Below are 57,671 nucleotides of genomic sequence, written 5' to 3' on the forward strand. Positions count from 1 at the left end.
TATCAAAATGATGAGGTTTTTAATGAGTTTTCACTACAGGAAAGAATTTTATATGCTATTGATGAACTTGGTAGTGGTGATATATTAGTTTTTTTACCAACAGAAAGAGATATTCATGAAACTTTAGCATATCTGAATAAGCAAGATCTTAAATTTACAGAAGTTTTACCTTTATTCTCTAGGCTATCAAATAAAGATCAAAACAAAATTTTTAATCCTGAGTGTTCTACACGCAGAATTATTTTAGCGACAAATGTAGCCGAGACTTCTTTGACAGTGCCACGCATAAAGTATGTTATAGATTCGGGTTTAGCTAGGATAAGTAGATATAGTTATCGCACAAAAGTACCACGCTTACCAATAGAAAAAATCTCGCAAGCAAGTGCTAATCAAAGGGCAGGACGTTGTGGTAGGTTATCTGCAGGGATTTGCGTAAGGCTATATAGCGAAGAAGACTTTAATAATCGTAAAGAATTCACAGATCCTGAAATTTTGCGTACTAACCTAGCATCAGTTATTTTGCAGATGTTATTTTTGAGATTAGGCAATATCCAAAATTTTCCTTTTATGGATCCTCCGGATTCGAGATTTATTAAAGATGGCTTTAAGCTTTTATTTGAGCTACAAGCAATTTCAGAACTTAATTATTCAAAGCCTAAAATTACTGATGATGGGATGAAAATGGCAACTATGCCATTAGACCCAAAATTAGCAAAAATAGTTATCGAAGGATATAGACAAAATACTCTTAAAGAGATAGTTTCAATCGTTAGTTTTTTGAGTATTCAAGACCCGCGTGAGCGACCTTTGAATTTTAAACGAAAGGCTGAAGAAATACATTCGCTTGATAAGGATAAGTCTTCAAATTTTATCACTATCCTTAATTTAGCAAATAGATTAAATTCTGATTTAAAAGAATTATCTAATAGAGAGAAAAAAGAATATTTTAAAAAGAATTTTATTTCACCAGTTAGATTTAATGAGTGGAATGATATTTATCGACAAATATTGAGGTTGTTCATCAGTTTAAGTGGAAGTTATCTTCAACCGAAGAATTAAATTACGAAAATCTCCATAAAACTATCGCAAGTGGTTTTTTAAGTAATATTGGCTATAACTATGAAAATGCAGAGTATTTAGGTACTAGGGGCCTTAAATTTTTTGTATTTCCTGGATCTTCACAATTTAAAAGTAAACCTAAATGGATAATGTCGTCTGAAATTATCGAGACAACCAAGATTTATGCTCGTAATGTTGCAAAAATTGAATCGTAGTGGCTAGAGAGCTTGGCAGGACACCTTGTTAAAAAACATTATGATCAACCTGTTTGGAGTAAAAAACGCAGAGCTGTAATAGTAAATGAAAGAGTAACATTGTATGGCTTAGAAATAGTTTCAAAAAGGCTAGTACAATACTCGAAGGTAAATCTTCAAGATGCACGCGAGATTTTTATTCGCGAAGATTTAGTTAATGGTAATTTTGATTCTAAGGCATATTTCTATCAACAAAATCTTAAGCTTATAAATCAAGTTGAAGATCTTGAAAACAAATCGCGTAGAAGAGATATCTTGGTTGGTGAAGAGGTATTATTTGAGCATTATGATGATCTTATTCCAGATGATGTCTATGATGGTGTGACTTTCGATAAATGGTCAAAGACTCTCTCTAAAGAGCAGCAGCAAAATTTTGTTTTTGATATAAAAACGCTGATGCAACATAATGCAGAAGACATTACACAGCAGAAATTTCCTGATGTTTTGAATATTGGTGATATGTATTTACCGTTAGAGTATTATTTTGATTCATTAGATGAGCGAGATGGTATAACTATTACCGTACCTATTGTTTTTCTTAATGATATTAACCTTACAGTAATAGAGTGGGGCGTGTATGGTTTTTTATATGATAGGATTGTCGCGCTACTAAAATCACTACCAAAAAATATCCGCAAAAGCTGTGTACCTGTGCTAACATATGCCCAAGCAATATTTGAATCAATAGACTTTGAAGCTGATAGATATAAACAGTTAAAATCTGTTATTGCAAAACATATTACTCGTATTGTTGGTTTTGTTGTTGATGAAACTATTTGGCACAATCAAGAGCTAGAAAAACACTTGGTACTAAATATAAAAGTTGTTGATGAACAGGGTAAAATTCTAGCTATAGATAAAGACATATATAAGCTAAAACAAAAACTTAAAGACTTAGTGCAGCATCCGCAGCGAATAGTTGAAGATAAAGTTTATAATGATTGGCAGTTTGGTACTATTGAGCATACTAGTCAAATAAGAGAACATGGTATAAATATCAAGGTTTATAATTGTCTTGAAGAGTATCAAGATGGTGTGCGACTAGGATATAAAGCAACAGCTGCAGAAGCTAAAGTTTGTATGCAAAATGCTGTGAAAAAGCTGGTTAAATTACGCTTACAAAGTTATTTATCAAAAAGTATTAAAAACAATGATTTAATAAGCTTATCGATGTCATTGAAATTTATGATTCAAAAGATAGTATTATTAATAAAGCTATTGATTTGAGTTTCTTTACTGAGAATGAATTACCATATTGCCAAAAAAGCTTTGAAGCGCTTTATAATAGAGGCTTAGAGAGTTTTGTAGCTAATAAAACTAAGGTTGAACTACTATTTGCAGAGATAGCTAAAGCAAAAGAGCAACTTGATAGAAAACTTAATGTGAAGAAAATAGCAGTTAATTTTATCGAACTTTTTACAGCTGTCAGAAATGAGCTAAATGAGCTTTTTAGTGACAATTATCTAACACAACCTATGCCTTATTTGCAGAGGTATAAGTATTATATTCAAGCTTTAGAAAACAGATTAGATAAGACTAAACTAAACCTACAAAGAGATAGAGTTTACCAATTAGAAGTTGATGAGCTTAAGGCTAAGCTAGCGAAAAAGATTAACACTAAACACTTTGCTAGTAATAGTGTAGATGTAATCAAGATTAGCTTTCTGATAAAAGAGTTATGGATATCTTGGTATTTGCAAAATGTAAAAACTGTTGAATCAGTTTCATATAAGAAAAATTTAGTTTACATAAACGAGATATAGTTAAGATACTTTGGTATAATCAAACCAGTAATGTCTATTATTTTTTATTGAATGAAATCTTTATATGATAAAAGAGTACTTAATTTTTTGGTAATAATATTCCTCACTATTATTACAGTAAACTGGACTTCTTATATTTTCAAGCAAGTTGTTAATTCATATTTTTTAGCTTTTCTTATTTTTTTAAGGTGTTTGTCATCTTTTCTACTTCTTAGAGACTATATGGCAAGCTGGAGAAAATCTACACAAAAGACTTTCTTGCGTAAAGTATTTATTAACCTTCCAGTATTTTTTATAGTTGCATTTATTTTTTATGGTAAAGTTCGATTTGCACTAATATTCTCAGAATTTTTATTCTATGTATTTTTAATAAATTTAGGAGTATATTTTTATTGGCATTTGACTAATAGAAGATTGACTAATAAATCAAAAACAGCTGTAATTTATGGTGCTGGTGCTGCTGGTACAAAAATAGCTCAAGAGCTTGCTTCGGTTGGTTATCGCATAAAGTGTTTTGTTGATGATGATAAAACTTTGCAAAAAAGAAGTATAGATGGTAAAAGAATTCTATCTAGTGCACAGCTAAAAAAAATGTTACTTTCTTCAAGGTTTGATTTATTAGTTATTGCTCTACCCAAAAGTGCTAATCAAATTATTAAAAAAATTTATAAAGAATTAGAAAAAGATTTTAGTCAAATTAAAATTATGCCGCCTCTTGAAGATGTGCTCCAAGATGAGAGTTTTATGTCACAGTTAAAGCCTGTTTCAGTCTATGATCTTTTATCTAGAGATTCTAAGAGTTTAGATAAACAATCTATTTCAAATTTTATCAAGGAAAAAATTATACTTGTCACCGGTGCTGGTGGAAGCATAGGTTCTGAAATAGTTAGACAATGTATTAAATATGAAGCCAAGCAGATAGTTTTATTAGATCATAGTGAATTTAATTTATATAAAATCACGGAAGAGTGTAAAAAAATTAATATTAAGAGTATTTTATGCTCTGTTTGTGATAAAGATTCGTTTGCTAAAATTTTTGAAAAATATTCACCAAATATAGTCTTCCACACTGCTGCTTATAAGCATGTCCCTTTGGTTGAGGAAAATATTTCTAGAGCTATTAGAAATAATATACTAGGTACCCAGAATGCTATAGATCTAGCCATAAAAACAGGTGTTGAGTCATTTATTCTGATTTCTAGTGATAAAGCAGTGCGTCCAACCAATGTGATGGGAGCTACTAAAAGAGTTTGTGAGCTGTATTTACAAAATGTTGATCCAAAAAATACTAAGCTTGCTGCAGTGCGTTTCGGCAATGTGCTTGGTAGTAGTGGTAGTGTAATTCCAAAATTTGAAGAGCAAATTAGAAATGGTGGTCCTCTTACTGTTACTCATCCTGAGATTACGCGTTATTTTATGTTGATACCAGAGGCTTGTGAACTAGTACTACAAGCTGGAGCCATTGCAAAAAATTCTGAAATTTTTGTTTTAGATATGGGTCAACCTGTCAAGATACTTGATCTTGCTAAGCAGTTTATAAAATTATCAGGCAGAGATGATATTGATATTGAAATAATAGGCTTACGTCCTGGTGAGAAACTATACGAAGAGTTGCTTGTCGATGAAAATGATATTAGTACTGAGTATAAAGATATTTTCATTGGTAGAAAAATATTTTATGATATAAGGATATTAGAAAATAATTTAAAAGAGCTATTTGCAGAGAAGCCAGAAGCCCAGGTGGCGTTGCTGAAGAAGATAGTTCCAGAGTTTGATCATAAGTTAAATTAATTTCGCTGGATACGATATAATCCTGTAAGTTCTGATGTCATTGGGATTAGTTTTTTGTTAATGAGAAGATTATCAAGAAGTTTCTGGCTATTAAGTAATAGGTAGTTATCGTCTTTACAGTTCGATGACTTTACCTGCGCTATGATATTTGTTATATCGATTATGCTCCAGCCTCCTGTAAGAATTCTATCTTGGTATGCTGATAGGAAAAAGTTATATTTTACAGGTTGATCGTTTGTGTATAATACTGAGCACTCTGACTTGGATAGGATATTGCTTATAATAAGTCCTGTTTGCTTTCCTCCGCCTATATTAGCTTGAGCTTTTTTTGGAAGTTGTATAGCTTAGTGTTACAGGTTAATGATATAAATATAACTGTTAATGAAATAATAGTTGCTTTTATTATAGGGCTTGTCAAACTTAAGTTAGGTTTACTTTTGTTGGGTTGGTAAATTTTTGTATTGCGCTTATATGTCAATAATTTTGAAATATATATAACTTAAAGAAGTTATTCCAAACATTTAGATCCACACACTATTTCTATAATCATATGAGAAAGCTAAAAGCCAAACTATAGTACCAATTAGATATGCTAGAAGCGTTAAGCTTTCGAGTTTTACTATATTTTGGACTTTTATATATCGAGTAGATGAATAGCACAGGTGTTATAATAAGTATTAGAGTGTTTATAATCAAGTTTAATACCGAAGCCCCTTTAAAAAAATATAGATTTTATGAGAGAAGCTATTATTTTTTGTTAAGTTTATTAGATACTCTAAGTTACCAGCATAATTGTGTGCATGCTTGTAGAAAATAATTAAAAATGAGCTTATAAATATTAATGAGCCTAGCGTCGAAATAGAGATAGTTAATAAGCTTCTCTTTGAGAGGTGTTTTATATTTACTGCTATATACGAGATTATAAAAATAAAAAAGAATATACCAGATTGTTTGATAATTATTGAAATGCTGGCAATAATAATAGCCAAACATATGTATATTGTGAATGTGTATTCCTTTTTATTATTTTCAGCTAAATAAAGTAGTAATAGAGAGAAGCTGCCAACAAAAGCTATTAGGTAGTCCATGTAGCCACTTGTCGCAGCTGGAGTAATCATATGTGAATAAATCATTATTAGAAATAATACCGCAGATATTTTGCTTATTTTTCTGTATATTGACAGTATCATCAATAATACTATGAGAATTGGATACAGAAGAGAAAATTTTGCTATGATATTAACTTGAGTTGTACCTTGTAGCTTATATATAAGTGACCAAATAGAGGGCAGTAATATAGGATAGGCTGTATCCATTGGGGAGTATTTGTTTTGTGCTAGCTCTATTGCCCATCTATTCCATGAAACCAAAGCATCCCAATCGATAAAAACTTTAGTATTAAAGCAGTATATTGGTATGATTAATAGTAGTACAATAGTAACTATAGAAAACTGATATTTATTAAATCTCATTTTAAACATATATATTAAAGTTATATAAGCGAGTGTTAAAACTATAGCTCTTAGTATATTTGTTGATATTGGATTACTTTTATATTAAAAAAAATTATAAATAGTAACCATGATCAGCTAAAACTAACTATTGTATATAAAGCTATCTTCATAGCCGAATCGTATCGTTTAAAAAATATGTAACTACAAATTAAAGGAAGAGCAAACACCGCTAGATAAAAAGCAATGCCAAATAATAAAATCACTATTAACTAACATCTTTTTTGTTAAAAACTATAGTTCTAACAAAACTATAGCTGATTATAAAAAGTATACTTTCTACAAGTATTTTAACTAGCAAAACGTTTAGCCCTGTCGAAGAAGTTATTTTTTCTTGAATTATTACAGATACTACACCACTTAAATATACATATGCTACAAAAAGTATAAACTGTATTTTTTTGCTACATTTATTTTGAAAACATATTTTTTAGAAGCATTGTACTGAAAAACTATAGATGCTGTTCTAGCTAAGAGGTTTGACCATAAAACACTTGCACCTAGTCCAAATGATAGTGAAAATACTAAGAAGTCGATTAAGAAAGTTACAAAAGAAACAGATACATATCTTAACAAAATAAAGTAAATTCTTAATGAGTCAAACAGTGGATTGAAATGACTTCCTGAATTATTCTCTATATATATTGTTTGAATATCTGTTTCATAAATATTTATTTTGTCACGTACAGCAATTACAAACTGCTCTGTTTCAAATTCGAATCTATTTGATTTGATGCTAGACAATCTTTCATGAACTCTCTACTTAAGCCTCTCAAGCCTGTTTGAGTATCTTTGATTTTTCTACCAAGTATGAAAGCGTAGATTTTTTTAGAAATAGTATTTCCTAAGTAAGATTTAGAGGGATATCTTTGGTAAATGTTCTACAACCTAAGACAAAATCTTCACCTGTTGAGAGTATCTTTGCGATTTTTAAAGCATCTATAACATTGTGTTGGCCATCACTATCTAAAGTTATGCATCCTTTGATATTTAGGTGGTTAACGAGTATTTCATTAAAAGCTGTTTTAAGTGCTGCACCTTTACCCATATTTATAGCATGCTTGAGGAACTAGTACATTCTCAGTTTCCAAAACTTGATCAAAGAATTCTAGTCCATTTTCGCTACCATCGTTAATTATAATTATTTTATCACTAGATTTTTTTCTTATTTTTTTGACTAAGTTTACTAGTATATTAGTAAGATTTTTGGAGGGTATTACAAATGCAAACATATCATTGATTTTTTTTAAATATTTTTTTAATTATACTAAGTTTGATCAAAATATGAAAAAAACAAATCAAAAAGTATGGTTGAATTTAACTGAAGTAGAAATTTTATTTGCTATAATTATCTCAGTAATAATTAGATTTTATAAGGATTAGATGTTTTATAGGATAATAAAGAGATTACTGGATGTTTTTTTGTCTTTTATCGGATTGGTGCTGTTAAGTCCGGTTTTTTTAATTATTGTTTTGATGATAAAAAAAGACTCAAAGGGCCCTATACTTTTTAAACAAAAGCGTTATGGCAAAGATAAAAAGTTTTTTTATATATACAAGTTTAGAACAATGTATACATATACTCCAAAAGATATGCCGACACATTTGTTACAAGATCCATCAAAATGTATAACAAAAGTAGGAGTATTTTTGAGAAAAACTTCTTTGGATGAGTTGCCGCAAATTATAAATATTTTAAAAGGCGAAATGAGTATTGTTGGGCCAAGACCCGCTCTATGGAATCAGAGTGATTTAATAGCTGAACGAGATAAATATGGTGCTAATGATATTCCTGTAGGTTTAACGGGGTGGGCACAAATTAACGGACGCGATGAACTGCCAATTCCTGATAAGGCTAAGCTTGATGGTGATTATGCTAAATATAAAAGTACATGGTTTGATTTGAAGTGTATTTTCTTAACGGTCTTTTCTGTATTTGCAAAGAAGGGTGTTGTTGAAGGTGGAACAGGCTCTCTAGATAAGAAAGAAGATCAGAAGTAGTATGAAAAGAGTTTTAATCACTGGCTTAAATAGCTATATTGGTAATTCTTTTGAGATCAAATACAGCAATGAGTTTGCTATCGAAAAAATATCATTAAAAGATGAGTCATGGCAAACTTTAGATTTTTCTAAATATGATGCTATATTACACGTTGCAGGTATTGCTCATACATCAAAAGATCCTTCTATGAAAGATAGTTATTTTACTATAAATACAGACTTAACCTTTGAATTAGCAAAGAAAGCTAAAAGCTCTGGTGTGAGACAGTTTGTTTTTATGAGTAGTATAATTGTATATGGTGATAGTGCGCCAATAGGACAGCAAAAAATAATAACAAAAGATACAGAACCTCAACCTGATGATTTTTATGGTGGTAGTAAGCTTCAAGCAGAACTTAAATTAAAAACATTAGCATCGAATGGTTTTAAAATTGCTATAGTAAGACCACCAATGGTGTACGGAGAAGGTTCTAAAGGCAACTATCCTAAGCTTGTTAAACTTGCAAGGTATGCTTTTATATTTCCTCAAATAAATAACCAAAGAAGTGTTATACATATTGATAACCTTACTAGAGAGTTGAAAGATATTGTAAATAATAATCAAGATGGTATCTTTTTACCCCAAGATGCTAAATATTTTTGTACATCTGAGTTTATTAAAGAGTATAGGCAAAATTTATCAAAAAAAACCTATCTGACAAAATTATTTAACCCAATAATTAGGTTAATAACTACCAAGATAGGGTTTTTGAATAAAGTTTTTGGTAATATGGTATATAAGAAGTAGTAAGTTTGTAATTCTCTTGGTTTGTGGAAAATTACTTTTAAAAGTAATATAATTTTGAGGGTCAATAATTGTTCGCTTATTGCGATACATACTATAGGGGATGTTGTGATAAACTTAATACTTTGTGGTGGTAGTGGTACTAGGCTTTGGCCTATTAGCAGAAAGCTATTGCCAAAGCAGTTTGTGAAAATGTTTAGTGATAAGTCATTATTTCAGTTAACTGTAGAGAGAAATTCCGCTTTATGCGATTCAACGATGGTAATTTCTAATGAAGGACAGTTGTTTTTAGCAAAAGATCAGTTAGATGAGCTTGGTATTTTAGATAAAAGTATTTTTCTTGAAGAACCAGTTGGTAGAGATACTGCCCCTGCAATTGCTCTTGCATGTATGAAGTTAGATCTACAAGAAATTGTATTTGTTACACCATCTGATCATGTTATTAATGTTAATGACAAGTACAGAAGTATATTGGTTCAGGCTAAGAGATTAGCTAGTGAGGGGTTCCTTGTAACGTTTGGTATTACACCAACTTTTGCCAATACTGGTTTTGGTTATATTAAATCTTCAGGTGGCTTTGATGTTGGGAGCTTTCACGAGAAGCCTAATGCTGCTACAGCAGAGAAGTTTTTAGCAGATAGGTCTTATTATTGGAATTCTGGTATGTTTATGTTTAAGGCGGGAGTCTTCTTAGAAGAATTAAAAAAACACTCACTAGAAATATATACAGAGTGTGTTGAGGCTTATGATAAAAGTGACTTGAAAAATTCAGATGTTATAAAATATGATGAGATGATGAGTATTCCAGCTAAGTCTATAGACTATGCGGTAATGGAAAAATCTGATAGGATAAAAATGGTTATCGCTGACATTGTTTGGAACGATGTAGGTAGCTTTGACTCTCTTTTTGATCAACTTCCTAAAGATATCAATAATAATACAATAAATAGCAACCATATTAGTATTGATAGTAAAAATAACCTAATTTATAGTGAGAAGGGTTCTAAGAAAGTTGCTACTATTGGAGTAGAAGATTTAATAGTTGTTGATAGTGGAGATGCTCTTCTTATTGCTAAAAAAGGAAGTTCACAACGAGTAAAAGAAGTTGTGGAGCTTTTAAGTGATGAATTGAAAAATATTCACTTAACATCACATAGACCATGGGGTACATATACTGTTTTAGAAGATACTCCAGGTTACAAAATTAAAAAAATAGAAGTCAAACCAGGTAAAAGATTGTCTTTACAGAAGCACTATCACCGTAGCGAACATTGGATAGTAGTATCAGGTACTGCTACAGTTACTAAAGGGGATCAAGAATTTACCGTTAGGTCTAATGAATCTGTGTATATTCGTATGGGAGAGGTGTATAGACTAGCAAATAATGGCAAGATTCCAGTGGTCTTGATTGAGGCGCAAGTTGGTGAATATACTGGTGAAGATGATATTGTTAGACTTGAAGATGATTTTAATAGAATTTAATAAAGTAAATATAAGAATTACAAATGAAAAAAGTAGCATTAGTAACAGGTATTACTGGTCAAGATGGTTCCTATTTGGCAGAGTTTTTATTAAAGAAAGGCTATATAATTCATGGTATCAAAAGAAGAAGTTCGCTCTTTAATACAGATAGAATAGATCATCTTTATCAAGATCCTCATGTTGAAAATAGAAATCTAATTTTACACTATGGTGATATGACGGACTCTATGAATTTAACTAAAATTATAGCAGATACGCAACCAGATGAGATCTATAATCTAGCGGCTATGAGTCACGTACATGTTTCATTCGAGACTCCTGAATATGTTGCTAATGCTGATGGTACTGGTACGCTTAGAATTCTTGAGGCTGTTAGACTTCTTGGTTTAGAGAAAAAAACTAAGATTTATCAAGCAAGTACTTCTGAGCTTTATGGTAAGGTTCAAGCAATTCCACAAAGCGAAACTACTCCATTCTATCCAAGATCGCCTTACGCAGTTGCTAAGATGTATGCGTTTTGGATAACTGTAAACTATAGAGAAGCGTATGGTATGTATGCTTGTAACGGTATTTTATTTAACCATGAGTCTCCAGTTCGTGGCGAGACTTTCGTAACTAGAAAGATTACAAGAACAGCATCTAAGATAGCCCTAAATCTTCAAGATAAACTATATCTAGGTAATCTAGATGCGAAAAGAGATTGGGGTCATGCAAAAGATTCTGTAAGAATGATGTGGATGATCCTTCAGGCTGATGAGCCTGAAGATTGGGTTATTGCTACTGGTCAAACAACTACAGTTAGAGATTTTGTTAAGTTATCATTTGCTTATGCTGGTATTAACCTAAGATTTGAAAATGAAGGTGTTGATGAGATTGGTGTGGTTGATTCTGTAGACTTAGCTAGAGCTGAGGAACTGGGGGTTGATTTATTGCATTTGTCAGAAGGTCAAGTAGTAGTTTGTGTTGATCCTAGATACTTTAGACCAACTGAAGTGGACTTATTATTAGGAGATCCTACAAAGGCTGAGCAAAAATTAGGCTGGAATAGGGAGTATGACTTAAGAGATCTTGTTAATGATATGATGGAAAGTGATCTTAAGTTAATGACAAAAGATGTTTATTTAAAAGAAGGTGGCTATAAAATTATGAGCTATTTTGAGTAAGGAATTATTATAGATGCATAAAGATAGCAAAATATATGTAGCTGGTCACAGAGGCTTGGTTGGTTCTGCTATTGTTAAGAATCTTGAGTCTAAAGGCTACACTAATTTGGTACTAAGAACTCATGCTGAGCTTGATTTAACAAATCAAAAAGTTGTTGAAGATTTTTTTAGTGCTGAAAAACCTGAATATGTAATTATTGCTGCTGCTAAAGTTGGTGGGATTGTTGCAAATAATACTTATAGAGCAGAGTTTATTTACGATAATATTCAGATTCAAAACAATGTTATTCACCAAAGCTATGTAAATGGAGTTAAGAAGCTTCTATTTTTAGGTAGTACATGTATTTATCCTAAAGAAGCCCCTCAGCCAATGCAGGAAGATTGCTTACTCACTAGTCCATTAGAATATACCAATGAGCCGTATGCTATTGCTAAGATTACGGGTATAAAAATGTGTGAAAGCTATAATTTACAGTATGGTACAAACTTTATATCTGTGATGCCGACTAACTTATATGGACCAAATGATAACTTTGATCTTGAGAAATCGCATGTTTTACCAGCTTTGATTAGAAAAATACATCTTGCTAAACTTCTTAATGAAGGGAAAATAGAAGATGTGTTAAAAGATTTAGCTGTAGATTCTATTGAGCAGGCTAAACAATACCTGTTTAAATTTGGTATAAGCAAAAGTTCTGTGGAGATATGGGGTACAGGTAAGCCAAGAAGAGAATTTTTATATTCTGAAGATATGGCAGATGCTTGTGTGTTTTTACTTGAGAATAGAGATTTTAAAGATACTTACTCTAATGATTCAAAAGAAATAAGAAACACTCACATTAATATTGGTACTGGTATTGATATCTCTATTAGAGAACTGGCTGAACTTATCAAAAAAAATATTGGTTTTGAAGGTGAGCTTAAATTTAATACTATTAAGCCAGATGGTACTATGGTTAAACTTACAGATCCATCTAAGCTTCACTCTCTAGGATGGAAGTATAAAGTTGAGCTTGAAGATGGTATCAGAAGGATATATGATTGGTACCTGGCGAAGTCATAGTTCTCCATCTTGTTTTTTTATTTATAACATCTAGTCTTAGGTTATATATTGTCTATAAATATCTCTTTGTTGAAATTTAGTGGCTTTACTCGTATACTATCTCTTAGATACTAAATGTGTTCTTATTAGGGTATTTATGAAAGGAATAATATTAGCTGGTGGCAGTGGTACTAGGCTATATCCAATTACAAAAGGCGTAAGTAAGCAACTAACCCCTATATACGATAAGCCACTTGTATATTACCCTCTGTCTGTGTTGATGCTAGCAGGATTAAGAGATATCTTAATAATTACAACAGAACAAGACCAACCTAGTTTTAAAAATCTTTTAGGAGATGGTTCTGATTTGGGTATTAATCTTAAATATGTAGTACAGCCTAGTCCTGATGGACTTGCTCAAGCTTTTATATTAGCGGAAGAGTTTTTGGAGGGCGATTCAGTTTGTCTTGTGCTAGGTGATAATATTTTTTATGGGCATGGTTTGCCAAAAATGTTCGCTAAAAGTATTCAAAATGTAGAAAAAGAGAATTGTGCGAGCATCTTTGGTTATTATGTAGATGATCCTGAGAGATATGGAGTTGCTGATTTTGATGCAGAAGGAAGTGTTATAAGTATCGAAGAAAAACCAAAAAAACCAAAATCCAATTATGCAGTCGTAGGGCTATATTTCTATCCTAATGATGTTGTGGAGAAAGCTAAGCAGGTACAGCCATCAGAGAGAGGAGAGCTAGAGATTTCAACGCTTAATCAGATGTATTTAGATGAAGCGCGCCTAAAAGTTAATATAGGTAGAGGGTATGCATGGTTAGACACTGGTACGCATGAAAGTATGCTTGCTGCTAGTAATTTCATTCAAACTATAGAAGATAGACAAGGATTAAAAGTCGCATGCCTTGAAGAAATTGCTTATGAAATGGGCTATATTTCTAAAGAACAGCTTCTAAAGTTAGCACAGCCATTGAAGAAAAATCAATATGGTCAATATTTGATCAAAAGAGCTAAAGAGCGAGTGGTGCTGCCATGATGAAATTTACTTGTGCAGATATTGAGGATGTTATCATTTGTGAACCGGCTGTACATAACGATCACAGAGGATATTTTGTTGAGACTTTTCGCGAAGATAAACTGTTTGACTTCTTAGGATATAAGATTGATTTTTGCCAGGATAATGAGTCAAAAAGTTCTTATGGTGTGCTTAGAGGATTGCATTATCAACTGCCACCTCATTCACAGACAAAGCTTGTAAGAGTTATCCAAGGTAGTGTACTTGATGTTGCTGTGGATATTCGTAATGGTAGTCCTACATTTGGTCAGTATGTTGCTGTAGAACTAAGTGCTGAGAATAAAAAGCAGCTACTAGTTCCTAGAGGTTTTGCTCATGGTTTTGTCGTGTTAGAGGATGATACTATATTTGCTTATAAGGCTGATAGCTACTATTCACCTGAGTGTGATAGAGGGATAGCTTTTGATGATAATTATATTGCTATAGATTGGCAAGTACCATTATCTGAACTGAAACTTTCTGCAAAAGATAAGGTTCAGCCAAAACTAGCTCAAGCAAGCGATTTGTTTGAGTATGGTGAGAACTATTATTAATGTTTAATTGGTGATTAGTGAAGTGATTGGTAATTAGTACCAATTAACTAGTGCACTACTAACTAATAACAAATAACTGTAAAAAATAATAATATATGAGAATATTAGTAACAGGTAGTAGTGGCCAACTTGGATCAGAATTAAAAGAATTAGTTCAAAATTTAAAATTTAAAATTCAAAATTACATATTTGTGTTCACGGATAGTAAGTTATTGGATATTACTAATCATGAGGCGATTGAGAAGTTTATAAAAGATAATGATATAAAAGTTATTATTAATTGTGCTGCTTATACAGCTGTCGATAAGGCAGAGTTTGATATGGAAATGGCTGAGAAGATAAATCATTTAGCAGTTGTAAATATGGCTAGAATTGCTAAAAACTACAATATTAAGCTTATACATATATCTACGGATTATGTTTTCAACGGTGAGAACTTTAGACCATATATAGAGACAGATATTACGAATCCACAAGGCATATATGGAGCTACTAAGTTAGCAAGTGAAAAAGCTATCCAAAGCATAAACCCTAAAAGCGCTATCATTATTAGAACATCTTGGGTTTATTCATACTATGGAACTAATTTCGTAAAGACAATGATGCATTTAGGTAGTGAAAGAGAATCTTTAGGTGTAATCTTTGATCAAGTAGGTACGCCTACTTATGCTAGAGATTTGGCTAGTGCTATATTGCAAATATTGCCTAAGCTTAACAATCAAGATGTTGAAGTTTATAATTATTCCAATGAAGGTGTAGCAAGTTGGTATGATTTTGCTAGAGAAATTATAAGAATTGCAAAATTAAACTGCCAGGTTAACCCTATTGAGACTGTAGACTATACAACTCTGGCAAAACGCCCACACTATAGTGTGCTTAATAAAAACAAAATAAAACAAGATTTTGATATCACAATACCATACTGGAAAGATTCCCTACAAGATTGTATAAAGAGATTAAAAAAGAATTTATTAAAATGTATAAAGCAAAAAACATATTAGTAACAGGGGCAGCAGGTTTTATAGGTAGTAATTATGTGCGTATAATGCTATCACGTTACAATGATATTAAGATAGTATCTTATGACAAAATTACTTATGCAGGTAGCTTAGATAATTTAAAAGATTTAGCAAATGAGCATAATCACACTTTTATCAAAGGTGATATTTGTGATGAAGCTTTAGTTTATAAAACTCTAAAAGAGCATAGTATTGATACTATAGTGCATTTTGCAGCTGAATCACATGTTGATAATTCCATTGCTAACCCTAAAGTGTTTTTAGAAACAAATGTGATAGGGACTTTTACACTTCTAAACTGTGCCAAAAGATATTGGCTAGATGAATTGGGTTTAGATGAGAATGGTTGTAGATTCCATCATGTATCTACTGATGAGGTGTATGGAACACTAGCAAAAGATGATCCAGCATTTACCGAGACAAAGGCGTATGAGCCAAATTCACCATATTCTGCATCTAAAGCAGGTTCTGATCATATTGCTAGAGCATATTATCATACCTATAAGCTACCTGTGACAATTTCTAATTGTTCAAATAATTACGGGCCATATCAGCATCCAGAGAAGCTAATACCAGTTGTAATTAATAGTTGTATAAATCAAAAACCCATTCCAGTATATGGAGACGGCTCAAATATTCGTGATTGGTTATACGTGGTAGATCATTGTGATGCCATTCAGACAGTTGTGGAAAAAGGTATAGTAGGTGAGGTTTATAATATTGGTGGTATAAATGAAGTTGATAATCTCACACTTATAAACACTATATGTAAGTTAATGGATGAATACAAGCCTCGAAATGCTCCATATAATAGATTAATCTCATTTGTTGAAGATAGGAAAGGCCATGACTGGCGATATACTATAGATAATGGTAAAATCCAAAGTGAGCTAGGATGGAAGCCATCACAAGATTTTGAGAGAATGTTTAAAGAGACTATTGAGTTTTATATAGGTGAAATAAATACTTAGTAAGTGCAGAGGTTTGTAAAATGTTTAATAATAAGAGTATATTAATAACAGGTGGTACAGGTAGCTTTGGTAAAAAATATACAGAAATTCTTTTATCTGAATATAATCCTAAGAAAATAATTATTTATAGTAGAGATGAACTTAAGCAATTTGAAATGTCTCAAGTTTATGACGCACCGTGTATGAGATATTTTATTGGAGATGTAAGAGATCCTGAGAGACTCAAAGAAGCAATGCAAAGTGTTGATTATATGATACATGCCGCTGCTCAGAAGCAGGTTCCAGCAGCTGAGTACAATCCTATGGAATGTATAAAAACAAACATATATGGTGCTGAAAATGTCATAAAAGCAGCGCTATTAAATAATGTTAAAAAAGTAATTGCTTTATCTACTGACAAAGCAGCAAATCCTATTAACTTATATGGAGCAACTAAATTAGCATCAGATAAGCTTTTCGTAGCAGCTAATAATATGGTTGGTGCAAGAAAAACTCGATTCTCGGTCGTTCGTTATGGAAACGTACTTGGTAGTAGGGGCTCTGTGATTCCTTATTTTCAGAAGTTAATATCAGAAGGTGCAAAAGAGCTTCCGATTACTCATGAGAAGATGACTCGTTTCCTGATTACTTTGGAGGCAGGGGTTAGGTTTGTGCTGAAGAACTTTGAGAGAATGCAAGGTGGTGAAATATTTGTACCAAAAATTCCGTCTATATATATAACAGAATTGGCAAAAGCAATGGCTCCTGATTTATCGTTGAAAATTATTGGTATTAGGCCAGGAGAGAAATTGCATGAGATTATGTGTCCTTCTGATGATTCCCATTTAACACTTGAGTTTGATGATTATTATGTACTTTGCCCTACGATTCAGTTTGCATATAAAACTAATTTTCTTGAGAATGTTCTTGGTGAGAAAGGAAAATTTGTTGAACAAGGTTTTGAGTATAATTCGGGTAACAATACTGAGTGGTTAACTCATGAATCATTTTTGGAAATGATGTCAAGGATGTGATTATGGATTTTATCCCCTATGGAAGACAAAATATATCTGCTGAAGATATAGAAGCAGTGGTAGAGACTTTAAAGTCTGATTTTTTAACTCAAGGTCCAGCTGTGATTAGGTTTGAAGAGTCTATTGCAAAATATTGTAATGTTAAGCATACTTTTGCTGTAGCAAATGCAACATGTGCATTGCATTTGGCATATTTGGCACTAGATGTTAGTAAGGGTGATATTATCTGGACATCTCCAAATACTTTTTTGTCTACCACAAATGCTGCTTTGATGTGTGGAGCGGATGTCGATTTTGTAGATATTTGTTTAAAAACATATAATATGTCTGTTGAGGCATTGGAAAAAAAACTTATAGAGGCAAAAACAATAGGAAAGCTTCCTAAGGTTGTTGCACCCGTGCATTTTGCAGGGCAATCATGTGATATGCAAAGGATTTATGAATTATCAAAAAAGTATGATTTTGCAATTGTGGAAGATGCTGCGCACGCTATTGGTGGTAGATATATTGGTAAACCGATAGGGTCATGCCAGTACTCAGATATTACAATTTTTAGCTTTCATCCAGTCAAAATAATTACTACAGCTGAGGGAGGGATGCTAACTACAAATTGTGATAAGTTAGCACAAAAGATCAGTTTGCTACGTACACATGGTATGACTAGGGATGAGTCTTTGATGATTAAGGAGATAGAGGGCCCTTGGTACTATGAGATGATAAACCTTGGTTATAATTATCGTATTACAGATATACAGTGTGCTTTGGGCTTATCTCAGATGTCTAGACTTGATGAGTTTGTTGCAAAGAGACACGTTGTAATGGATAAGTACAAAGAGTTGATGTCAGATTGTAAAGAAGTTATTCTTCCTTACCAGTTTGAAAAAAGCTATTCAGGGCTACATTTATTTCCAGTGGTGGTTCCAGCAAATAAGAGAAGAAAAGTTTTTGAACACTTGAGAGATAATGGTGTTGGTGTTAATGTGCATTATATTCCAGTATATCTGCAACCATTTTATCAAAAGTTGGGCTTTAAGCAAGGGTATTGTAAAAATTCTGAATCATATTACTATGGCACAATAAGTCTACCTATGTATCCTGATTTGACAGGAGATCAAATTAAGTTTATTTGTGATAAATTAAGGTATACTTTAAAATGAGACTTGCTGTAATACCAGCTCGTGGAGGCAGTAAAAGAATTCCTCGTAAAAATATCAAGCACTTTGATGGAAAGCCTATTATTGCTCACTCAATACAAGCACTGTTAGATTCCAAAGTGTTTGATAGGGTTATTGTATCTACAGATGATATTGAAATTGCTGAAGTTGCTAAGCAATATAGTGCAGAGGTGCCATTTATGAGGCCAAGCAATATTTCAGATGACTTTGCAACAACTGGTGATGTGATTAAGCATGCGGTTGAATGGTATTATTCCAAATGTGAGTTTGTTGAAACTGTATGCTGCTTATATGCGACTGCACCATTTATAAAAAGTCAAGATTTAATTGATTCTGTCGGAATTTTGGAGACAGGTGATACCGAGTGTGTATTTTCTGCAACTGAATTTAGTTATCCAATATTTAGATCATTTGCACTAGATCAACAGTTACGCCCAAAAATGTTTTGGCCAGAAAACTTTGCAAAAAAGTCATATGACCTACAGGTAGCCTATCATGATGCTGGGATGTTTTATATTGCAAAACCAAGTATTTTCATTGAACAAAAACCTCTATTTTCAGATTACTCAAAAGCTTATTTAATTCCACATTATAGGGTGCAGGATATAGATACTTTAGAAGACTGGAAAAGAGCGGAATTGATGTATGGAGCATTAAAAAGTTCTGGAGAAATTTAATGAAAGTCATAATCAGAGCGGATTCTTCGTCTAATATAGGTACCGGACACATTATGAGAGGTCTTGTATTGGCGACTCAGTTCAGCGATGTAACCTTTGTTACGAGAGATTTGCCTGGGAATATTAATTTTAAGATTAATGATGAGGGGTATAAACTAGAAATCATTAGCGATAATAGTGTTGTAGAGTTTGAAAAAGTTGTTAATAATATCTCTCCTGATCTAGTGGTTATAGATAATTATGATATTAATTATACTTTCGAGAAAATTCTTAAAGACAAGTATCCTAATGTCTCACTAATGGTTTTAGATGATACTTATGAAAGACATTATTGTGATATTCTTTTAAACCATAATATTAGTGCTGATGAAAAAAAGTATAAAAACTTAGTTCTTGAAAACTGTGAGCTTCGCTGTGGATCTGAGTATACTCTTTTAAGACAAGAGTTTTATGACTATAAGGTAAAACCAAAACAAAAAAATCAAGTTCCTAAGATATTTGTTGCAATAGGAGGAGCAGACTATAGTAATATAAATATTTCCATTTTAGAAGTCATAGAAGAGATTGGCGACGTATATGTAAATTTATTAACAACAATTGCCAATAAAAACTTAGATGAATTGAGAGAATATTGTCGAGATAAGAAATGGATTAATCTACATATTAATTCTATTGAAATAGCAAGATTAATGTATGAAAGTGATTTTGCTATTGTAACACCAAGTGTTACGGTTAATGAAGTCTATTTTATGCAATTACCACTGATAGCTATTAAAACAGCTGAAAATCAGAGTGATATTTTTGAATATTTGATTAAGAATGGTTATGATGCAGTTGATGGTCTTAATACTGGTCTGTTGAAAAAGTATATAGAAAGACATAAGCAAAATGTAATTGTGGGTTATGAGCTTCAAGATTTTGTAGATTTGTCACAAGATGATAGCTTAAAAATTTTATCATGGCGTAATGATCCAACCGTTCGTAATAATATGTATAATAGAGAAAAAATATCTGTAGAAGATCATTTGAAGTTTGTTAAGAGTTTGTTTGCTTGTACTAATAAAAAATATTTCGTAGTGAGAGAATATGGCCATGATATTGGTGTTATTGATTTTACCCAAATCATACATGGTGACAGTCTTCATATGGGTTTGTATGCAAAGCCGAATGTAAATGGTGCTGGCAAGATTCTGATGAACGCTATTGTTGAATACGCTTTCAAGATTTTAAAAGTTAAAAAAATATTTGCTGAAGTTTTTGAGTTTAATAATAGAGCCTATAACTTATATTTGAGATACGGTTTTAAAAAAATAAGTGATAAAGAAGTTAATAATAAAAAAGTAATTTGTATGGTGTTGAAGAATGAAGATAGGTAGCTTTGATTTAAAGAGAGATGGTGTTTTTATAATTGCAGAGTTAAGTGCAAACCATGGTGGTAAAATTGAAATAGCAAAAGAATCAATTAAAGCTGCTAAAGATATTGGTGCAAACGCTATTAAACTGCAAACATATACCGCAGACACATTAACATTAGACTGTGGCAAAGATGATTTTATAATCAAAGGTGGTACACTATGGGATTCACAGAAATTATATAATCTTTATCAAGAAGCATTTTTACCTTGGGAGTGGCACGAGGAGTTATTTAGATATGCTAGAGAGATTGGTATAGATATTTTTTCTTCGCCTTTTGATAAGACAGCTGTTGACTTTCTAGAGCAGTTCAAACCAACTGCATACAAAATAGCATCTTTTGAGATTACTGACTATGAACTTATTAAATATACAGCTTCAAAAGGTAAGCCAGTGATAATATCAACAGGTATAGCAACTATTGATGAGATTCAGGATGTGGTCAATATTTGTAGGGATGTTGGAAATAATAATATTGTACTTCTAAAATGTACGAGTGCATATCCAGCTAAACCAGAAGATGCAAATCTAGTAATGATTCCTAGTTTAGCCGATACTTTTGGCGTGGTAGCTGGATTTTCTGATCACACATTAGGCTCTACAGCACCTGTAGTTGCAATAACACTTGGTGCAAAAGTTATTGAGAAACACTTTATTCTTGATAAATCTATTGGTGGTGCAGATGCTGACTTTTCCTTGGATAGGGATGAGTTCGCTCAGATGATAACTGAAGTAAGAAATGCTGAGAAATTGTATGGTAAAGTAGACTATACACTTTCTGAGAAGAAAAAGAAAAGTAGGCAGTTTGCTAGAAGCTTATATGTGGCAAAGGATATAAAGAAAGGTGAAGTTTTCACAGAAAAAAATATTCGCAGTGTAAGACCTGGATATGGAATGCATCCTAAGTATTTAAATGATATATTGGGTAAGACTGCAGAAAGAGATTATAAGTTTGGAGACAGGTTTGAAAAATAAATTAAACTTAATATGGAATATTATGTACTATTATTTAGTAGAATGTTTTTCAATATGATTTTTAAAAAATGACTAAAGTAATAGCTATGAGTTTTCTGATAGGTATATTTTTAGTAATAGTAGTCAATATTTAGTTGATAAGTTTAAGTCATGATAAAAGTTTAATTATAGGAGATGATGTGCAGGCGTTAATTTTGACAGCAGGAATGGGTAGTAGGCTTGGTAAATATACAAAAGATAACACTAAGTGTATGCTCGAGATTAATGGGGAAACATTAATTAAACAAGTAATGGAAAAGCTAAATAATGTGGGAATAACAAAACTCATTTTAGTTGTAGATTATAAGAAAGATAATTTAATTGATCATGTTGGAAGTAGATATAAAAATATAAAAATAGAATATATAGAGAATCCAATTTATAGTAAGACGAACAATATTTACTCATTATATCTTGCGAAAGAAAAATTAGCCGAAGATGATACTATTCTTTTAGAGAGTGATTTGCTGTTTGAAGAAAGTATTCTAGAGAAACTATTAAATGATAATAGAAAATCATTAGCAGTAGTTGACAAATATAAATCATGGATGGATGGAACATCTGTAACAATTGATAATGAAGATCGTATTTTGAATTTTTTTTCTAAAAAATCATTTCGTTTTCAAGACGTGGGTAACTATTATAAAACAGTTAATATTTATAAATTTTCTAAAGATTTTTCTAATAATATATATTCCTTTTTTTAGAAGCTTATTCTAGGGCTATGGGTGATAATGAATATTATGAATCAGTATTAAGAGTTCTTACAATATTAGACAGTCATGAATTGCGAGCACTTAAGCTAGATTGTGAAAAATGGTATGAGATTGATGATGTTCAAGATAAACATAATGCTGAGGTTATTTTTGCTAAAACGCCAAAAGATAAATTAAATTTAATCCAAAAAAGTTCGGTGGATATTGGAGATTTCCTGAATTAAAAGATTTTTGCTATTTAGTGAATCCATACTTTCCAACTATTAAAATGCAAGAAGAAATAAAAGCATTTTTTTATGATTTAGCTTCTCAATATCCATCTGGGTTAAGTACTCAAAATTTACTAGCAGGTAAAATGTTTGGTATTGAGTCAGAAAATATATTAGTTGGCAATGGTGCTGCAGAGATAATTAAAGTAATTGGAGATGTTATCGAAGGGTTTTTTGGTATGATGTTTCCAACTTTTAATGAATATCCAGAAAATTTAAGCCATGATAGAATAGTTAAGTTTATTCCAGATAACCAATCATTTGTTTACGGAATAGATGAACTAAAGTTGTTATCTGATAAGAGCGATAATCTTATTTTAATAAACCCTGATAATCCTAGTGGACATTTTAATAGAAAAGAAGATTTAATTGAACTTATTGACTATATGAAAAAAAGTAATAAGTTATTAATCATAGATGAGTCATTTGTTGATTTTGCAGATGGTGGTGAAAAAGAAACATTAATTGAGCAAAACTTAATTGATAAATATGATAATCTTATAATTATAAAAAGTATCAGTAAGAGTTATGGAGTTCCAGGGATCAGGCTAGGTGTGGTTGTATCGTCGAATACAGACCTTTTAAAAAAAATTAGAAGAGAAATTTGTATTTGGAACATTAATTCATTTGGGGAGTATTTTCTTCAAATAATAGGTAAGTATCAAAAAGATTATTTAATGGCGTGTGAACTTGTAAGAAAGGAAAGGTCGAGATTTATTAAAAATTTACAACAAATAAGTTTTTTAGAGGTATTCCCATCTGGAGCAAATTATTTTTTATGTGAAGTAAAGGCTAAATTTACTGCTACAGAATTAACTGAACTGCTAATAGATAAAAATTTTTATATAAAAGACTTAACTGGCAAGATAGGGTTTGAAGGTAAAGAGTATGTGAGAATAGCAGTTAGAGATAGTGAAGATAATGATTCTCTCATGCTGGCTTTAAAAGGAATGGATTAATATGATGAATAACTGGAAAAGAGTATGGAATAAACGTGAGATTGATGCAGATAACGACTCTATTTTAGGAAGATTAATAGTTGTAGATGGTTTTGATACTGGATATGGAAATATAAGTGAAATTGATTGGTTAAATTATGTTGATTATATATCAACAAAGTTAAATTTATCCATTAATGATAAAATATATGAAGTTGGGTGTGGTGCAGGTGCTTTTTATATCCATTATATAAAAAAGGTCATAATGTTGGCGGTATAGATTATTCGATGAGTTTAATAAACATTGCAAAGGAATATTTTAATGAAGGAGATTTTATAGTATCTGAAGCATCAAAGATTAATATTGATATAAAATATGATTATGTTATTTCGAATAGCGTATTTTTTTATTTCCCAAATTATGAGTATGCAGAAGAAGTAATAAATAGGATGATTTCTAAGGCAATTAAAGGTATTGCTATTCTAGAAGTAAATGATCTTAATTTAAAAGAAGAATCAATGGTTATAAGAAAAGGGTATCTAAGTAATAAAGAATATGAGAAAAGATATACTGGTTTGGAGCATTTATATTATAGTAAGCAGTGGTTTATAAATATAGCGCATAAAAATAATTTAAGAGTTGAAATTGAACAGCAGAATATTAACAACTATAAAATAATATTTATAGGTTTAATGTTTTTATATATAAGGATTGATTTGTGAACAGTTTTAAATATGTTTAAAAAAGGCTAGTATTTTTAATTTTTTCTTAAAAACATTTTGTGAATTCATAGCAGTGTACATTGGTAAAAGAGTCCTTAATGGTGATCTTATTAAAGTGAAAATGTGTTTTGTGATGTCGTTAAATCTTGTGAGTTTAATTATTATTTTACTGCTGGGGGCCGGGAATAATATAGAAAAGGTAGTTTTATCAAGCATGATGTAAATATTAATGTTTTAAATGCAACAAAAGTACAGATGCAAAATTTAAAAAAAGTTACTGAAGGTTGAAAATAGGTAGAGAATTGTATTCCAATGGTAAAATTCAACAAATAGGAATTAATAGAGAATCTATTATATAAAAGATTTAACTGGTAAAATTGGTTTTGATTGTAAAGAGTATGTAGAGATAGTGTAGGTAATGATTTATTAATATGAATGTTGAAAAAATTGAGAATTAATGTATATGTTAAAAAAACTTAGACATTTAATAAAAGATTATTTATTCGTATTGAAGCATGGAAAATTTGTAGAGTTCCATTCATTTCCATTTGATACAAATCAAAAATTACCTAATGGAGCAGAGAAAGTAATGGAAAAATGTTGTAACTTTATTAAAAAGTTAGGTGTAGACTATAGGCTTACTGATGGAACTATATTAGAGTTATATAGAGATGGTCATTTTATTCCTCATGATAATGACATAGATATTGACATTATTGGTGATACTAAAGTAAAAGATATAGAAAGAAATTTTAGAAAACTGGGAATGAAGCTTGGTAGAAAAGTAATTTACAAGGGCAAGGTGCAACAGTTCATCTACTATACATCAGAACATATTATTATTGATATTGTTGTATGGCGGCAAAAGAATAATTTTATCTATAATTATTGTGAACGCAACTATGAAAGAAAGCAGGATATTAAGTTCTTTGATATAGATAATTTGGATGTTATAGAGTTTAAAGGAAATAAATATACAATGCCTACTCCAATAGAGGAGTGGTTAGAAATGAGATATGGAAAAGATTGGAGAATTCCAAAAACCTATAAAGGTGATTGGAAGGAATAATGTTTTGATATGAAAAGAGTTTAACTATATATACTTTTGAAGTATGGGGAAGAAGAGTATTTTAGAAGATTTTAAAATATCTCCTATTGTTGGTTCATTCATGAATGACTATATGGCATTTCACTTTGAACTTGATGTTGATGATATTTTTCCTTGTGGCATATACCATATGGCAGTTGATGCAAAATATGATTCATTATTGATGAAAGTTCCAAATCGTCTTTTATCTAAAATAAAAACACACGAGGGTGTAAGTAAAGATAGAATTAATAAAATTCAAGAGACTGCTAGTAAGTCTATGTATGTTTCTATACCAGCGACAATCTTTGTTAAGGATTTTATATTTTCTATTTTAGAAACATTTGTTGTTGGTGATAAGAAGTTATCAAGAATTAATATTAGTGAAAATTTTCTTGATAATGACTTTTATTTAATGGATGGTCATCATAGGTTAGAGGTATGCAAAAGGTTGAATTTAGATCTATTTATTATGGTGTTTAAAGAGAAAGATGTTTCTATATTACCAATGCATAGAGTTTTAAATAAGCACTTAATTGACCTGGATGTAAAAGTCTGGATTGTTACGATAAGTTAACAATTTGGGATCATGCCACTCTATGTGATCAGAATTATGGTATGGTTAAGATTTATAGTAATAGAGTTGATTTATATAACATAGTAAATACAATGATTGACATTTCTTGCCGAAAAGACGACCAGTTAAATGTGTCGTATGTGGGCAGCTGGCATCTAAGCTTAAATGATTTTCATTATTATTATTGTTTAAACGCTACTGGTTTTTTTATGCCGGGTATTAGTATGGAAATTTTTTATAAATATGTTGAATCTGGAATGCATTTTCCTATAAAGTCAACATGTTTTTCACCAAAAGTAGGATATTTAAATATCTTTATTAAAGTGAAGTAATGGAAATTTAATATTTACCATAAGTGTAGATCTTTAACACTAAATTTTCGTAGAGCTAGCTACTTTTCTACAGTCAAAATACAAGCTTAAGCATTACTCAAGTCATGTTGCTTCAACATGCTGAAAGCTGTCAATTTGATGGCTTAACTAAGATAAATGTATCTATATATACTAAAAATGGCAAATATAGATATAAAATGATCAACCTATACTTGAATTTTAGACAAAATATATAATTTTAAGAAAAGGGTCTAGATAACTTTAGCTTGTCAATAATGATTGATGAGACTATATTTTATCTATATTTGGAAGGTGTAAAAAACGTTCGCATATTTTAGATGCTAAAATTAGAGAAATTTTAAAGTGTTTTTGCTTAGATTTAACATAACAAATACAAGTAAAAATTGCTAAGGTTAGTAGAGTTACAGTTAACGGCTTGATAGATTTCGCAAATAATTCTATTGTTTGATAAAAAATTCTTAGCATCTAGCAGAGAATTTGAAATAGGTGAATCTTATTTGTAGTAAAAAGAGTAAGTGGTAAACGCGGTTATGGTACTGTAGGAAAAACACCAGTATTGGATGTTTTAAAGCGAGATTAGCATAATAAAGTCTATGTTTCTATTGTGTAAAACTGCTCCAAAGAGTCCTTAATGCCTATAGTACATGGCAAAATACTCGAAAACAGTACAATCTATACAAAGGAATGGAAAAGTTTATGGGCTTATTTTGAACAGCTATGATCATTACTGCATTTACCACTCTCATAATTAGTTTACACGTGGTAAAAACCATGTTGTCATTTAGTGCTAAAGTTATCTAGACCATAAGAAAATTATAAAAATTGAGCATTAACTCAATAGGTTATAGAATGCTTTAGATGTTACTGAGTTTAAGCACTATAGAATTAACCATAGTAAATTATTTGCTAAGAAGTGAAATCATAAATAGTATAGAGAATTTCTGGAACCAGGCTAAGAGGCGTTTAAGGAAATTTAATGCATTCATAGGGAGCATTTTATTTGTTTTTAAAGGGAATGGAAAGGCGTTAATCATAGTGATTCTAAAGAGCAATTAAAGCTAATTAGACATTGGGTTAGAAAAAGTTTAAAGTAGTATTATCTAGGAAAACCACTATTTTAAAATTTGGGATATTATGTGGCGGTTAGAATAATAAGGATTACATTTATGGTTTTAAATAATGATATAAATAGTTTGATATTAGAAAAAGATATTATTGAAAACTGGCAAAGTGAAGATGTTTTAGTGAGTATATGTTGTACAGCATATAATCACAAACTATATATAGAAGACGCACTAAGAGGATTTTTAGGTCAAAAAACAAATTTCGCTTTTGAGATAGTGATTAGCGATGATTGTTCAACAGATGGTACAACTGAGGTAATACGAAGATATTTGGAGATGTTTCCCAATATTATTAAGTTTATATATCAGGAAGAAAATCAATATTCCAAGGGAGCATTACCTATAAGAGACTTTATTTTACCTAATGTGTCAGGTAAATACATAGCACTATGCGAGGGAGACGATTATTGGATAGATTCAACTAAGTTACAAAAACAAGTAGATTTTCTAGAGTTAAATCCACAATTTATGGGGTGTGGACATAATACTAATTTTTTAGAAAGAAATGAGGAGATAACTAAAGCATTCATAGATTTTGAAAATTATAATGAGGTTTATACTTTTGATAATTTTATTGAGTTATCTTATCTTCATACTAGTTCTATTATTTATAGGTACGAATCTAAATTTAAAGAACAGATTAATGAGTATCTGAAATTGTATTCAAATGTTGATAGAAATGATTATTACATGTTGTTAGTATTTTCATATTTTGGGCCAATAAAATATATAAATCAGGTAATGTCAGTATATAGAGTTAATGATGGAGGGATATGGAATGGTGCAAATAAAGAACAACAGCTTTTAATGTTTCTTAAAGGGCACCTAGATTTTAGTTATATTTTTGACAGGAAATATACAGAAAAATTTGTATATTCTTTTATAAATGTTCTTAGTGAGAATTCTGAGAGTTGCTCTCATCACTTTTTTAATAAGTTGCTAGATAGTCTTTGTAATAAAGATTTAGAGTTATTGCTAAGTTATTTTGCAAAATTGAGAAATAGTGATATTAAAAAAATTAAAGAAAGTAGGTATTACATTAATGAGTTAGAAAGTCAATTAAATGATAATAGCATTAGGTCACTTTTTACTAAGTTTTTAAAAACTATAAAAGTGTATGGTTTTTTGAAAAATATTAAAAAGTAAAAAAATTAGAATTTTTTTACAAGAGATATTAACTTATGGAAAGGACGAGTCATCTTCTGGCTTGGTAGGATCGATCGTATACATCATTTAACTTTTTAGTAGCTTATTTTTCTGAATTGCTTTTTCTAATAAGAACGAGTCTTTTATAGGCTCTAAATTACAAATATTTTTAATATTCATATTTTACAAAAAAATAATTTTGTGGTGATTAAATCAACAGTCTTTTAAATGAGATGAAATTGGGTTAAGTAAAAGGCAATAGGTGTAACTTTTAGCTATAAGGTTTTCGGTTGACTATATTTGTATAGGTTCAGAACTTTTGCCTATGAAATAATTTTGCTTATGATATACTATTTCGTTATGTGAGGTTTTAAGGTTTATTTGTATTAATTATGAAAGTAAAGAAATCTAAAGCTTTACTTATTGCTTACGATTATGGCGAATCTGGGGATTTTTTTTTAGAATGTTTGACCGAAGAGTTTGCGCGAAAAAAAAACTTAAATCTTCGTGCAATTTCGTTTGAAAAGCTTTTTGAGAGTGTAAAGCCAAATAAGATTAATAAGTACTTTTATGGTTTTATCTCAGTATTAAGGTTACTGCTAACTCTTTTGGTTAAAGGTAGGCGGTCAAAACTACTATATAAAATGAGAAATTTGAAATACAAAAAAATAGATGTTGGAGTTTTTATTTTTTCTAGCTACTTAAGGTCTTCAAATTCTGATGGCTTTATAAAAATGTCGCCCGGCTTTATGAAATTTTACTTCGTGGCATTTATTTCGTTGTTATATAAATTTAGAGCACTTGATAAAATTATAAAGAAAGCGGAATATGATGAGATCTACTTTTATAATAGTGAGATTGTTTACCATTATGGTGCTGTAAGAGATTTTCTTGTTAATAGAGGTATTAAAGAGTTAAAATTTGATAAATGTAATCAAAGATATATTTTATCTTTGAGTAAAAGCTATAGTTCTTTTGATGAAAAAGTAAAAATGTTATGTTTGTCTGATAAACAAGTGATGGAAGGACTTAATCATTTGAAATCCCTTGTTTATAGAGAAAAAACGTATTTTTATATGAAAGATGTAGATATTAGCATATCTACCGAATTTGATTATTCTAGAATAAGTTTGAGTAAAAATGTTGCAGTAATTTGCATGCATGCGGTTTCAGATGATCAATATGTTCATGGTCCTGATGGCTTCCTAGATTTGCATGATTGGCTAATGTCTTCGATTCAGGTTTTAAGAAAAAACGGTTATATGGTTTTGATAAAGCCACACCCCGCATATTTCCCAAGAAATGTTAAGCAGTTTTATATTGCTGATCACAGATATTTGGTTCATCTAATGGCAATTTTTAATACATATATCTCTTTTGATTCAAAAAATATTTTTAGTACAAGTGTTGAAGATGTTTTTTTCTTGCCTGCAAATCTTTCCTTAATTGAGATGAAGGAAAATTTAGGTGACTTCTTGGTATTGACTCATCATGGTAGTATTGCTGTTGAGGCTGCTTATTTAGGGTTGGGAGTATTAGTTAGTACTTCATCACCTTATTCAAAATATGATTCGTTTGTTTCATTTTATAGTGATAGACATACATTAGAGCAACAATTAATTAAACAAAATAGCGAATCCATAAGAGATTCATCAAGTATTATGAGATCACTTGGTACGTATATGTTTAGTAAAGATCTACTTGGTGAAGGTCGATCTTCTTCATACTATTTTAGAAAAGCGGCTTTTCATGATGTTGATGGACGAAAAGCTAATTTAGATATGATTTCTGAGTGGTTAAAAAATTTACCTGCTACTGAGAAAAAAATATTGTCGAAGCAAATTAGAGCACTTATCAAAAAAGAAATGGTTGAGGTTTGAGAGTTTAGGTTAAAATTTGTTAGAAGCGCCGCTATCACTGCTATTATTTTAATGTATCTTAACAAAGATAACGTGATTTTATACAAAAAATTATTATCTTGTTATATCTAACTAGATACACATTCTTTTAAAACTGATATGGACTTTATTTTACTCATTAAGTACCTAAATACCAGATACTAGTGCTTTATTTATAGCTCTACGACTATGCTATGTTTATTACTTACTCTTTTATTCCAAAAGATGATTGATTTAGCCTATAATTAGAGCATTTTTATGTCTCATATAACTTTATCTATGGTTTTGAAAGACTAAGTTTATTATTGTGTATGGTGAAAAATAAAAATATTGATTAAGGACATTGCAATATCTATATATTATATAGAGTTTAATTGTTGATTATGCTATATTTGTTGGCGTGAGATATCATTTTACAGGGTTTTTATGGTCTACATTAAAGAGTTTTATAGGTTTATAAAACATATAATTAACAGTAGGAAAATGTTATTTACTTTGGCGTATCATGGTTTTAAAGAAGAGTTTTTAGGCTCTTATTTGGGTATTATTTGGGCTGTTGTAAGACCTGGGATGTTTATTTTTGTTATTTGGGTGGTTTTTACTTTCGGTATTAGGTATGCAGGAAGTACTGGAGGACCTCCGTTTATATTATATCTTTTGTGTGGAATGATTCCTTGGTTTTTTTTCACAGACTCAATAATAAAAGCTTGTAGTTGTATAGTTTCTAATGAGTTTTTAGTTAAGAAAGTATCATTTAGTGTTAATATTTTGCCTTTAGTCAGTATACTTTCATGTCTAATTGTCCATTTAATATTAATACTGTTTTTGATGATATTAGTAGTTTCTAATGGTTTTTATCCTAGTATTTATTGGCTACAACTACCTTACTACATATTTTGTAGTATTATTTTACTTCTTGGTTTAGGGTGGTTCACATCTGCTATACGAGTATTTATTAAAGATGTTAGTGAAGTAGTTGGACTAGTGGTTCAGTTTGGATTTTGGTTTACTCCTATATTTTGGTCGCCATATATAATTTCAGAAAAGTATAGGTTTATACTTAATATAAATCCTATGGTATATATAATTGAAGGGTTTCGAGATACTTTTCTAAATAAGGTTTGGTTTTGGCAACACACCTTTAATACTTTTCTATTTTTTGCTATGGCCTCGGTAGTTTTATTTTTTGGCGCAATAGTTTTTAAGAGATTGTCACCACACTTTGGAGATGTGATCTAATGAGAAAAAATTTGGCAATTAAGGTAGACAATATATCAAAATTTTATAAGATCTACAATCGAGCTAGAGATAGGGTTAAAGAAGCTTTTAATCCTTTCAAGAAAAAGTATTATAATGAGCATTATGTTCTAGAAAACTTAAATTTAGAAATTGAAAAAAGGGATGTTTTAGGTATATTTGGTCTTAATGGTGCTGGTAAATCAACCCTTTTAAAGATAATTGCTGGAGTTGTTACTCCTTCAAAAGGTAGAGTTACTGTTAGTGGTAGTATTAATACTATGCTTGAGGTAACTGGATCTTTGAATCCTGAATTAACAGGGACTCAGAACATAAACTTTAATTTGGATTTAAATAGAATTAAGGGAGAAGATAGGGCAAGTATAACTAAAGATATAGTGGATTTTGCAGAAATTGGCTCTTATATTGAGCAGCCTGTCAAGAGTTATAGTAGTGGTATGAAAGCAAGGTTGGGTTTTGGTATTGCAACATCTATAGAGCCAGATATACTTATTGTCGATGAGGTTTTGGCTGTTGGTGATGCAGTATTTCAGCAAAAGTGCTTTCTTAGAATCAGGAAACTATTAGAAAAAAATAAGACAGTTGTTTTTGTGTCGCATAGTGTTGAACTTATGGTAGAATTTTGTAATAGAGCGATTTTTTTGTATGATAGGAATATAGTTTTTGATGGACCCGCTGTAGATGTGGCTAATTATTATAGAAGAGTTTTACTTAGTGAAGATAAGCATAAAGAAATTTTGTCTATCCAAAATAAATTGAATATGGGCTTGGAAGCACAAAAAAATATTTCTACGAAAAGAGTCATAGGAGATATTCCAGACAATTTTGTAGGTTATAAAGATGCTAATATTGTAATTCATAATGTTATGATATGTGACGCTCATGATAATGAAAAAAGTTATCTTAGTTCATTTCAAGAATATTTCTTTAAATTTGCAATAGATTTTAAGCAAGATTTTAATAATGTTGAAATATCTTGTATCATGATGGATGTTACAGGTAAAAAATTGCCATGGGTAAGTCATGGGGATTGTAATGTGATACCTAGTGTTAGAGCAGACGATAAATATATAATAAAGAATAGTTTTAAGTGTAATGTTTATAATGGGTTTTATACTTTGAGCATAGTAATAAAAAGTATTGATTTAGAAAATAATCATATAGTTTTAGTTGATGCTTCTGACAAATATAAGTATAAATTTGAGGTGGCTAATATAGTCAAACCAGAGTCAAGCTTGAGCTTTCAGAAAATATAAAGTCTACTATTGAGTTGTAATGTTGAAGAAGAAAATATCAATAATCACTATAGTATGTGAAGATAGTCTAAATATTGATAAGACCTTAAAGAGTGTTTTTTCTCAGAAATTATTTCATGAGATTGAATATATAGTTGTAGATATTAGTATGGCTGAGTCTGCTTTTAATATTATTAACAATGATGTTGATAAAATTGATAGTCTTTTGTTTTTAGAAAATACAAATAAGGTAGATGCTATAAAAAAAGCTATTGAAATTGCTAGTGGAGAATGGTTGAATGTCCATTTTTCTGGAGATATTTTTGTTGGAAGCAACTTAGTAGAGAGTATTTTATATAATATATCAAGTTTGCAAAATATAAGTATTATTTCTAATTTACCTTTTGAAAGTAATAAAGAGGAAATAAGTATTCTTGAGCTAGAGGAGCTTCAAGTACAGTTAACTTTTTTTCGAAAAACGATAGTGGAAAGGTATGGTTTGAATTATTTGTATTCTGAGCAAGCTATTTATGACCTAATAATTAAGTGTTATAAGGAGAACTCTAATATATTTAAAATATATAAGGAAACGATAGGTGATGACTTAGAAAAGAGTACTTTTCGATCAGAGATTGAAAGATTACATATCTTGTTAAGAAGTTTTGGTGAGAGTTTTTTGTGTGATAGTCTCAGATTTGGATGGATATACCAAGAAGGTTTAAAAAATCAAAAAGCTAAAATAAAAGTGAAATCACAACTTCTAGAGTTAAGGAAGAGTGAATTAAAAGAAATACGTAGTACTAATGTATATAAGTTAGGTTCATTTTTTGAGAGAATTTTTTTTAAAAAAAGAAAAAAAAGTATAGATTTTAATGAAGAAATTAATAAGTGTTGTAACAGTCGTATATAATTCTGAGAATTTAATAGAAAGAACTATAAAAAGTGTAATTGAGCAGTCTTCCTTATCTAGTATCGAGTTTATAATAATTGATGGTAATTCTTCTGATAGGACTTTAGATATTATAGCTAAGTATAAAAACAAAATAGATATTGTTGTTTCAGAGCCTGATAATGGTATATATGATGCCATGAATAAAGCTATAAGGCTTGCTTCAGGAGTTTGGATAAATTTTATGAATGCGGGAGATACTTTCTTTAGTAATAAAACACTAGAATTAGTAATAAAAAAAGTGAATTTAGATATCGATATTTTTTATGGTTCAAGGTATATTCTTGATGAAGAAACAGGTGATAGTAAAGTTGAATTAGCTGATAAAATAGAAACAATTAGTAAAAAGATGCCATTTGGACATCAAGCAGCATTTACAAAAACAGAATTATTAAGAATGTATGAGTTTAATACTTTGTATAGGCTTTCTGCTGACTACGATTTTTTTATAAAATGTTATGAAAAAAAACACAAATTTTTAAAGTTAGATTTGCCTATATGTTATTTCTATGAAGGAGGATTAACAACTACTGAACAGATATTTTCCTTTGTAGAAACTCTTAAGGTATTGCTTGATTATTTTGATGAGAATCTTGTTAAGAATAATGTTGCATACACTGATTTACTAAACTCAGGAAGTGTTAAAAATAGGAATCAAATAAAGTTGCTAGAATATGAAATTCATAAGAGAGATAAGGAAATAACATCTTTTTATAGTGATTTCCCATACAGGGTTGCTAGATTTTTAACTTATCCTATAAATAAGTATAGATTAATAAAGGGAAAAAAATGAAATTTTCTATAGTAACAGTATCATATAATTCCGAGAAATATATTGAAGAAACTATTTTAAGTGTAATCTCTCAGAGGGGTGATTTTGATATTGAGTATATTCTTGTTGACGGTAAGTCAAAAGATAGTACTTGTGATATTATCAAGAAGTATGCTGATAAGCATGAAAAAGGTGAGCTTGACATATATTGTAATAATTTAGATATCAAGTTTATATGTGAGCCTGATCAGGGTATGTATGATGCTTTATCAAAAGGTCTTTCTCTCGTTACAGGTGATATTGTTGCATATATAAATTCAGATGATTTTTATTTACCAAATGCTTTTAAGGCAATAGCCGCTGAAATGAAGATGTATGGTGAGAAAGCTCAGTGGATAAATGCTAAAAATACTTGGTATAATAAAGATGGTGTTATTGAAAATTCTATGTTGCCTTTGGTGCCTTCAAGAAAAAGAATTTTGAAAGGTATTCATGGGACTAGTTTGCCATCAATACAACAAGAGTCAACTTTTTGGACAAAATCATTACAAGATAAAATGGATATGAAGAAATTTGCTGAATATAAGTTGGCAGGTGACTTTTTCATGTGGCATGAGTTCGCAAAGCACGCAACTTTACATATATGTAATAGTAATGTTTCAGGTTTTAGACATCATGAAACTAACAAAAGCCATGATTTAAGTGGTTATATGAATGAATTCTATAATATTATTAGTGGTAAGCCAAGAAGAAATATTTTTGATTTATGGCATATCTTTATGTATAAATTTTATGTTAAATATACATCTGATAACATGATCAGAAGACATAATGAGTATGTAAGGATATTTAGGCATATAGGCTTTAAACTTAGAGAAAAGTTTGGTAAAAAGAGTCATTAATATCTTAGGAGTTATCCTTGTCAAATTCTCAAACTCAAAATCAAAAAGCTAATTATCCATTAGTAACGATTGTAACTGTTGTATATAATGCCAAAGAACTTTTAGAAGAGACTATTATAAGTGTACTAAACCAATCATACCAAAATATTGAATATATTATTATCGATGGTGGTTCTATAGATGGTACTTTAGATGTTATCAAAAAATATCAAAATCATATTAGTCAGTACATAAGTGAATCAGACAAAGGTATTTATGATGCTATGAATAAAGGTATAGCTTTAGCTAAAGGTCAATGGTTAAACTTTATGAATGCTGGAGATAGCTTTTATTCTAATGATGTTTTACAAGATGTTTTTAGTCAAGAATTCACTCAAGATATAAGTATTGTTTATGGTAATACTGATATTGGACATAAAATCTTAACGTATAAGCCTAATTTAGATTTAAAAGATATGGAACAAGGGATGATGTTATGTCATCAGTCAACTTTTTATAAATTAAGTAGCTCAATAAAGTATAATCTTAAATATAGAATATGTGGTGATCAAGATTTTACAATGCAATATTTTAAGCTTGGTAGAAAATCTAAGTATTTAGATATTACTATTTCTAAATATGACCTTGATGGTATTTCATCTCAAAGCTTAAATAAAATTCTAAAAGAAAAGATTAAAATAAATAAATCTTATGGTCTTTCATATATTCCCGTAATAAAAAGTTACATTATTTCTATATTAGTTAAGTTAAGAAGATACTTTAGGAGTTACTAATTGTATTGCTATATTATATATAAGTCTAAGTTTGCTAAAAGGCAGGATAGAATATTATGTATGATTATGTCATAGTTACTCACATTCCAGCTTTTTATAAAGTTAACTTGTATAATCAATTGGCAAAGAAACTAAATATCTTTGTTATTTTTTTAGCCGCAAATACTAATGAAAAAAGGGCCGATGATTTTGTTGGTTTAGAGAACGCCTGTTTTGAGTGTAAAGTTCTATACTCTGGTAACCTACAGGAGAGAAGTTATTCAGCAAATATCAGATGTTTAAAGAATATTTTAAAAAGCCTAAAATATAAAAAAGTATTAGTAAGTGGCTGGGATTTACGTGAATTTTGGTATCTTATTTTTGCGAATCGCAAGAGTAAAAATTGTTTAGCTCTTGAGTCGACTATTAATGAAAGTAAGACAACAGGTACGCAAGGTATAATAAAAAAAATATTTTTATCAAGAATCTCCACCGTTTTTGCTTCAGGAACACTTCATCGACAATTGCTAATGAGGCTTGGATATAGTGGAGATATCAAAATTACTAAAGGAGTTGGTATTATTAATAAGCCAAGTTTTAATAAAGAGGCTAAAGAGTATCATAAAAAAATTCTTTATGTGGGAAGATTGTCTACAATTAAAAACTTAGAAAGATTAGTCCAGGTATTTAATCGTTTAGAAGACTGTAGCCTAACTATAATTGGTGTAGGTGAGCAAAAAGAATATTTACAAAAAATTTCTAATAAGAATATTACATTCAAGCCTGCTATTGAGAATAAAAAAATTAAAGAAGAATTTCTTAGTCACGATGTTTTTATTTTGCCTAGTCTAGTTGAGCCATGGGGATTAGTGGTTGAAGAAGCATTTTATTTTGGTTTACCTGTGATCATCAGTCAAAATTGTGGTGCTAGAGATATTGTTAATAATGGTATAAATGGATATTGGATAGACCCAGAGAATGTGGACGAGTTAACTTCAGTAATACAAAAAATTGATTCAAATAAATATTATGAGCTTATTTTGGGAGTTGAAAAGTTCTCTGTAAATACAAAAGATGTTCAGCAAGTTGAGGCTTATTTATGAAAATTTTGATTGTTCATAATAGATATCAATCGAATAATATTGGTGGTGAAGATATAGTCTATGAAAATGAGTTAAAGTCTCTACAAAATCTTCGTGGCGAAGATAATGTTTTAACCTATGAAGCTTCTAATGATAATATTAGCAAGTTTAGTTTATTATTAGGGATATGGTTTTCGCGTAAACATTATAGGAATATTAAAAAAATAGTCAAAGATAATAGTATTGATATAGTTCATGTGCATAATTTTTTCCCCTTGTTAACACCAAGTATTTTTAAGGCTGCAAAAATAGCTGGAGCTAAAGTAGTGCATACACTCCATAACTATAGATTATGGTGTATATCTGGGATATTTTATAAAGATGGTTATGGCACATGTGAGTTATGTACTAAAAATAAATTGCCTTTTTTTGGTATCAAAAATAAATGTTATAGAAAATCTACGTTACAAAGCTTTGTAGCTCAGTTAGCATTTAGTTTTTATAAGTTTTTGAAAATGTTTAAAAATATTGATTACTTTTTTGTATTGACTGATTTTCAAAGTCAAAAAGTTAAAGAGCTTGGAATTCCGGCTGATAAAATTATTTTAAAACCTAATAGTATGCCTTTGATTACTCAACAGCATATTTCAAGAGAACAGCAAAATTACATTTATGTTGGTAGACTTGAAGAATCTAAGGGTATATTTGAGCTTTTAGATACTTGGAGATCTTTAGATGATAAGTTTATACTAACAGTTGTAGGTGATAGTCCTGATAGTGACATTAGTAAATACTCATCAAAAAATATCATCTTTAAGGGAAAGTGTTCGAGAGAAGAGACTTTATTGCTTATATTCCAATCAAAATATTTGATCCAACCAGCTCTGTTATATGAAACGTTTGGTTTGACAATAATAGAGGCTATGAGTTTTGGTGTTCCTGTTATTGGTTTTGATATAGGCACACGCAAAGATTTCATCAAAAATGAACAAAATGGTTTTTTAACTACTAAACAAGATTTACAAAAAACTATAGAAAAATCATATAATTATGATAATTATAAGCAGATGAGTGAAAATTCAAAAAATACTGCAAAGCAATATCAGAATGATTATATAATAGTTAAGCAGTTAGAGATTTATAAAAAAATTTTAGAAGGTTGATAGTTGAAAGTATCGATAATTACAGTTTGTTATAATTCTGCGGAAACTATTGAAAATGCTATAAATTCAGTATTATCACAAACTTATCAAAATATTGAATATATTATAATAGATGGTGGTAGTGATGATGGTACGTTAAATCTTTTAGCTAAATATGGCTCTAAACTATCAAAAATTATTAGTGAACGAGATAATGGCATATATGATGCTATGAATAAGGGTATTAGTTTAGCTACTGGAGATATTATTGGAATTTTAAATAGTGATGATTGCTATAGTGATATTGATATTATAAATATTATTGTAGATGAGTTTAAGCACAATGATAAAGATATGCTTTTTGCTGATCTAATGTTTGTAAATAAAGATAATAGAATTCTTCGTTATTATTCTGCTAAGAGATTCTCTCCAAATAAACTAAAGTTTGGTATCATGCCACCACATCCAACACTTTTTGTCAAAAAAAATATCTATGATAAGTATGGTTTATACCGATTGGATTTTAAGATTGCTGCAGACTATGAAATATTCGTAAGATTTTTATTGGTAAATAGACTTTCGTATATTTATTTAGATAAATGTATAATAAAGATGTTAGTAGGTGGTCTAAGTACGAGTAGTTTAGAGAGTAAAAAAATTATTAACCAAGAGACAATAAAAGCACTTGAGTCAAATGGAATTAAAGCTAATTACTGGTGTATTTCAACTAAATATGTGACTAAGCTACTAGAAATATTTAAAGGTCGGCTTTTAAACTATTATAAGGAAAAATAAATTTGTATTTGTATATATGCAAAACTTATCTTGGGAGATTTGTGTGGAAAAAGTAGTGATTAAGGATGTTATTACGTCTAGTGGTGTAAAGTTTGGTACCAGTGGAGTTAGAGGTTTAGTAGCAACTATGACTGATAAGATTTGTTGGTTATATACTAAGGCATTTATTCAGTTTTTAGAGCATAAATACTCTATGTCAGAAGGTGCTAAAGTTGCAATTGCTCATGATTTGCGTGAAAGTAGCCCTAGAATAACAAAAGCAGTTATTAAAGCAGTGATAGATAGTGGCTATGAACCTGTATATTGTGGTGAGATACCATCGCCGGCGGTGATGCTGTATGGTATATCTAATGAAATTCCTTCGGTTATGGTTACAGGTAGTCATATTCCAGAAGATAGAAATGGTATTAAATTTAATACCCCTTATGGTGAAGTCCTCAAAGAAGATGAGGAAATTATAGTCAGTCAAGCTATTATACTTAGTGAAGGTATTTTTGGTAAAAATGAGATGTTCTTACAAAAAACAAAGTTTCCTAAAGTTTGTAAGCAAGCACATTCTCAGTATGTGGAGCGATACATAGACTTTTTTCCTAAAAATTGTCTAACAGGTAAAACTATAGGACTCTATGAACATTCTTCTGTAGGGCGTAAGATAGTAAAAGAGATTCTTGAGAAATTAGGTGCTAAGGTTATCTTATTAGGATTCTCAGAAAGATTTGTATCTGTTGATACTGAGGCAATTCGACAAGAAGATGTAAGGCTTGCAAAGCAGTGGGCGAGTGAGTATAAAATTGATAGTATAGTTTCTACTGATGGTGATGCTGATAGACCTCTAATGAGTGATGAGTCTGGTAATTGGCTAAAAGGTGATATTTTAGGTGTATTGACAGCTAAATATTTACAAGCTAATGTTGTCGCAACACCTGTTAGTAGTAATACTGTGGCTGAAAAGATAGGCTATTTTAATAGTGTAATTAGAACTAAAATAGGTTCTCCATACGTTATTGCTGCGATGAATGAATTACTTTCAAATAATCAAAATACTGTAGTTGGCTATGAGGCAAATGGTGGATTTATGTTAACTAGTGATATATCTAGAGATGGGAAAGAGTTAAAGGCATTGGCAACAAGAGATGCTGTAATTCCTATGCTTGCTGTGATTATGTTGTCTATTGACTCTAATAAAACAATATCAGAGCTTTTATTTGACTTACCACCACGATATACGGCAAGTAGTAAAATAGATGATTTTGCAACTGAGAAAAGCCAAGAAATTTTGAAATCAATACTAGCTAGTGAATCTGATTTGTTGGATAAGGTTATATTAGAGCATTTTGATGGCAATAATAGTATAGAAAGTATAGATACTACTGACGGTGTTAGAGTAACTCTGGCAAATCAAGATATTGTTCATATAAGACCTTCAGGTAATGCTCCAGAATTAAGATGCTATATAGAAGCGGCTAATGAGGAATGTGCAAAGAAGCTTAATCAATGTTGTGTAGATTTAATTAATAATTATTCTTAAATAAGAAGAGATCTAATTTTGTTAATTTTTACAAATGTTCATATATTCCTGTAATTACTTCTCCATGAACTTTAATTTCATGAATGAATTTATATTCTCTTAGTGTATCTTTATCATTTTTGATTGCTTGTGGGCGATGATATGTCGTAATAATATAGTCTGGTTTATCTGAAATGGATATATTACTTATTAATTATTTGTTACTTAGTATTACTTAGCATAAAAGTAGAAATATTATCTATCCAGAAGCCTGAAGCACCAATAGAAATTTTGTTGCGATTTTGTCATGACCTAATATATATTTCAAGGTGGTAACGCCTGATAAACCCCAGTAATCAACATTCCATCTGTTTCTCTAATTCTTTCCTGTTAATATATTGAAGTATACATTTGATAGAGGGTGCGATTATACTATCCAATAAGCATTCCAAGTAAAGGAGCAGATTAGTGCAATACATAGTAAATTTCTTAACTTTTGTTTCAAATTGTTAAATAAATACATAAAGCCTTTTAAAGCTATTAAAACAAATGCTCGATAAATAAAGTATAATTGGCTCCAGCCATTATATAGTGTCAAAGATAAAACAATAATCATAACTATAGGAGTGATAAGTAATGCTAGATAAATTAAATTATGCATCTCTATTTTATTTGACCATAATGAAAATCTATTTTTTATAAACTCCTTAGCTGTTGTACTAACTCCAATAAACATTAGTAGAGTACATTATCGTTGTTGTTATAGTTATCCAGATTATTGAGTAATACTAAGGTATTCTTTGGTTATACTATAGTTCTCTTCCGTTAAAGAATGAGTAACCCTGCCATCTAGTGAAGTGTGATATGTCACTAAAAACATATAGCAAGTTACTAACAGGGAGAGACCATAGTAATGGGAACATGGCGGTAACTAATAGCTACGTTAGTATGAGGTATCCGATGATATACTTCCATTCTTAATGGAACGGTCCTTTTTGACTATATTAATAGTAATTGCTAGCACAGTCGAAAAGATAACTATGACTCCAATTATTCTTACATTAGTGCTATATTTAGATGTGAAAGAGAGTATTAATAGCCATTTTAAATTACATATTTCTAATATATAGATATAGCAATTGTGGCCATAAAAATGATATCTTTACTATTATAGAATGATTTAGCAAAAAGTCTTGGTGATATAATGATAAATAAAGCGGCTAAAAGTCCTGCTCGATAATCATAATAAATACTTTTAGTAATGGCGTAGATAGCTAATACACCTAAAAAATAAATTTAAAAAGTCATTAGATGTCTTAATTGATATAACTCCGGAGGAGCCTTAGGGTGAATAGTTTGTTCGGCTATTATTAAGGGTATTTCAAATGCTGATCCATAATCTTTATCATTTAGACTATCGAGTTTAGGTATTTCATTATTGTGTTGAGCTGAAAAAAGTTTCTCTTTTATATCTTGCACATTAACAACACCAATCCATCGTTGAGTCGGCTCATCAAGAGAAATCCCATAATCTTTATCAATAAGTAAATAAATTGCAAAGAAACAAAAAAACCACTTGCTCGCTCTTTTTTTACGGCACTAAAAAATAATGTCACTATAATCCCTCATAGCTGGCGTATCTCTTTTACTTATTCTAAGTATAATGTTTTTGTTTGGAGTTATCTAGAGTTATACTTGCTTTATGATATTTAAAGTCTATAAGCTTTAATGATTATAGATAATTTATATATAACTTTTTACAATTTGTTGGTGGAGCTATATAAAAGCAAGTGGTTAGTGGTTGAACGATTATAGTGTTTTTAATCACTATTTCTAAAAAATAATTAAATTGTTGATAAAATCTATAGTAGGATTGAATATTTTTAAAATTAGATGCTATTTGTAATAGCAACTATAAATATTACATTGAAGTATTAATCACAGGGAATTTAAAAGAAGCTAGATAACGCCTCTTTTCATAGTTTCAAAGAATTCTTCATTAGTTAATGATCCTTTCATCTTCTCTGTTAAGAATTCCATAGCTTGGACATCTTCCATACCACCAAGAATCTTACGCAGTACCCAAAGTTTTTGTAGTTCTTCTGGAGTAGTAAGTAACTCTTCTCTACGCGTACCAGATCTATCAAAGCTAATAGCAGGGAAGACACGACGCTCAGCAATCTTACGATCAAGATGAAGTTCCATATTACCTGTACCTTTGAACTCCTCAAAGATAACTTCATCCATCTTCGAGCCGGTCTCGACAAGAGCAGTAGCGATAATCGTCAAGCTACCACCTTCAGCGGTGTTACGCGCAGCACCAAAGAATCTTTTTGGCTTTTGTAAAGCGTTTGCCTCAACACCACCAGATAGTACACGACCAGAAGCAGGTGATACCGTATTGTATGCGCGAGCAAGTCTTGTGATCGAGTCAAGTAGGATTACAACATCTTGTTTGTGCTCAACAAGTCTTTTAGCTTTTTCAATTACAATCTCAGCAAGTTGAACATGGCGTGCTGCTGGTTCATCAAAGGTACTAGCTACTACTTCACCGCGTACTGAGCGTTGCATTTCGGTAACTTCCTCAGGACGTTCATCAATTAGTAGCATGATTAGGTTACATTCTGGATGGTTTTTGACAATAGATGTGGCAATATTTTGCATCATGATTGTTTTACCAGTTTTAGGTGGTGCCACAATCAAACCACGTTGACCTTTACCAAATGGTGCAGCTAAATCTATAACTCTAGCGGTAATGTTTTCATTTGAGCCGTTACCAATTTCCATAGTTAGTCTTTCTTTGACATATTCTGGAGTTAGATTTTCAAATAAAATTTTCTTTCTAGCTAATTCTGGCGAATCAAAGTTAACACTATCGATGTGTTTAACAGCAAAGTATTTCTCATTTTCACGTGGAGGGCGAATTTTACCTACGATGCTATCACCAGTACGCAGATTTAATTTTCTAATAAAAGCAGGTGAAACATAAATATCATCTGGAGATGCGAAGTATGAGCTATCGGAAGATCTTAGAAAGCCATAGCCATCTTGGAGAACTTCTAAAATACCTTCACCGTAAATGTCTTCACCTTTATCAGCATGATATTTTAAGATTGAAAAGATCAGCTCCTGCTTTCTTGCGCGAAGTGACTCAAGATCTAGACTTTGAGCTATATCCATTAGCTCATTAACAGACTTATACTTTAATTCATTTAAGTTCATTGGGTTCTCTATTTATAAAAAAATAATATGTTGATATAACTAATTATAGATATTTGTCTACGATTGAGATTAACTGAGTCTTTTGTACTACACCAACTTTAGTTTCTTTGTTTTCACCATCTTTGAAAACCATAAGTGTAGGTACGCCACGCACACCAAATTTCGTTGCTGTCTCTTCATTATCATCGATATTTATTTTGCATACTTTGATTTTGTCATCGTAGTGCTCTGCAACTTGGTCAAGTATTGGAGCAAGCATTTTACAAGGACCGCACCATGGTGCCCAAAAATCTAACAATACTGGGATATCACTATTTACTACTTCATTCTCAAATTGACTATATGATATATCGATACATTTTGACATGCTTTGACTTTCCTTTAAGTTTTTTTGATTTTAAAACTAATTAAGCAGAATCTACTGCTGTATATTTGACAATTCTATAAGAAGTTAAACTAATTGCTAGTTATTATAAACAAAAAAACTTCTTAGACAAATTTTTTTAGCTATTTTACAGATATTTTTTTATAATGGTGAGTAGTTAAGAAATAAGCTTTTGTTTTATATGTCAAAGATAGTAGCAACAGTAGATTTAGGTTCAAATAGTTTTCATATGCTTATAAGTGAAATCAAGCCTGATGGCGAGGTTGTTACATTATCTAAGCAGAAGCAGAAAGTGCAACTAAGGGCTGGTCTTAATAATAATCTAACAATTAGTAAGGATGCCCAAGAGAGAGCTATTCAATGTCTTGAATTCTTTGCACAAGAAATCAAAAAATACAAAGTTGAGTATGTTCGTGCTGTAGGTACATATACTCTTAGAAAAGCAAAAAATAATATAAAAGGTTTTAAAAAGAAGTTAGATAAGGCGCTTGGTGCTAAGATTAAGATTATTTCAGGTCCGGAGGAAGCGAGGCTTGTCTATGTTGGAGCTAGATATAATCATGATATTAAACAAAAAACACTAGTTATAGATATTGGCGGCGGCTCGACAGAATTTGTAGTTGGTAGAGGTGATAAGATATTAATTGCGCGTAGTTTAGATATAGGCTGTGTTGGTATGCAGAAGGACTTTTTTGCGAATGAAAAGCTTGATTTTGCTAATTTTCATGCAGCAGCAACTAAAGCTAGAGAAATAATTGCACCAATCCTATATAAATATAGGAGAATAGGCTGGAGTACTGTTCTGGGTTCTTCTGGAACAATTATTTCGGTTACAAATATTTGTCAAGAACTTACCGGTGACACTACTATTACTAGAGAGTTTCTTAATAATCTGATAACGATGATGATGGATAAGCGTCAAGTCGAAAATATCAGTTTTAAAGGTCTTAGAGAAGATCGTGAAAGTGTACTTGCTGGTGGTGTTGTTATTTTATATACAATATTTGACTGTTTAGACATTTCTCAAATGAAGCTTTCAAATGGTGCTGTGCGTGAGGGTATGCTTTACGAGCTTGTTAAAAGTAAATATAGATTGTGATTAAATAAACTCTCTTGCTGTCTCTCTTAGCGAGAGATAGGTGAGATGAAATACTCCTTTATCATAGAGGAGGTTAGGTAGAGTTATTACCTAAAGGATTAAAATGAAATACATTCCATTAGCAGCAAGAATAAGACCTCAAATTATTGGTGAAATAGTAGGTCAAGAACATTTATTAGCACAAGATGGTATTTTAACAAAAATACTTGCTGGTGATGGAATTTGTTCTTTAGTACTGTATGGAAAACCAGGAGTTGGTAAGACAAGCTTGGCTAGAATTATTGCAAGCTCAAAAAAACTAGAGTTTTTTGAGTTATCAGCGGTTGATTCAGGTGTTAAAGATGTTAAAAAATTAATAGTAGATAATCAACATTTAGATAGTTTTGTGTTATTTCTAGATGAGATTCATCGTTTTAATAAATCACAACAAGATTTACTTTTGCCTTATGTTGAGTCAGGTAAAATTATTTTAATTGGTGCTACTACAGAGAATCCAACATATTATTTAAACGATGCTTTAGTTTCGCGGCTGTTTATTTTACGCCTTAAAAGATTAAGCATAACAGCTACTCAAAAACTTGTCCAAAAAGCGTTATCACAAGATGAGGTGCTAGCGAAACATAAATTCAAAATTGATGATAGTTTATATAATGCTATCCATAATTATAGTGAAGGTGATTGCCGTAAGATTTTAAATCTACTTGAGAGAATGTTTTTGATTAGTGCTAGAGACGATGAAATTTATCTAAATAAAGAGCTTTTCGATCAAGCATTAGGTGAGGCTTCACGAGATTTTCATCGTGAGGGCAAGAAGTTTTATGAGCAATTATCGGCTTTTCATAAATCTGTGCGAGGAACCGATCCTGATGCAGCTATTTTTTGGTTAAGTGTAATGTTAGATAATGGTGTTGATCCATTAGTTATTGCTAGAAGAATGCTATGTATTGCCTCTGAAGATATTGGTAATGCTGATCCGCAAGCGCTAAGAGTAGCGATAGATGCTTGGAATGCCTATGAAAAGCTAGGTTTACCAGAGGGAAGATTAGTGTTAGCGCAAGCAGCTATTTATTTAGCGGTAGCGCCAAAGAGTAATGCTTGTTATAAAGCATTAGCACAAGTTCAACAGCTTGTTAAAAGCTTAGGTAACATAGAAGTGCCACAGCATCTTAAAAACTATAAGGATAGTAACTACCTTTACCCACATAATTACCCAAACTCATATGTTATTCAACAATATTTGCCAGATGATATCATACAAAATTTTTATCAACCTTCAACAAGTGGGTTTGAAGTAAAGATAAAAACTAAGCTTGATAGTATAAACAAAATCAAGAAGCTATAAAATTAAGTTATTAAATTTTTGTATTTATATGTTATAATCTTTAGAATTAAACTATATATGTAATAATATAACTAGGTTTTAAACTGCTATGGCATTAGAAAATTTACTACATCCTACTAATATTAAAATTGATAAATATGCTAAAAATGCTACTAAGTTTTCTTTTGAAGCCCTAGAGAGAGGGGTGGGTTATACACTTGGGTTTGCTCTTAAGCAAAATATGCTTTACTCTATTACTGGTGCATGTGTTACTAGTATAAAAATTAATGACGGTAAAGTTACTTCTTTAGAAGATGTGATTCCATGTGATGAGACAGTTGCTGATATTATTCTAAATGTCAAATCTCTTCCTGTGACTTTAGCAGATGGAGTTGATTCGGGTACGATAACTTTTGAATTATCAGGTTCAGAAGAAGAAGTTTTCTCAGAGGAAGCAAAATTATCTGAAGGTTTAACTATAACAGAAGAAGTATTTATATGTAGTTATAATGGTGGTAAAAAGCTAAAAATCGAAGCTAAGGTTGAAAAAGGAGTAGGCTTTAGACCTGTACAGGATAATTTTAAAGACGGTGAATTCCTTCTAGATGGGACTTTCTCACCAGTTGCTTTTTGTGATTTTGAGATTAAAGATGCTCGTGTCGGTAGACGTACAGACCTTGATAAACTTGAGCTTAATATTAAGACTAATGGTAATGTAAGCTGTGAAGAAGTACTAAGGCTAGCAGCTACTAAAATCCAAAATCAGTTAAGAAATATCGTAGATGTTGAAGAGATTAATAAGGGTATTTTTGTAGAAGATCCTACTAAAGATATAAATCCTTTACTATTAAAACATGTCGATGAATTAAATCTAACGGCTAGATCTTCTAACTGCTTGAAAGCAGTAAATATTAGATTAATTGGTGAACTAGTACAGAAGACAGAAAATGAACTTCTTAAAGCGCCAAATTTTGGTAAAAAATCATTAACAGAAATCAAAGACAAGTTATCTGAGCTTGGCTTATTTTTGGGTACAGCAATTGATAATTGGCCTGAAGATTTATAATCACTTCTTGCCGGAGTGGTGAAATTGGTAGACGCGCCGGATTCAAAATCCGGTTCTGGCAACAGAGTGCCGGTTCGAGTCCGGCCTCCGGCACCATTTAACTTTTTTTCGTATTATTCCCAAACAATCCCAAAACTATTAAAATAAATGCTTTTAAGTGGTCTTTTAATCCCAGCTAGTACCATTAAAAAACATTATAACATTTGACAAATTTACATACTGTATTTATATTTGTCTATTTTCTGTTTTTGAGTATGTAAATATGTTTAAAAATACCATTGATAAAGAGTTAAAGAGCAGATAACACTCTAACAAAATAGCCTTTATTTAGATGATAGGTTATCTCTAAAGTTAGATAAAAATAATAACAAATAGATAGGCTTTCTTAACATTTTTTCTACTTCACCAATATGAGTTTCTTCCTCAACTATTAATTTTCTAGCATATTCTTCTAGTATTATTAATTTTACATTTACAAGCTTTAGAAGTTCATAGTAGGTTGAAACAGCTTTTTTTCATGTTTTAGACTTTCAATTAATATATCATTAATATTGTGCTGATAAGTTTTTATTAAGTCTGCTATTTTTAAAGATGGGTGCTCACCAAAATGAGTTATCATTTCTCCAACAGCTATTGCATGAGTTAAACTTTCTTTTGCTTGAGATTGCATCCAACTAACTATAGGAATTCTATTATGGCCTATAATCATTAAATGAGTAATGAGTATAACATACAACACCAGACATTTCGAGTCTAAAATTTTAATCATTATAAATAGAATGATAACTAATAATACTTAAATTAGGAATGTAGTTATTATACAAAACAAAATTTAATTCCTATATGGCTTTATAATGTTTTTAAATGATCATTATTAAATTTCTTAATATAGTGTTGAGTTATTTCATAAGTCATGCAGAGTAAAATTCTTAAGTCTACTTTTAATACCAATTTATTTAGTTTTATCTGTCATATATGAGAGTTTTGGTTTTAATTATTTATGGCTTCGTTTATCAAGTGCTTAGAATAATCATTCTAGAAGTATGTATTTTTAACAGAAGTAGTCAGTTTAATATCAAGAGTATTTAAGGACTCAACTTAGATATTTTAATAAAAATAATATTATATTTTTTAAATAAGTTAAATTTAGTATTAGTAATATAACACTTAAGCAAAATAAATGAAGAAAATTAATTTTAATATTGTGGTGATGGCAATAATGACCATCATGGGTATGGATCTTATTGATACTACAGTTATGAATAATATCTTACCTACGATTACAGAAAGTCTTGATACTAATCCTGTACATAAAGATAGGGATTAGTATCTATGATCATTATGGAAATGTTTTTACCACTTAGTTCTTGGATAGCTGAGAAAATAGGTTATAAAAATACGCTTATTTTTACAGCATCTGGATTTGGATTATTTTCTTTACTTTATGGTTTAGCAACATCTAATGTTGAGTTATTTACTTTTAGGGGCATCCAAGGTTTATTTGCAGCCTTCTCTGCGCCAGTTGCCGGGCTAGCATATTTAAAATTTTCTGAAAATATGTTGGAGGGCACACAGCATCATTATCTAACTATACATTAATAATGGCTATCGCAGGTCAAGTTTTAGGTAGTATTTTTGCTTCAATCTCTGCTGAATCATGGCGTTTGGCATTTTTGATGCAAGTGCTATTTGCCTGTTTTACTGTGATAGCCATATATAAATACTTTCCTGATGAAAAGCACAACAGCCAAAATAAGAAAATTGATTTTGTTGGTCTTACATTACTTGGGTTATCGATATCAACGCTTTTTATACTAAGTGAAATATTTCTAAAAAATGTGGCTATAACAACAAAACTTGTTTTAACTATGCTTATAATAATTTTCATATCTTTATTATGCTTTTAGTTACAACAAAATAAAAAATCCAATAATCAATCTTATTAGTATATATTTTAAATAAGGACTTTAGAGTCTCTTTTATGTCAAACTTTTTTTGTCGATTAACTACATATTAGATATTTTTTGCTTGGTCTGTAGTTTTGTATCACTTAAGTCACCTAAACACTATATATTGATTATGTCAGTATCTTTGATGTTGGTGACGATTGTGTCAAAAAGTATTACTAAAAAACTATATATCTATGGTTATAAGATTTGTATGATACTAGGGTTAGCTGTTATAACAGTAGTGATGTTAATATCTATAATTTTTGATATTCATTATAGTTATATAACTTTTTGTACCGTTGCTATGGTATATAATTTTGTATTAGGAATGTATCAAACCTCATCAAATACAGTATGTACTCAGTAATTGATTATGAGAAATTAGATAGTTTTAACACAATAAAGAATTCTGGCAATATGATTTCTTCGGCTATTGTATTAACTATTTTTACATTAGTTTATGATATTTATCATAACTATGTAATCTATCATCATTGGTTACAAATATTTGAGGAGGCATATTTCTGTATAGTAGTTACTAGTGCTGTAGTTCAGATTATAATGGTAGTATGGATAGCTTTGAGAATGGATAATTATTAGTGAAAAAGCCTAGTTATCTAACAACTTTGTAAATAGTTTTTATACTACGAATAATTTATAATACTCACAGATACAATATATTTGATAAATTATGGTAATAGATTCACATTGTCATCTTAATTATTTAAAGCTTGAGGATATAACTCTTGAGCAAGTTATTAATAATGCAAAAAATGTCGGTATTGATAAAATTGTCTCAATAGCAGTAGCATGGCATGAAATTGAGGATATACAGAAAATAACTGAAGATTATAGCGATGTTTATTTTTCTGTAGGGGTACATCCTAGTGAATTAGATACATATCAGCCAAGTGTTGATGAGATTATAGCACGATCACAACATCAAAAATGTGTTGCTATTGGCGAGACAGGCTTAGACTATTACTATAATGCTAGCGATACTAAAAGAGCACAAATAAATAAATTTGCTAGACATATCCAAGCAGCTAATCAAGTAAATAAGCCTGTAATTGTACATACTCGAGCGGCGAAACAAGATACATTAACTATTTTAAAAGCTGAAGGTATCGAAAAATGTGGTGGGATTTTACATTGTTTCACAGAAGACTACGATATGGCAAAAAAAGCTCTAGATATCGGGATGTATATATCTTTTTCAGGAATTTTGACTTTTAAAAATGCTAAAGATATTCAAGAAACAGCAAAAAAATTACCATTAGACAGAATCCTTATCGAAACAGATGCTCCGTATCTAACACCAGTACCGTTACGTGGAAAACCAAACTATCCAGAATATGTGAAATATGTGGCACAGTTTTTGGCTGATTTAAAAGCTATATCTTACCAGCAAGTAGTAACACAGACTTATCAAAATACTTGTGAAATTTTCAAATTTTAAGATTAGGTTTTTAAATATCAGATAAATTTTGTGCTAATATCCAGTTGCTAGCAATTTTTCAGTGTTGTTATTAAGGTTACTGATGATTGTTAGTATAGCGATGGTAAACCATATAAGTAGCTGAATATGACTAAACAAACTAGCACTAGTATCTATGATTTAGAACCTAAAAACTCTAATCAAGAAATATTTACTGATTTACTTAAAAGTGATGATATCCATATTGAAAAAATAATTTTCTATGAGCAAGTAACTCCAGTCGACCAGCCATATGTACAAGCTCATGATGAATGGGTTGTGGTATTAAGAGGTCAAGCCGTAACTTAAACTAGAAAATAAGTACCATAATCTCAAACAAAGGCAACATTTATTTATCGCTAAAAATACAAGGTATTGGGTTACTTTTACGACTAATCCTATACTATCTGGTTGACTATTAATTTTGGGAGATTATGATGCAACATTTCTTTGCGGAACATTTGTATATCTTATGTATCTTTATTATATAAATGGCCTTTTTGGCAAGTTTTATCGATGCCATAGCAGGTGATGGAGGTTAATTAGTATTCCAGCATTAAGTTTGACAGGTTTACCGATCGTTACTGTCTTAGGAACAAATAAGTTTCAAGCTAGTAGTACAGGTATGGCAGTTCTTAAATACTATAAAAAGTAGTCTTATTGATATAAAAACATTAGTAGGAGGTTTGGTGGCAGGTTTTATAGGTTCTTGTTGTGAGCACTGCGACTTTACTGATACATAATGATTTTATGAATAATATTGTGCCGATACTGCTAATTATTGTTTTTATTTTTAGTATCGTTAACAAAAATCTTAGAGTAGCTCAGGGCAAAAAAAGAATGTCAGAAGTAGCTTTTTAAATCTATTTGGTTTTGTTTTAGGTGCTTATTATGATTTTTTTGGACCTGGTACGGGTAATTTCTGGATTATTGCAATTGTATATTTTCTTGGCTATATATTTTTGCGAGTCTCAGGTTATGCTAAGATGCTTAATTTAAAAAGTAATGTTTTTTCTCTGACTGTTTTTTTGTTGTCAGGACAGGTTAATATCACTTTTGGACTTTTAATGGCAATAAGAAGTTTCTTTGGTGGTATCGCTGGCTCAAGAATGTTTATTTTAAATGGTTCAAAATTAGTTAGACCAATATTTATAATTGTTGTTGATGCAAGTATTTTGCTTATAATCAAAACGCGATATTTTGTATAGTTACATTTTGTACTCAAATTATTTAAATAAATCTTAATGTTAATGATTATCTAGCAATGTTATAATATGCTAATATATATTTTTAATATAGATTAATGATTATGGATAACCAAAAAGCATTAGAAATAAAAAATCTTACCAAAGTTTATAAAGGTGGTTTGAAGGCTGTTGATGATATCAGTTTTGAAGTCAAAAAAGGTGATTTTTTTGCACTTTTGGGACAAAATGGCGCTGGTAAGTCGACAATCCTAGGAATGATATCCTCACTTATAAATAAAACATCTGGTCAAATCAAGATTTTTGGTCACAATATAGATACTGATTATATCCAAGCTAGAAAGCACCTGGGTGTAATGACTCAAGAAATAAACCTTAATATCTTTGAAAAGCCAATAGATATACTCATTACCCAAGCAGGATTTTTTGGGATTGTTAAAAAAGAAGCAATTGTGTATGCAGAAAAGTTACTAAAAAAGTTGGTCTTTATGATAAGCGCAATACCCAAGTAAGATTTTTATCTGGAGGAATGAAAAGAAGGTTAATGGTGGTGCGTGCGCTAATTCACAAACCAAAGCTATTAATCTTAGATGAGCCAACCGCAGGAGTTGATGTTGAGCTTAGAAATTCGTTGTGGGAGATGATTTCAGAATTTCATAGAGAAGGTTTGACAATAATTTTGACAACTCACTATCTAGAAGAAGCTGAATCGATGTGTAAACATCTCGCGCTTATTAACAAGGGTAAGTTATGTGTTAATACAGATATGAAGACTTTCTTAAAATCAGCAGATAAACATACTTATATTTTTGACCTTAAAGAGAAATGTCAGCAAAAGATAAAACTTGACTTAGGTGAGGTTAAGCGTGTTGATGATTATACAATCGAGGTTGAGGTTTCAAAAGGGATAGTACTTAATCAAATATTTGCTGAACTAAGTAGCAAGTATCATTTAGATGTTTTAGATGTGCGTACAAAAGCAGCTAAATTAGAGAAGTTATTTATTGAAGTAGTAAAAAATAAATAGGCAAATTTATGAATTTAAGAGATTATTGGATAACATACATAACAATTTTTAATCGTGAGTGTAAAAGGGTCTTTAGAATATGGCCACAAACTTTAATTCCTTCGGTGATAACAATAGTTTTATATTTTCTGATTTTTGGCAATGTTGTCGGATCGCGTATAGGTAGTATGGGAGATGGGGTTACTTATATGCAGTTTATTACTCCTGGTCTTATAATTATGGCAGTGATTCAAAACTCATATGGTAATGTTGTCAGCTCTTTCTTTGGTATTCGTTTTAGTAAAGCTATAGAAGAGTTGTTAGTATCACCTGTTAGTAATCATGTGATAGTGCTAGGATATATTTCTGGTGGTATATTTAGAGGTTTTATTGTTGGAATGCTTGTTAGTATAGCAGCATTTCTATTAGGCGGCTTTACTACTATACACAATGTAACTTTGGTTTTAGCTGGCTTTATATTTTGTGGTGCTTTATTCTCTCTAGGTGGTTTGATAAATGCGATATTTTCACAAAAGTTTGATGATACTACAATATTTCCTACATTTATACTTATACCACTTATCTATTTAGGTGGAGTATTTTATAATATAAATAATTTAACTGGCTTTTGGTATGTTTTATCATCTTGTAATCCGTTATTTTACATAGTTGATTTTGTTAGATATGGTTTTATAGGTGTCTCTACAGTTAATCCATATTTTGCATTTGCAGCGATAATTATTTTAACATTTTTATTATACTATCTATGTTGGTATTTACTTGAGAAAGGTATTAGATTGAAAGCTTAGTTTAGAGTTCTTACTTATCTTTTACTCTATGTACTTGACGAATAATATATAGTGGTCTGCGCTTTGTTTCGATAAATATTCTTCCTATATAACTACCTAGCATCCCAATACCTATCATTTGTAAACCACTAAAAAATAATATAAAGGTCACTAATGATGGGTAACCTGGAACATCAGCACCGAATAATAGTGATTTTAGAACTATTATAGAACCATAGATAAAACTTATAAGTGCGACAAAAACACCAATATATGACCATATCTCTAGAGGAGCACGACTAAAACTGGTGATACCATCTATAGAAAACTTAAATAGCTTCCAATAATTCCATTTAGTTTGCCCAGCAGCTCTTTCTTCTCTAGCGTGATAAACTATTTTTCTTTAAAACCTATCCAAGTAAGTAGCCCTTTATTAAAGCGTATTTTCTCTTTGAGTTCTAAAAAAGCATTAACAGCAGCTCTATTTAACAATCTATAGTCACCAGCATTAGGAGTTAGTTTAGTATCACTGATTCTATTCATAACTTTGTAGAAAAGCCCGGCAGTGTGTTTTTTAGTTGAAGTATCTGTATCACGATTTTCTCTAACAGCGGTTACAACCTCATAGCCATCTAACCAATGATGTACCATTTCTAAAATAAGCTCTGGTGGATCCTGTAGATCAGCATCTATTGATATTGCAGCATCACCTTTACAGTTTGAAAAACCAGCGAACAAGGCTGCTTCTTTACCAAAATTGCGTGATAAATCAACTACAGCAATCTCAGGGATGTTTTTTTGTTTTTCTAAAAGTAGTTCAAGAGTATTATCATTACTACCATCATTTATAAATACAAGTTCGTACTTGGTTGGAAGTTTTTTAAGGATTGGCATAAGTCTAGTAAACAAATGCTCTATGCCTTCTGATTCATCTTTGACTGGTATTATTATACTTGTTAGCTTATCTTTTTTATCCATAGAGTTAATGTGCTTATAACTATTTTGTTAGTTATTTTAAATATATCAGTAGCGTTGAGCAACTTATATTTGTTTAAATAAAACTATAATTTATTTTTGTTTGTAAATATAAGTTAAACGATTATTATGCTAACAAGTCTTTTTGCTATAATACATTCAAGTTTGTTTTAAAGTATATAAAAGATGGTTTTTAAATATAATAAGGTTGCAATTATTGGTAAGCATTATAAAAAAGAAGTAAGTCAAATGATTGAAATCTTATACGTTTTTTTACAGCAACAAAACTTAGAAATGACTATAGAAAATGATACAGCAGCTGATACTTCACTTATAAATATTGCCACTGCAAGCCTAAAAGAGATTGCGTTAAGGTGTGATGTTGCTATAGTAGTTGGTGGAGATGGTAATTTTCTTAAAGCATCTAGAGTTTTAGCTTTGTATAGTAATATTCCAGTTATAGGCATAAATAAAGGCAAACTAGGTTTTTTGACAACTCTTGCTGCAAATGATAATGCGTTAAAAAATGATCTTTATGCAATATTAAAGGGTGATAGCTCAATGACAAAGATGAGTATGCTAAAGTGTCATGTTGATAATAATTTACGCGCACCATTAGAGGCATCTATCGCCTTAAATGAAATAGCAATAACAGCTAGTAGAGGTTTGATGTTTGGCCTGAAAGTGTTTATTGATGGGAGGTATGCTTTTGATCAAAAAGGTGATGGACTTATTGTCTCTACACCTACTGGTTCAACAGCACATGCAATGTCAGCTGGTGGACCAATTTTAAATCCTAATCAAAATAGTGTAGTTTTGGTACCAATATGTTCACATTCATTAAATAGTAGGCCGTTAGTTATCTCAGATGAAAGTATTATTGATATTTATATAACCGAATATAATGACCCTAAACCAGTTTTGAGTATTGATGGTAGACATGATACTATACTCAAAGCTCATCAGAAAGTAACTATCCAGAAAGCGCGGAAGAAAGTTACAGTCTTGTATACAAAAGGTTATAACTATTATGACACTCTAAGAGAAAAATTAGGTTGGAGTAAGGTGCTGTTCTAAAAAAGTTTAACTAATATATTAATTACTACAAAAATAGTGATAAAAATAGCTGAAGTAAATTCTATCTTTTTAATATTTTAGCAAACCCAATAAATGTACTAAGAGCTATAGCTATCCAGATAACAACTTTACCAATACTTGTAAGTTGATCAACTTCCAAGTATTGAGCTAAAAAAACTAATACTTTATCATTGGCAAGATTAGTAAGAGCCATTTAAAAAAAGTTTGATATTTGAGAGTTTGTCAAAATTTAGTAGCTTTGTGCCACGACCAGAGTGGCGACCTTTGACAAAGTTTGAAAAGCGTGGACAAAATCTCAATCATCCGATATCAGATATACTTTTTGAGAAGATTTAAAGATAAGAAGTGAAAATAGCCATATGTAATATAAAAAAGGCTTTATAAAAGCAAGTGAATATAATAGTAAATTACATTTTGATAATATTTTTTGTCCAGATTGTGGTAAGGTAAAATTAAAATTGGTACGTAAGGTTGACCAAGAGCCATATTTTGTTTTTAATAAAGATCAATAGCATGATCAGCTTTGTTCAAGGATAGCCAAACCAATTCAAGATCAAAAAATCAAGGAACTAGTTTTAAGCGATTCAAAAAAATATATTAGTAAACTTAACTTCTTGGTTAATAAAAATTTTGAAAAATGTATAAATTTTGTTACAAAATTAGAAAATAATGGTGAGCTTAAAAAAGCTGATGAGCTAAATCTTGTACCACAAAAAAATAGTAAATAACAGAAAATCATATTAGAGAGTATGCAAAACAGGATATTTTTACAATAAATATTGTTGATTTAAGTGATATTGATACACAAGAACTTAACAACAAGTATTGTTTGGTATATGGAGTAGCTGGAATTACACTTACTGATGTTGATGATATTAAAGTTGTTTTTAAAGCTGATCAAGATTCACGCTTTTCGCTCTGAAGCTTTTGATACTAGTTATGAAGAGAAACTAGTTAGACTTTTGCATTCTGATCCCAAAGTTTAATATCGTTAGTTGCTGAAACTGATGATAATAGTATAAATGGTCAAGTAATTATTTCAAAAATGATTGCAGAGAAAGATAATAAGCTAAAAATATATGGTCTTGCGCCAATATGTGTAGCACT

The 57,671-nt window shown here is 30.6% G+C and carries 52 protein-coding genes, 1 tRNA gene and 12 pseudogenes (2 of these 65 cut by a window edge); 55 read left to right on the forward strand and 10 right to left on the reverse strand.

Translation table 11 applies throughout. The features are described 5' to 3' along the window. Both hrpA and C9379_RS07645 read left to right on the forward strand, forming a co-directional pair. Positions 1 to 3,076, forward strand: a pseudogene (hrpA, locus tag C9379_RS07640) (ATP-dependent RNA helicase HrpA) (it extends 723 nt beyond the left edge of the window). 51 nt (positions 3,077 to 3,127) lie between these two features. Continuing rightward, complete coding sequence (locus C9379_RS07645; RefSeq protein WP_143385276.1) at positions 3,128 to 4,867, forward strand: polysaccharide biosynthesis protein; 1,740 nt, start codon at positions 3,128 to 3,130, stop codon at positions 4,865 to 4,867. Positions 4,868 to 5,565: 698 nt separating this feature from the next. Here C9379_RS07645 and C9379_RS07650 read toward each other — a convergent pair. From C9379_RS07650 to C9379_RS07665, 4 genes are all read right to left on the reverse strand, one after another. Beyond that, positions 5,566 to 6,339, reverse strand: a complete 774-nt coding sequence (locus C9379_RS07650) for a hypothetical protein (RefSeq protein WP_143385275.1) — start codon at positions 6,337 to 6,339, stop codon at positions 5,566 to 5,568. 414 nt (positions 6,340 to 6,753) lie between these two features. After that, a complete protein-coding gene (locus C9379_RS07655) occupies positions 6,754 to 7,122 on the reverse strand; it encodes a GtrA family protein (protein WP_143385274.1) in 369 nt (122 codons plus the stop codon). Positions 7,123 to 7,222: 100 nt separating this feature from the next. Beyond that, positions 7,223 to 7,426, reverse strand: coding sequence for a glycosyltransferase family protein (locus tag C9379_RS07660; protein ID WP_143385273.1), 204 nt, complete (start codon positions 7,424 to 7,426; stop codon positions 7,223 to 7,225). Further along, positions 7,419 to 7,610, reverse strand: coding sequence for a hypothetical protein (locus C9379_RS07665; RefSeq protein ID WP_143385272.1), 192 nt, complete (start codon positions 7,608 to 7,610; stop codon positions 7,419 to 7,421). The genes C9379_RS07660 and C9379_RS07665 overlap by 8 nt, the downstream gene beginning before the upstream one ends. Before the next feature lie 151 nt (positions 7,611 to 7,761). Here C9379_RS07665 and C9379_RS07670 point away from each other — a divergent pair, with 151 nt between their 5' ends. The 35 genes and pseudogenes from C9379_RS07670 (at position 7,762) to C9379_RS07840 (ending at position 40,994) form a co-directional block, all read left to right on the forward strand. Continuing rightward, on the forward strand, positions 7,762 to 8,379 hold the full coding sequence (locus C9379_RS07670; protein ID WP_143385271.1) for a sugar transferase: 618 nt from the start codon (positions 7,762 to 7,764) through the stop codon (positions 8,377 to 8,379). Position 8,380: 1 nt separating this feature from the next. Then, positions 8,381 to 9,166: an NAD-dependent epimerase/dehydratase family protein gene (locus tag C9379_RS07675; protein ID WP_143385270.1), complete on the forward strand. Its 786-nt coding sequence runs from the start codon at positions 8,381 to 8,383 to the stop codon at positions 9,164 to 9,166. Positions 9,167 to 9,271: 105 nt separating this feature from the next. Then, positions 9,272 to 10,645 (forward strand): mannose-1-phosphate guanylyltransferase/mannose-6-phosphate isomerase, encoded by a 1,374-nt coding sequence (locus C9379_RS07680; protein ID WP_343377582.1) that lies wholly within the window; start codon positions 9,272 to 9,274, stop codon positions 10,643 to 10,645. 23 nt (positions 10,646 to 10,668) lie between these two features. Continuing rightward, positions 10,669 to 11,808 carry a GDP-mannose 4,6-dehydratase gene (gmd, locus tag C9379_RS07685; protein WP_143385269.1) on the forward strand — a complete coding sequence of 380 codons (1,140 nt, stop codon included), beginning with the start codon at positions 10,669 to 10,671 and terminating at the stop codon, positions 11,806 to 11,808. 13 nt (positions 11,809 to 11,821) lie between these two features. Continuing rightward, positions 11,822 to 12,871, forward strand: a complete 1,050-nt coding sequence (locus C9379_RS07690) for a GDP-L-fucose synthase family protein (protein WP_143385268.1) — start codon at positions 11,822 to 11,824, stop codon at positions 12,869 to 12,871. 136 nt (positions 12,872 to 13,007) lie between these two features. Beyond that, a complete protein-coding gene (gene rfbA / locus C9379_RS07695; RefSeq protein WP_143385267.1) occupies positions 13,008 to 13,895 on the forward strand; it encodes a glucose-1-phosphate thymidylyltransferase RfbA in 888 nt (295 codons plus the stop codon). Continuing rightward, positions 13,895 to 14,467 (forward strand): dTDP-4-dehydrorhamnose 3,5-epimerase, encoded by a 573-nt coding sequence (gene rfbC, locus C9379_RS07700; protein ID WP_143385309.1) that lies wholly within the window; start codon positions 13,895 to 13,897, stop codon positions 14,465 to 14,467. The genes rfbA and rfbC overlap by 1 nt, the downstream gene beginning before the upstream one ends. 95 nt (positions 14,468 to 14,562) lie before the next feature. After that, complete coding sequence (gene rfbD / locus C9379_RS07705; protein WP_143385266.1) at positions 14,563 to 15,468, forward strand: dTDP-4-dehydrorhamnose reductase; 906 nt, start codon at positions 14,563 to 14,565, stop codon at positions 15,466 to 15,468. Further along, on the forward strand, positions 15,444 to 16,457 hold the full coding sequence (gene rfbB, locus C9379_RS07710) for a dTDP-glucose 4,6-dehydratase (RefSeq protein ID WP_143385265.1): 1,014 nt from the start codon (positions 15,444 to 15,446) through the stop codon (positions 16,455 to 16,457). The genes rfbD and rfbB overlap by 25 nt, the downstream gene beginning before the upstream one ends. Positions 16,458 to 16,477: 20 nt before the next feature. Further along, complete coding sequence (pseB, locus tag C9379_RS07715; protein ID WP_143385264.1) at positions 16,478 to 17,470, forward strand: UDP-N-acetylglucosamine 4,6-dehydratase (inverting); 993 nt, start codon at positions 16,478 to 16,480, stop codon at positions 17,468 to 17,470. Between the two features lie 2 nt (positions 17,471 to 17,472). Next, positions 17,473 to 18,627 carry a UDP-4-amino-4,6-dideoxy-N-acetyl-beta-L-altrosamine transaminase gene (pseC, locus tag C9379_RS07720; protein WP_143385263.1) on the forward strand — a complete coding sequence of 385 codons (1,155 nt, stop codon included), beginning with the start codon at positions 17,473 to 17,475 and terminating at the stop codon, positions 18,625 to 18,627. Further along, positions 18,624 to 19,322 carry a pseudaminic acid cytidylyltransferase gene (pseF, locus tag C9379_RS07725; RefSeq protein ID WP_343377577.1) on the forward strand — a complete coding sequence of 233 codons (699 nt, stop codon included), beginning with the start codon at positions 18,624 to 18,626 and terminating at the stop codon, positions 19,320 to 19,322. Before pseC ends, pseF begins: the two co-directional genes overlap by 4 nt. Continuing rightward, positions 19,322 to 20,698, forward strand: a complete 1,377-nt coding sequence (pseG, locus tag C9379_RS07730) for a UDP-2,4-diacetamido-2,4,6-trideoxy-beta-L-altropyranose hydrolase (RefSeq protein WP_143385261.1) — start codon at positions 19,322 to 19,324, stop codon at positions 20,696 to 20,698. The genes pseF and pseG overlap by 1 nt, the downstream gene beginning before the upstream one ends. Then, positions 20,685 to 21,710, forward strand: coding sequence for a pseudaminic acid synthase (gene pseI, locus C9379_RS07735; RefSeq protein ID WP_143385260.1), 1,026 nt, complete (start codon positions 20,685 to 20,687; stop codon positions 21,708 to 21,710). The genes pseG and pseI overlap by 14 nt, the downstream gene beginning before the upstream one ends. Positions 21,711 to 21,889: 179 nt before the next feature. Beyond that, a complete protein-coding gene (locus C9379_RS07740; RefSeq protein WP_318263455.1) occupies positions 21,890 to 22,456 on the forward strand; it encodes a phosphocholine cytidylyltransferase family protein in 567 nt (188 codons plus the stop codon). 17 nt (positions 22,457 to 22,473) lie between these two features. Beyond that, complete coding sequence (locus tag C9379_RS07745) at positions 22,474 to 22,689, forward strand: hypothetical protein (protein ID WP_318263454.1); 216 nt, start codon at positions 22,474 to 22,476, stop codon at positions 22,687 to 22,689. Positions 22,690 to 22,733: 44 nt separating this feature from the next. Further along, complete coding sequence (locus C9379_RS07750; protein ID WP_318263453.1) at positions 22,734 to 23,693, forward strand: pyridoxal phosphate-dependent aminotransferase; 960 nt, start codon at positions 22,734 to 22,736, stop codon at positions 23,691 to 23,693. Between the two features lie 4 nt (positions 23,694 to 23,697). Beyond that, positions 23,698 to 23,952, forward strand: a complete 255-nt coding sequence (locus C9379_RS07755; protein WP_143385259.1) for a hypothetical protein — start codon at positions 23,698 to 23,700, stop codon at positions 23,950 to 23,952. Positions 23,953 to 23,960: 8 nt separating this feature from the next. Beyond that, positions 23,961 to 24,395, forward strand: coding sequence for a hypothetical protein (locus tag C9379_RS07760; RefSeq protein ID WP_143385258.1), 435 nt, complete (start codon positions 23,961 to 23,963; stop codon positions 24,393 to 24,395). Between the two features lie 457 nt (positions 24,396 to 24,852). Next, on the forward strand, positions 24,853 to 25,464 hold the full coding sequence (locus tag C9379_RS07765) for a hypothetical protein (protein ID WP_143385257.1): 612 nt from the start codon (positions 24,853 to 24,855) through the stop codon (positions 25,462 to 25,464). 43 nt (positions 25,465 to 25,507) lie between these two features. Next, positions 25,508 to 26,059, forward strand: a complete 552-nt coding sequence (locus C9379_RS07770) for a hypothetical protein (protein ID WP_143385256.1) — start codon at positions 25,508 to 25,510, stop codon at positions 26,057 to 26,059. A gap of 633 nt (positions 26,060 to 26,692) precedes the next feature. Continuing rightward, positions 26,693 to 27,161 (forward strand): annotated as a pseudogene (locus tag C9379_RS07775) (transposase); the annotation flags it as partial. Between the two features lie 99 nt (positions 27,162 to 27,260). Then, a pseudogene (locus C9379_RS07780) lies at positions 27,261 to 27,506 on the forward strand (IS1595 family transposase); the annotation flags it as partial. Positions 27,507 to 27,548: 42 nt separating this feature from the next. Beyond that, positions 27,549 to 28,682, forward strand: coding sequence for a glycosyltransferase family 2 protein (locus tag C9379_RS07785; protein ID WP_343377578.1), 1,134 nt, complete (start codon positions 27,549 to 27,551; stop codon positions 28,680 to 28,682). A 392-nt stretch (positions 28,683 to 29,074) separates the two neighbouring features. Continuing rightward, positions 29,075 to 30,562, forward strand: coding sequence for a hypothetical protein (locus tag C9379_RS07790; protein WP_143385254.1), 1,488 nt, complete (start codon positions 29,075 to 29,077; stop codon positions 30,560 to 30,562). 444 nt (positions 30,563 to 31,006) lie between these two features. Further along, a complete protein-coding gene (locus C9379_RS07795) occupies positions 31,007 to 31,819 on the forward strand; it encodes an ABC transporter permease (RefSeq protein ID WP_143385253.1) in 813 nt (270 codons plus the stop codon). Continuing rightward, a complete protein-coding gene (locus C9379_RS07800; RefSeq protein ID WP_143385252.1) occupies positions 31,819 to 33,093 on the forward strand; it encodes an ABC transporter ATP-binding protein in 1,275 nt (424 codons plus the stop codon). The genes C9379_RS07795 and C9379_RS07800 overlap by 1 nt, the downstream gene beginning before the upstream one ends. A 19-nt stretch (positions 33,094 to 33,112) precedes the next feature. Continuing rightward, positions 33,113 to 33,982: a glycosyltransferase family protein gene (locus C9379_RS07805; protein WP_343377579.1), complete on the forward strand. Its 870-nt coding sequence runs from the start codon at positions 33,113 to 33,115 to the stop codon at positions 33,980 to 33,982. Next, entirely contained in the window at positions 33,945 to 34,814 is an 870-nt protein-coding gene (locus C9379_RS07810) for a glycosyltransferase family 2 protein (RefSeq protein WP_143385250.1), read from the forward strand. The genes C9379_RS07805 and C9379_RS07810 overlap by 38 nt, the downstream gene beginning before the upstream one ends. Next, a complete protein-coding gene (locus tag C9379_RS07815; protein WP_143385249.1) occupies positions 34,811 to 35,695 on the forward strand; it encodes a glycosyltransferase in 885 nt (294 codons plus the stop codon). The genes C9379_RS07810 and C9379_RS07815 overlap by 4 nt, the downstream gene beginning before the upstream one ends. Before the next feature lie 17 nt (positions 35,696 to 35,712). Next, positions 35,713 to 36,468: a glycosyltransferase family 2 protein gene (locus C9379_RS07820; protein WP_143385248.1), complete on the forward strand. Its 756-nt coding sequence runs from the start codon at positions 35,713 to 35,715 to the stop codon at positions 36,466 to 36,468. A 56-nt stretch (positions 36,469 to 36,524) separates the two neighbouring features. Beyond that, positions 36,525 to 37,550 (forward strand): glycosyltransferase, encoded by a 1,026-nt coding sequence (locus C9379_RS07825; protein ID WP_143385247.1) that lies wholly within the window; start codon positions 36,525 to 36,527, stop codon positions 37,548 to 37,550. Next, positions 37,547 to 38,692 carry a glycosyltransferase family 4 protein gene (locus C9379_RS07830; RefSeq protein ID WP_143385246.1) on the forward strand — a complete coding sequence of 382 codons (1,146 nt, stop codon included), beginning with the start codon at positions 37,547 to 37,549 and terminating at the stop codon, positions 38,690 to 38,692. Before C9379_RS07825 ends, C9379_RS07830 begins: the two co-directional genes overlap by 4 nt. A 3-nt stretch (positions 38,693 to 38,695) precedes the next feature. Then, the gene (locus C9379_RS07835; protein ID WP_143385245.1) at positions 38,696 to 39,466 is read left to right on the forward strand and encodes a glycosyltransferase family 2 protein; all 771 of its coding nucleotides are present in this window, start codon (positions 38,696 to 38,698) and stop codon (positions 39,464 to 39,466) included. A gap of 43 nt (positions 39,467 to 39,509) precedes the next feature. After that, the gene (locus tag C9379_RS07840; RefSeq protein ID WP_143385244.1) at positions 39,510 to 40,994 is read left to right on the forward strand and encodes a phosphomannomutase; all 1,485 of its coding nucleotides are present in this window, start codon (positions 39,510 to 39,512) and stop codon (positions 40,992 to 40,994) included. A 1,275-nt stretch (positions 40,995 to 42,269) separates the two neighbouring features. Here C9379_RS07840 and C9379_RS07845 read toward each other — a convergent pair. From C9379_RS07845 to trxA, 3 genes are all read right to left on the reverse strand, one after another. Beyond that, a complete protein-coding gene (locus tag C9379_RS07845; RefSeq protein WP_143385243.1) occupies positions 42,270 to 42,452 on the reverse strand; it encodes a hypothetical protein in 183 nt (60 codons plus the stop codon). 480 nt (positions 42,453 to 42,932) lie between these two features. Further along, positions 42,933 to 44,195 (reverse strand): transcription termination factor Rho, encoded by a 1,263-nt coding sequence (rho, locus tag C9379_RS07850; RefSeq protein WP_143385242.1) that lies wholly within the window; start codon positions 44,193 to 44,195, stop codon positions 42,933 to 42,935. 43 nt (positions 44,196 to 44,238) lie between these two features. Then, complete coding sequence (gene trxA / locus C9379_RS07855; RefSeq protein WP_143385241.1) at positions 44,239 to 44,562, reverse strand: thioredoxin; 324 nt, start codon at positions 44,560 to 44,562, stop codon at positions 44,239 to 44,241. A 199-nt stretch (positions 44,563 to 44,761) separates the two neighbouring features. Between trxA and C9379_RS07860 the strand changes: the two genes are divergently transcribed. The 4 genes from C9379_RS07860 to C9379_RS07875 all read left to right on the forward strand — a co-directional run bounded on the left by C9379_RS07860 (position 44,762) and on the right by C9379_RS07875 (position 48,162). After that, positions 44,762 to 45,679, forward strand: coding sequence for a Ppx/GppA phosphatase family protein (locus C9379_RS07860; protein WP_143385240.1), 918 nt, complete (start codon positions 44,762 to 44,764; stop codon positions 45,677 to 45,679). Positions 45,680 to 45,782: 103 nt separating this feature from the next. After that, a complete protein-coding gene (locus C9379_RS07865) occupies positions 45,783 to 47,021 on the forward strand; it encodes an AAA family ATPase (RefSeq protein WP_143385239.1) in 1,239 nt (412 codons plus the stop codon). An 88-nt stretch (positions 47,022 to 47,109) separates the two neighbouring features. Next, positions 47,110 to 48,066: a DNA-directed RNA polymerase subunit alpha gene (locus tag C9379_RS07870; protein ID WP_143385238.1), complete on the forward strand. Its 957-nt coding sequence runs from the start codon at positions 47,110 to 47,112 to the stop codon at positions 48,064 to 48,066. A gap of 9 nt (positions 48,067 to 48,075) precedes the next feature. Next, positions 48,076 to 48,162: transfer RNA gene (locus C9379_RS07875), tRNA-Leu, on the forward strand. 227 nt (positions 48,163 to 48,389) lie between these two features. Here the strand turns inward: C9379_RS07875 and C9379_RS07880 are convergent. Next, a pseudogene (locus C9379_RS07880) lies at positions 48,390 to 48,818 on the reverse strand (ferritin-like domain-containing protein); the annotation flags it as partial. A gap of 428 nt (positions 48,819 to 49,246) precedes the next feature. Between C9379_RS07880 and C9379_RS07885 the strand changes: the two are divergent. The 10 genes and pseudogenes from C9379_RS07885 to C9379_RS07930 all read left to right on the forward strand — a co-directional run bounded on the left by C9379_RS07885 (position 49,247) and on the right by C9379_RS07930 (position 54,512). Then, positions 49,247 to 49,393: a hypothetical protein gene (locus C9379_RS07885; protein WP_318263451.1), complete on the forward strand. Its 147-nt coding sequence runs from the start codon at positions 49,247 to 49,249 to the stop codon at positions 49,391 to 49,393. A 5-nt stretch (positions 49,394 to 49,398) separates the two neighbouring features. Beyond that, a complete protein-coding gene (locus tag C9379_RS07890) occupies positions 49,399 to 49,665 on the forward strand; it encodes a hypothetical protein (protein ID WP_318263450.1) in 267 nt (88 codons plus the stop codon). 2 nt (positions 49,666 to 49,667) lie between these two features. Continuing rightward, positions 49,668 to 49,973 (forward strand): hypothetical protein, encoded by a 306-nt coding sequence (locus C9379_RS07895; RefSeq protein WP_318263449.1) that lies wholly within the window; start codon positions 49,668 to 49,670, stop codon positions 49,971 to 49,973. A 202-nt stretch (positions 49,974 to 50,175) separates the two neighbouring features. After that, on the forward strand, positions 50,176 to 50,382 hold the full coding sequence (locus tag C9379_RS07900; protein ID WP_318263448.1) for a hypothetical protein: 207 nt from the start codon (positions 50,176 to 50,178) through the stop codon (positions 50,380 to 50,382). Further along, positions 50,370 to 50,615 carry a hypothetical protein gene (locus tag C9379_RS07905; RefSeq protein WP_318263447.1) on the forward strand — a complete coding sequence of 82 codons (246 nt, stop codon included), beginning with the start codon at positions 50,370 to 50,372 and terminating at the stop codon, positions 50,613 to 50,615. Before C9379_RS07900 ends, C9379_RS07905 begins: the two co-directional genes overlap by 13 nt. Positions 50,616 to 50,706: 91 nt before the next feature. Continuing rightward, entirely contained in the window at positions 50,707 to 51,474 is a 768-nt protein-coding gene (locus C9379_RS07910; RefSeq protein WP_143385237.1) for a TatD family hydrolase, read from the forward strand. Positions 51,475 to 51,600: 126 nt separating this feature from the next. Continuing rightward, positions 51,601 to 51,930, forward strand: a pseudogene (locus C9379_RS08935) (cupin domain-containing protein). Positions 51,931 to 51,983: 53 nt separating this feature from the next. After that, positions 51,984 to 52,700: pseudogene (locus tag C9379_RS07920) on the forward strand (TSUP family transporter). A gap of 101 nt (positions 52,701 to 52,801) precedes the next feature. Next, a pseudogene (locus C9379_RS07925) lies at positions 52,802 to 53,724 on the forward strand (ABC transporter ATP-binding protein). A gap of 8 nt (positions 53,725 to 53,732) precedes the next feature. Beyond that, positions 53,733 to 54,512, forward strand: coding sequence for an ABC transporter permease (locus tag C9379_RS07930; RefSeq protein ID WP_143385236.1), 780 nt, complete (start codon positions 53,733 to 53,735; stop codon positions 54,510 to 54,512). 10 nt (positions 54,513 to 54,522) lie between these two features. Here C9379_RS07930 and C9379_RS07935 read toward each other — a convergent pair. Next, a pseudogene (locus tag C9379_RS07935) lies at positions 54,523 to 55,469 on the reverse strand (glycosyltransferase family 2 protein). 183 nt (positions 55,470 to 55,652) lie between these two features. On the opposite strand from C9379_RS07935, the gene C9379_RS07940 reads away from it, so the two are divergent. Further along, positions 55,653 to 56,543: an NAD(+)/NADH kinase gene (locus tag C9379_RS07940; protein ID WP_143385235.1), complete on the forward strand. Its 891-nt coding sequence runs from the start codon at positions 55,653 to 55,655 to the stop codon at positions 56,541 to 56,543. On the opposite strand, the pseudogene C9379_RS07945 reads toward C9379_RS07940, so the two are convergent. Then, a pseudogene (locus C9379_RS07945) lies at positions 56,540 to 56,794 on the reverse strand (LysE family translocator); the annotation flags it as partial. The gene C9379_RS07940 and the pseudogene C9379_RS07945 overlap by 4 nt on opposite strands. Between C9379_RS07945 and trmB the strand changes: the two are divergent. The 3 pseudogenes from trmB to C9379_RS07960 form a co-directional block, all read left to right on the forward strand. Beyond that, positions 56,793 to 56,900 (forward strand): annotated as a pseudogene (trmB, locus tag C9379_RS07950) (tRNA (guanosine(46)-N7)-methyltransferase TrmB); the annotation flags it as partial. The pseudogenes C9379_RS07945 and trmB sit on opposite strands and share 2 nt — an antisense overlap. Positions 56,901 to 56,944: 44 nt before the next feature. Then, a pseudogene (locus C9379_RS07955) lies at positions 56,945 to 57,483 on the forward strand (hypothetical protein); the annotation flags it as partial. Then, positions 57,428 to 57,671: pseudogene (locus tag C9379_RS07960) on the forward strand (GNAT family N-acetyltransferase) (it continues 283 nt past the right edge of the window). The pseudogenes C9379_RS07955 and C9379_RS07960, both read left to right, overlap by 56 nt.

This window comes from Francisella-like endosymbiont (genome assembly GCF_003069505.1).
Classification (GTDB): Bacteria; Pseudomonadota; Gammaproteobacteria; order Francisellales; family Francisellaceae; genus Francisella.

Coding starts and splice junctions, on each gene's coding strand:
- C9379_RS07645 (WP_143385276.1), top strand. CDS start 3,128: ATGAAATCTTTATATGATAAAAGAGTACTTAATTTTTTGGTAATAATA.
- C9379_RS07650 (WP_143385275.1), bottom strand. CDS start 6,339: ATGAGATTTAATAAATATCAGTTTTCTATAGTTACTATTGTACTACTA.
- C9379_RS07660 (WP_143385273.1), bottom strand. CDS start 7,426: ATGGGTAAAGGTGCAGCACTTAAAACAGCTTTTAATGAAATACTCGTT.
- C9379_RS07665 (WP_143385272.1), bottom strand. CDS start 7,610: ATGTTTGCATTTGTAATACCCTCCAAAAATCTTACTAATATACTAGTA.
- C9379_RS07670 (WP_143385271.1), top strand. CDS start 7,762: ATGTTTTATAGGATAATAAAGAGATTACTGGATGTTTTTTTGTCTTTT.
- C9379_RS07675 (WP_143385270.1), top strand. CDS start 8,381: ATGAAAAGAGTTTTAATCACTGGCTTAAATAGCTATATTGGTAATTCT.
- gmd (WP_143385269.1), top strand. CDS start 10,669: ATGAAAAAAGTAGCATTAGTAACAGGTATTACTGGTCAAGATGGTTCC.
- C9379_RS07690 (WP_143385268.1), top strand. CDS start 11,822: ATGCATAAAGATAGCAAAATATATGTAGCTGGTCACAGAGGCTTGGTT.
- rfbA (WP_143385267.1), top strand. CDS start 13,008: ATGAAAGGAATAATATTAGCTGGTGGCAGTGGTACTAGGCTATATCCA.
- rfbC (WP_143385309.1), top strand. CDS start 13,895: ATGAAATTTACTTGTGCAGATATTGAGGATGTTATCATTTGTGAACCG.
- rfbD (WP_143385266.1), top strand. CDS start 14,563: ATGAGAATATTAGTAACAGGTAGTAGTGGCCAACTTGGATCAGAATTA.
- rfbB (WP_143385265.1), top strand. CDS start 15,444: ATGTATAAAGCAAAAAACATATTAGTAACAGGGGCAGCAGGTTTTATA.
- pseB (WP_143385264.1), top strand. CDS start 16,478: ATGTTTAATAATAAGAGTATATTAATAACAGGTGGTACAGGTAGCTTT.
- pseC (WP_143385263.1), top strand. CDS start 17,473: ATGGATTTTATCCCCTATGGAAGACAAAATATATCTGCTGAAGATATA.
- pseF (WP_343377577.1), top strand. CDS start 18,624: ATGAGACTTGCTGTAATACCAGCTCGTGGAGGCAGTAAAAGAATTCCT.
- pseG (WP_143385261.1), top strand. CDS start 19,322: ATGAAAGTCATAATCAGAGCGGATTCTTCGTCTAATATAGGTACCGGA.
- pseI (WP_143385260.1), top strand. CDS start 20,685: ATGAAGATAGGTAGCTTTGATTTAAAGAGAGATGGTGTTTTTATAATT.
- C9379_RS07745 (WP_318263454.1), top strand. CDS start 22,474: ATGGGTGATAATGAATATTATGAATCAGTATTAAGAGTTCTTACAATA.
- C9379_RS07750 (WP_318263453.1), top strand. CDS start 22,734: ATGCAAGAAGAAATAAAAGCATTTTTTTATGATTTAGCTTCTCAATAT.
- C9379_RS07755 (WP_143385259.1), top strand. CDS start 23,698: ATGAATAACTGGAAAAGAGTATGGAATAAACGTGAGATTGATGCAGAT.
- C9379_RS07760 (WP_143385258.1), top strand. CDS start 23,961: ATGAGTTTAATAAACATTGCAAAGGAATATTTTAATGAAGGAGATTTT.
- C9379_RS07765 (WP_143385257.1), top strand. CDS start 24,853: ATGTATATGTTAAAAAAACTTAGACATTTAATAAAAGATTATTTATTC.
- C9379_RS07770 (WP_143385256.1), top strand. CDS start 25,508: ATGGGGAAGAAGAGTATTTTAGAAGATTTTAAAATATCTCCTATTGTT.
- C9379_RS07790 (WP_143385254.1), top strand. CDS start 29,075: ATGAAAGTAAAGAAATCTAAAGCTTTACTTATTGCTTACGATTATGGC.
- C9379_RS07795 (WP_143385253.1), top strand. CDS start 31,007: ATGGTCTACATTAAAGAGTTTTATAGGTTTATAAAACATATAATTAAC.
- C9379_RS07800 (WP_143385252.1), top strand. CDS start 31,819: ATGAGAAAAAATTTGGCAATTAAGGTAGACAATATATCAAAATTTTAT.
- C9379_RS07805 (WP_343377579.1), top strand. CDS start 33,113: ATGTTGAAGAAGAAAATATCAATAATCACTATAGTATGTGAAGATAGT.
- C9379_RS07810 (WP_143385250.1), top strand. CDS start 33,945: ATGAAGAAATTAATAAGTGTTGTAACAGTCGTATATAATTCTGAGAAT.
- C9379_RS07815 (WP_143385249.1), top strand. CDS start 34,811: ATGAAATTTTCTATAGTAACAGTATCATATAATTCCGAGAAATATATT.
- C9379_RS07825 (WP_143385247.1), top strand. CDS start 36,525: ATGTATGATTATGTCATAGTTACTCACATTCCAGCTTTTTATAAAGTT.
- C9379_RS07830 (WP_143385246.1), top strand. CDS start 37,547: ATGAAAATTTTGATTGTTCATAATAGATATCAATCGAATAATATTGGT.
- rho (WP_143385242.1), bottom strand. CDS start 44,195: ATGAACTTAAATGAATTAAAGTATAAGTCTGTTAATGAGCTAATGGAT.
- trxA (WP_143385241.1), bottom strand. CDS start 44,562: ATGTCAAAATGTATCGATATATCATATAGTCAATTTGAGAATGAAGTA.
- C9379_RS07860 (WP_143385240.1), top strand. CDS start 44,762: ATGTCAAAGATAGTAGCAACAGTAGATTTAGGTTCAAATAGTTTTCAT.
- C9379_RS07865 (WP_143385239.1), top strand. CDS start 45,783: ATGAAATACATTCCATTAGCAGCAAGAATAAGACCTCAAATTATTGGT.
- C9379_RS07870 (WP_143385238.1), top strand. CDS start 47,110: ATGGCATTAGAAAATTTACTACATCCTACTAATATTAAAATTGATAAA.
- C9379_RS07885 (WP_318263451.1), top strand. CDS start 49,247: ATGAAGAAAATTAATTTTAATATTGTGGTGATGGCAATAATGACCATC.
- C9379_RS07890 (WP_318263450.1), top strand. CDS start 49,399: ATGATCATTATGGAAATGTTTTTACCACTTAGTTCTTGGATAGCTGAG.
- C9379_RS07895 (WP_318263449.1), top strand. CDS start 49,668: ATGGCTATCGCAGGTCAAGTTTTAGGTAGTATTTTTGCTTCAATCTCT.
- C9379_RS07905 (WP_318263447.1), top strand. CDS start 50,370: ATGTACTCAGTAATTGATTATGAGAAATTAGATAGTTTTAACACAATA.
- C9379_RS07910 (WP_143385237.1), top strand. CDS start 50,707: ATGGTAATAGATTCACATTGTCATCTTAATTATTTAAAGCTTGAGGAT.
- C9379_RS07930 (WP_143385236.1), top strand. CDS start 53,733: ATGAATTTAAGAGATTATTGGATAACATACATAACAATTTTTAATCGT.
- C9379_RS07940 (WP_143385235.1), top strand. CDS start 55,653: ATGGTTTTTAAATATAATAAGGTTGCAATTATTGGTAAGCATTATAAA.